Annotated in this window: 45 protein-coding genes, 1 tRNA gene and 1 riboswitch; of the genes, 18 read left to right on the top strand and 28 right to left on the bottom strand. The window is 64.7% G+C overall.

Going from position 1 to position 42,921, the window contains the following annotated elements; translation table 11 throughout:
• On the top strand, positions 1 to 829 hold an 829-nt coding region (locus UNPA324_RS21035; RefSeq protein ID WP_141938942.1), incomplete at its 5' end, for a quinone-dependent dihydroorotate dehydrogenase.
• A 151-nt stretch (positions 830 to 980) separates the two neighbouring features.
• Here UNPA324_RS21035 and UNPA324_RS21030 read toward each other — a convergent pair.
• From UNPA324_RS21030 to UNPA324_RS21010, 5 genes are all read right to left on the bottom strand, one after another.
• Complete coding sequence (locus tag UNPA324_RS21030; protein WP_128922977.1) at positions 981 to 2,306, bottom strand: MATE family efflux transporter; 1,326 nt, start codon at positions 2,304 to 2,306, stop codon at positions 981 to 983.
• 1 nt (position 2,307) lies between these two features.
• On the bottom strand, positions 2,308 to 3,042 hold the full coding sequence (locus UNPA324_RS21025; RefSeq protein ID WP_128922976.1) for an MBL fold metallo-hydrolase: 735 nt from the start codon (positions 3,040 to 3,042) through the stop codon (positions 2,308 to 2,310).
• 21 nt (positions 3,043 to 3,063) lie between these two features.
• On the bottom strand, positions 3,064 to 3,369 hold the full coding sequence (locus UNPA324_RS21020; RefSeq protein ID WP_128922975.1) for a DUF6460 domain-containing protein: 306 nt from the start codon (positions 3,367 to 3,369) through the stop codon (positions 3,064 to 3,066).
• 278 nt (positions 3,370 to 3,647) lie between these two features.
• Positions 3,648 to 5,309 (bottom strand): ATP-dependent DNA ligase, encoded by a 1,662-nt coding sequence (locus tag UNPA324_RS21015; RefSeq protein ID WP_141935756.1) that lies wholly within the window; start codon positions 5,307 to 5,309, stop codon positions 3,648 to 3,650.
• Positions 5,306 to 6,343, bottom strand: a complete 1,038-nt coding sequence (locus UNPA324_RS21010; protein ID WP_128923027.1) for a ligase-associated DNA damage response exonuclease — start codon at positions 6,341 to 6,343, stop codon at positions 5,306 to 5,308. The genes UNPA324_RS21015 and UNPA324_RS21010 overlap by 4 nt, the downstream gene beginning before the upstream one ends.
• A 134-nt stretch (positions 6,344 to 6,477) precedes the next feature.
• Between UNPA324_RS21010 and UNPA324_RS21005 the strand changes: the two genes are divergently transcribed.
• Both UNPA324_RS21005 and UNPA324_RS21000 read left to right on the top strand, forming a co-directional pair.
• Positions 6,478 to 7,404, top strand: a complete 927-nt coding sequence (locus tag UNPA324_RS21005) for a class I SAM-dependent DNA methyltransferase (RefSeq protein WP_128922973.1) — start codon at positions 6,478 to 6,480, stop codon at positions 7,402 to 7,404.
• A 115-nt stretch (positions 7,405 to 7,519) separates the two neighbouring features.
• Positions 7,520 to 8,749, top strand: coding sequence for an ABC transporter substrate-binding protein (locus UNPA324_RS21000; protein WP_164936695.1), 1,230 nt, complete (start codon positions 7,520 to 7,522; stop codon positions 8,747 to 8,749).
• 152 nt (positions 8,750 to 8,901) lie between these two features.
• Here the strand turns inward: UNPA324_RS21000 and UNPA324_RS20995 are convergent, their stop codons facing one another.
• The 14 genes from UNPA324_RS20995 to UNPA324_RS20930 all read right to left on the bottom strand — a co-directional run bounded on the left by UNPA324_RS20995 (position 8,902) and on the right by UNPA324_RS20930 (position 19,967).
• Positions 8,902 to 9,753 carry an amidohydrolase family protein gene (locus tag UNPA324_RS20995; RefSeq protein WP_141935754.1) on the bottom strand — a complete coding sequence of 284 codons (852 nt, stop codon included), beginning with the start codon at positions 9,751 to 9,753 and terminating at the stop codon, positions 8,902 to 8,904.
• A gap of 3 nt (positions 9,754 to 9,756) precedes the next feature.
• Positions 9,757 to 10,734 (bottom strand): aldo/keto reductase, encoded by a 978-nt coding sequence (locus tag UNPA324_RS20990; RefSeq protein ID WP_128923026.1) that lies wholly within the window; start codon positions 10,732 to 10,734, stop codon positions 9,757 to 9,759.
• Positions 10,735 to 10,833: 99 nt separating this feature from the next.
• On the bottom strand, positions 10,834 to 11,766 hold the full coding sequence (locus UNPA324_RS20985) for a sugar-binding protein (RefSeq protein WP_164936694.1): 933 nt from the start codon (positions 11,764 to 11,766) through the stop codon (positions 10,834 to 10,836).
• Positions 11,767 to 11,860: 94 nt separating this feature from the next.
• Complete coding sequence (locus UNPA324_RS20980) at positions 11,861 to 12,931, bottom strand: ABC transporter permease (RefSeq protein WP_128922969.1); 1,071 nt, start codon at positions 12,929 to 12,931, stop codon at positions 11,861 to 11,863.
• A complete protein-coding gene (locus UNPA324_RS20975) occupies positions 12,931 to 13,689 on the bottom strand; it encodes an ATP-binding cassette domain-containing protein (protein WP_128922968.1) in 759 nt (252 codons plus the stop codon). The genes UNPA324_RS20980 and UNPA324_RS20975 overlap by 1 nt, the downstream gene beginning before the upstream one ends.
• A gap of 16 nt (positions 13,690 to 13,705) precedes the next feature.
• Positions 13,706 to 15,028: a xylose isomerase gene (gene xylA / locus UNPA324_RS20970; RefSeq protein WP_141935752.1), complete on the bottom strand. Its 1,323-nt coding sequence runs from the start codon at positions 15,026 to 15,028 to the stop codon at positions 13,706 to 13,708.
• Positions 15,029 to 16,483: a xylulokinase gene (xylB, locus tag UNPA324_RS20965; protein ID WP_141935750.1), complete on the bottom strand. Its 1,455-nt coding sequence runs from the start codon at positions 16,481 to 16,483 to the stop codon at positions 15,029 to 15,031.
• An 81-nt stretch (positions 16,484 to 16,564) separates the two neighbouring features.
• On the bottom strand, positions 16,565 to 17,605 hold the full coding sequence (locus UNPA324_RS20960) for a LacI family DNA-binding transcriptional regulator (RefSeq protein ID WP_128922965.1): 1,041 nt from the start codon (positions 17,603 to 17,605) through the stop codon (positions 16,565 to 16,567).
• A 98-nt stretch (positions 17,606 to 17,703) separates the two neighbouring features.
• Positions 17,704 to 18,168, bottom strand: coding sequence for a GNAT family N-acetyltransferase (locus tag UNPA324_RS20955; RefSeq protein ID WP_164936693.1), 465 nt, complete (start codon positions 18,166 to 18,168; stop codon positions 17,704 to 17,706).
• Positions 18,169 to 18,170: 2 nt separating this feature from the next.
• On the bottom strand, positions 18,171 to 18,683 hold the full coding sequence (locus tag UNPA324_RS20950; RefSeq protein WP_164936692.1) for a GNAT family N-acetyltransferase: 513 nt from the start codon (positions 18,681 to 18,683) through the stop codon (positions 18,171 to 18,173).
• On the bottom strand, positions 18,683 to 19,264 hold the full coding sequence (locus UNPA324_RS20945) for a helix-turn-helix domain-containing protein (protein WP_128922963.1): 582 nt from the start codon (positions 19,262 to 19,264) through the stop codon (positions 18,683 to 18,685). The genes UNPA324_RS20950 and UNPA324_RS20945 overlap by 1 nt, the downstream gene beginning before the upstream one ends.
• Before the next feature lie 176 nt (positions 19,265 to 19,440).
• Entirely contained in the window at positions 19,441 to 19,629 is a 189-nt protein-coding gene (locus UNPA324_RS20940) for a type II toxin-antitoxin system RelE/ParE family toxin (protein WP_283810258.1), read from the bottom strand.
• A complete protein-coding gene (locus UNPA324_RS36190; protein WP_141935748.1) occupies positions 19,583 to 19,762 on the bottom strand; it encodes a type II toxin-antitoxin system RelE/ParE family toxin in 180 nt (59 codons plus the stop codon). The genes UNPA324_RS20940 and UNPA324_RS36190 overlap by 47 nt, the downstream gene beginning before the upstream one ends.
• Positions 19,749 to 19,967, bottom strand: a complete 219-nt coding sequence (locus tag UNPA324_RS20930) for a hypothetical protein (protein WP_128922961.1) — start codon at positions 19,965 to 19,967, stop codon at positions 19,749 to 19,751. Before UNPA324_RS20930 ends, UNPA324_RS36190 begins: the two co-directional genes overlap by 14 nt.
• A 451-nt stretch (positions 19,968 to 20,418) precedes the next feature.
• On the opposite strand from UNPA324_RS20930, the gene UNPA324_RS20920 reads away from it, so the two are divergent.
• The 6 genes from UNPA324_RS20920 (at position 20,419) to UNPA324_RS20900 (ending at position 25,134) form a co-directional block, all read left to right on the top strand.
• Entirely contained in the window at positions 20,419 to 21,102 is a 684-nt protein-coding gene (locus UNPA324_RS20920) for a helix-turn-helix domain-containing protein (RefSeq protein ID WP_181769462.1), read from the top strand.
• 182 nt (positions 21,103 to 21,284) lie between these two features.
• Positions 21,285 to 21,602 carry a hypothetical protein gene (locus UNPA324_RS20915; protein WP_141935742.1) on the top strand — a complete coding sequence of 106 codons (318 nt, stop codon included), beginning with the start codon at positions 21,285 to 21,287 and terminating at the stop codon, positions 21,600 to 21,602.
• On the top strand, positions 21,589 to 21,876 hold the full coding sequence (locus tag UNPA324_RS20910) for a hypothetical protein (RefSeq protein ID WP_141935740.1): 288 nt from the start codon (positions 21,589 to 21,591) through the stop codon (positions 21,874 to 21,876). Before UNPA324_RS20915 ends, UNPA324_RS20910 begins: the two co-directional genes overlap by 14 nt.
• 251 nt (positions 21,877 to 22,127) lie before the next feature.
• Positions 22,128 to 23,315, top strand: a complete 1,188-nt coding sequence (locus UNPA324_RS20905; RefSeq protein ID WP_181769461.1) for a phage major capsid protein — start codon at positions 22,128 to 22,130, stop codon at positions 23,313 to 23,315.
• A gap of 200 nt (positions 23,316 to 23,515) precedes the next feature.
• On the top strand, positions 23,516 to 23,686 hold the full coding sequence (locus UNPA324_RS35220) for a hypothetical protein (protein WP_181769460.1): 171 nt from the start codon (positions 23,516 to 23,518) through the stop codon (positions 23,684 to 23,686).
• Positions 23,683 to 25,134, top strand: coding sequence for a hypothetical protein (locus tag UNPA324_RS20900; RefSeq protein ID WP_141935737.1), 1,452 nt, complete (start codon positions 23,683 to 23,685; stop codon positions 25,132 to 25,134). The genes UNPA324_RS35220 and UNPA324_RS20900 overlap by 4 nt, the downstream gene beginning before the upstream one ends.
• Before the next feature lie 351 nt (positions 25,135 to 25,485).
• Here the strand turns inward: UNPA324_RS20900 and UNPA324_RS20895 are convergent, their stop codons facing one another.
• On the bottom strand, positions 25,486 to 26,106 hold the full coding sequence (locus UNPA324_RS20895) for a hypothetical protein (protein ID WP_141935734.1): 621 nt from the start codon (positions 26,104 to 26,106) through the stop codon (positions 25,486 to 25,488).
• 634 nt (positions 26,107 to 26,740) lie between these two features.
• On the opposite strand from UNPA324_RS20895, the gene UNPA324_RS20890 reads away from it, so the two are divergent.
• The 3 genes from UNPA324_RS20890 (at position 26,741) to UNPA324_RS20875 (ending at position 29,437) form a co-directional block, all read left to right on the top strand.
• A complete protein-coding gene (locus UNPA324_RS20890) occupies positions 26,741 to 27,169 on the top strand; it encodes a hypothetical protein (RefSeq protein ID WP_141935733.1) in 429 nt (142 codons plus the stop codon).
• A 272-nt stretch (positions 27,170 to 27,441) separates the two neighbouring features.
• Entirely contained in the window at positions 27,442 to 27,969 is a 528-nt protein-coding gene (locus tag UNPA324_RS20885; protein WP_141935731.1) for a hypothetical protein, read from the top strand.
• Between the two features lie 214 nt (positions 27,970 to 28,183).
• Positions 28,184 to 29,437: a site-specific integrase gene (locus UNPA324_RS20875; RefSeq protein ID WP_246667193.1), complete on the top strand. Its 1,254-nt coding sequence runs from the start codon at positions 28,184 to 28,186 to the stop codon at positions 29,435 to 29,437.
• A gap of 74 nt (positions 29,438 to 29,511) precedes the next feature.
• On the opposite strand, the gene UNPA324_RS20870 is transcribed toward UNPA324_RS20875, so the two are convergent.
• A tRNA-Gly gene (locus UNPA324_RS20870) sits at positions 29,512 to 29,585 on the bottom strand.
• A 171-nt stretch (positions 29,586 to 29,756) separates the two neighbouring features.
• On the opposite strand from UNPA324_RS20870, the gene UNPA324_RS20865 reads away from it, so the two are divergent.
• From UNPA324_RS20865 to UNPA324_RS20850, 4 genes are all read left to right on the top strand, one after another.
• Positions 29,757 to 30,335: a methylated-DNA--[protein]-cysteine S-methyltransferase gene (locus UNPA324_RS20865; RefSeq protein ID WP_141935725.1), complete on the top strand. Its 579-nt coding sequence runs from the start codon at positions 29,757 to 29,759 to the stop codon at positions 30,333 to 30,335.
• A gap of 9 nt (positions 30,336 to 30,344) precedes the next feature.
• Positions 30,345 to 31,184, top strand: a complete 840-nt coding sequence (locus UNPA324_RS20860) for a helix-turn-helix transcriptional regulator (RefSeq protein WP_128922959.1) — start codon at positions 30,345 to 30,347, stop codon at positions 31,182 to 31,184.
• Between the two features lie 56 nt (positions 31,185 to 31,240).
• The gene (locus UNPA324_RS20855) at positions 31,241 to 31,600 is read left to right on the top strand and encodes a VOC family protein (RefSeq protein WP_164936691.1); all 360 of its coding nucleotides are present in this window, start codon (positions 31,241 to 31,243) and stop codon (positions 31,598 to 31,600) included.
• Positions 31,601 to 31,768: 168 nt separating this feature from the next.
• Positions 31,769 to 32,170 (top strand): SRPBCC family protein, encoded by a 402-nt coding sequence (locus UNPA324_RS20850; RefSeq protein WP_141935723.1) that lies wholly within the window; start codon positions 31,769 to 31,771, stop codon positions 32,168 to 32,170.
• 55 nt (positions 32,171 to 32,225) lie between these two features.
• Here UNPA324_RS20850 and UNPA324_RS20845 read toward each other — a convergent pair whose 3' ends face one another.
• The 4 genes from UNPA324_RS20845 to UNPA324_RS20830 form a co-directional block, all read right to left on the bottom strand.
• Positions 32,226 to 33,671: an MATE family efflux transporter gene (locus UNPA324_RS20845; protein WP_141935721.1), complete on the bottom strand. Its 1,446-nt coding sequence runs from the start codon at positions 33,669 to 33,671 to the stop codon at positions 32,226 to 32,228.
• Positions 33,672 to 33,901: 230 nt separating this feature from the next.
• Positions 33,902 to 34,954 carry a hypothetical protein gene (locus UNPA324_RS20840; RefSeq protein ID WP_141935719.1) on the bottom strand — a complete coding sequence of 351 codons (1,053 nt, stop codon included), beginning with the start codon at positions 34,952 to 34,954 and terminating at the stop codon, positions 33,902 to 33,904.
• 104 nt (positions 34,955 to 35,058) lie between these two features.
• Positions 35,059 to 35,475 carry a PAS domain S-box protein gene (locus tag UNPA324_RS20835; RefSeq protein ID WP_128922954.1) on the bottom strand — a complete coding sequence of 139 codons (417 nt, stop codon included), beginning with the start codon at positions 35,473 to 35,475 and terminating at the stop codon, positions 35,059 to 35,061.
• 171 nt (positions 35,476 to 35,646) lie between these two features.
• Complete coding sequence (locus UNPA324_RS20830; protein ID WP_128922953.1) at positions 35,647 to 36,783, bottom strand: 2'-deoxycytidine 5'-triphosphate deaminase; 1,137 nt, start codon at positions 36,781 to 36,783, stop codon at positions 35,647 to 35,649.
• An 80-nt stretch (positions 36,784 to 36,863) separates the two neighbouring features.
• Positions 36,864 to 36,943, top strand: a riboswitch (SAM riboswitch).
• A 73-nt stretch (positions 36,944 to 37,016) separates the two neighbouring features.
• Here UNPA324_RS20830 and UNPA324_RS20825 point away from each other — a divergent pair.
• Positions 37,017 to 38,204 carry an O-succinylhomoserine sulfhydrylase gene (locus UNPA324_RS20825; protein ID WP_164936689.1) on the top strand — a complete coding sequence of 396 codons (1,188 nt, stop codon included), beginning with the start codon at positions 37,017 to 37,019 and terminating at the stop codon, positions 38,202 to 38,204.
• Between the two features lie 162 nt (positions 38,205 to 38,366).
• Here the strand turns inward: UNPA324_RS20825 and UNPA324_RS20820 are convergent, their stop codons facing one another.
• From UNPA324_RS20820 to UNPA324_RS20810, 3 genes are read right to left on the bottom strand one after another with little or no spacing between them, the layout of a single operon-like run.
• Complete coding sequence (locus tag UNPA324_RS20820) at positions 38,367 to 39,359, bottom strand: SGNH/GDSL hydrolase family protein (RefSeq protein WP_128922951.1); 993 nt, start codon at positions 39,357 to 39,359, stop codon at positions 38,367 to 38,369.
• Positions 39,360 to 39,371: 12 nt separating this feature from the next.
• On the bottom strand, positions 39,372 to 40,151 hold the full coding sequence (locus UNPA324_RS20815) for an SGNH/GDSL hydrolase family protein (RefSeq protein ID WP_128922950.1): 780 nt from the start codon (positions 40,149 to 40,151) through the stop codon (positions 39,372 to 39,374).
• A complete protein-coding gene (locus tag UNPA324_RS20810; protein ID WP_128922949.1) occupies positions 40,151 to 41,389 on the bottom strand; it encodes an OpgC domain-containing protein in 1,239 nt (412 codons plus the stop codon). Before UNPA324_RS20810 ends, UNPA324_RS20815 begins: the two co-directional genes overlap by 1 nt.
• A gap of 236 nt (positions 41,390 to 41,625) precedes the next feature.
• On the opposite strand from UNPA324_RS20810, the gene apaG reads away from it, so the two are divergent.
• Positions 41,626 to 42,018: a Co2+/Mg2+ efflux facilitator ApaG/CorD gene (apaG, locus tag UNPA324_RS20805; RefSeq protein WP_164718924.1), complete on the top strand. Its 393-nt coding sequence runs from the start codon at positions 41,626 to 41,628 to the stop codon at positions 42,016 to 42,018.
• Positions 42,019 to 42,921 lie beyond the last annotated feature (903 nt).

Genomic DNA, 42,921 nt, shown 5'->3' with positions numbered 1-42,921 from the left:
AAAAGCCGGCAACCCGCGGCCGCGGCTGTTCCGGCTCGAGCGCGACGAGGCCATCATCAACCGCATGGGCTTCAACAATGACGGCGCGGACGCCGCATTGCGCCGCCTGGCTGCGCGCGCGCAGCACGGCGGCATCGTCGGCGTCAATGTCGGCGCCAACAAGGATTCGCCCGACCGCGTCGCCGATTACGTCACGCTGATCGAGACTTTTGCGCCGGTTGCGAGCTATTTCACCGTCAACGTCTCCTCGCCGAACACGCCGGGCCTGCGCAATTTGCAGGAAGGCGCGCTGCTCGACGATCTCCTCGCACGCGTGATCGATGCGCGCGAGCGTGTCAGGCAGAAGGCCGGCGACACGCCGGTGCTGCTCAAGATCGCGCCCGATCTCAGTCTTGCCCAGCTCGACGACGTCGTGCAGGTTGCGCGTTCGCGCCGGGTCGACGGCATGATCGTGTCGAACACGACGATCGCGCGGCCGAGCACGCTGCGGGAGGTGATGCGGGCCAAGGAGCAAGGCGGCCTGTCCGGCCGGCCGCTGTTCCGCCTGTCGACGCGGATGGTGGCGGAGACCTATGTGCGCGTCGAGGGGGCATTCCCGCTGATCGGCGTCGGCGGCGTGGATTCCGGCGGCGCCGCGCTGACCAAGATCCGCGCGGGCGCAAGCCTGATCCAGCTCTATTCGTCGCTGGTCTACAAGGGCCTCGGCCTCGTCGACGAGATCAAGCGCGACCTCACCTCGACCCTGCTCCGCACCGGGCGGGATTCGCTGTCCGAGATCGTCGGCGCGGATGCTGCGACGCTCACGGCGGAAGACTGGCCGGGGATGTGAGACGGTCTCATGCCCCGGACGCAGCGCAGCGCGCCGTCTTCCGCGTGATGCGCTGCAGAGCCGGGGCCCATGTGGCAGCGAATTCGAGGAGAGCTGGATTCCGGCTCTGCGCAGCAGCGTTTCACGCTGCAGCGCGTCCGGGACACGATCGTCACAGTTTCGAAAACGTCGCCCTGAACTGTGCCGGATAGCGCGCGGCCTGCAACCCGCCGCGCGAGAGGTAGGAGGCCATCAGCGCCCACCACAATCCGGCATTGCCGAACGATTGCAGCGCCCACCAGGTGCCGAGGAAGATCGCGAGCGAAGCCAGCATCAGATTGCGCATCTCGCGCGCCCAGGTCGCGCCGATATAGATGCCGTCGAAGCCGAAGGCGAACACGCCGGGGATCGGCGCGAGCACGACGAAGGGAAGGAATTCGCGCGCCGCCCGGCGCACGTCCTCGCTCGCCGTCATGACATCGATCAGCCCCGGCCCGAACAGCGCGAACAGCACGGCGACGACGATGGCGAAGCCGAGCCCCCAGAGCAGCACCAGCCGGGTCGAGGCGGCAAAGCCTCTTGCATCGCGTGCGCCGAGAGTGCGGCCGCAGAGCTGCTGGGCCGCGTTGGCGAGGCCGTCGAGGAAGAAGGCGCTGACCAGCAGGAAGTTGTTGAGCACGGAGTTGGCGGCCAGCGTGACGTCGCCGGCCTGCGCGCCCTTGGCGGTGAAGAACAGGAACACGACGATCAGCGCCGCGGTGCGGATCATGATGTCGGAATTCACCGCCAGCATCCGCAACAGCTTGTCGCGGTCGAGCAGGGTCGCGATGGGCAGGGCGAAGCCGCCATCGGCATAGTGACGGCAGACGACCAGACCGAGGGCGAACCCGACCGCTTCCGACGACAGCGCGGCGATCGCGGCGCCGGCGATGCCGGCGTGGTAGACCAGCACCAGCAGGATCGTCGCCGCCATGTTGACGAGGTTGACGACGACCTGAAGCAGCAATGCTGAATTGGCGCGGGCCTGGCCGATCAGCCAGCCGAGAATGACGTAATTGGCGAGCGCGAACGGCGACGACCAGATCCTGATTCCGAAGTAGGTCTGTGCTGCCCGCGTCACGCCTTCGCTGCCGCCCATGAGGTCGAACAGCACCGCGGCCAGCGGCAATTGCAGCGCGATCAGCGCGGCGCCGATCAGGCCGGCGACGATGAAGCCGCGCGCCAGGATCGCGCTCGGCTCACGCACCTCGCCTGCGCCCAGCGATTGCGCAGTGAAGGCGAGCGTGCTCATGCGCAGGAAGCCGAACAGCCAGAACAGGCAGTCGAAGATCACCGACGCGATCGCGACGCCGCCGAGCAGGGCGGCATCGTCGAGGCGGCCAATCGCTGTGGTCGAGACAATGCCGATCAGCGGCGTGGTCAGGTTCGCGACCATCGCGGGACCTGCGATGGCGAACACCTGGCGGGAGCCGATCTTGAGGGGAACGGGCGCGTGCATTTCAGAATACGAGGACCATGCCGTCTTCGGCGGCGAGATGCGCAATATCGTCCAGGCGCGAGAGCATGTCGTCGCTCATATGGGTGAGGACGAGCCGCTTGGCGCCGATTGCAGGAAGATGCTGTTCCAAGGTCTTCAGGCTGAGATGGTTCTTGACCACCTTCTCGTACATATAGGCCTCGGCGATGAAAAGGTCCGCGCCGTACGCCAGCGGAATGAGCGTTTCCGTCCATTCGGTATCGGCGCTGTAGGCGAGCGTGCGGCCCTCGGCCTCGACGCGGTAGGCGAGGAAGGGCCCCCCGGATTCGCCGTGCACGACGGGATAGGGCATCACCGTCACGGTGCCGAAAGTCCGGCTTTGCTCGGGCGCAAGCTCGACGACATCAAGCTCGAAGCGCTGTTTTGTCTTCGAGGAGTGCTCGAACAGCGCCTCCATGACCTCACGCAGCCGCCTCTCGATGCCTTGCGGGCCCGCGATCGTCAGCGGCCGCGTCCGCCGCGAGAACTGCGCATCGAGCAGCAGGAACGGCAGCCCGGCGAAATGATCGCCGTGGAAATGCGTGATCAGGATCAGATCGATCTCGTCGCACGCGATCTCCAGCCGCTTCAGCGCCGGCAAAGCCGACGCGCCGCAATCGATCAGGAAGTTGGCCTCGCGCCCGGAGACGTGAAAGCAGGTGTTGAGCCTGCCGCCGGAGCCGAAGGCGTCGCCGCAGCCGACAAAGCGCAATTGCATCGGCTGCGGGCTCCCAATTCCTTACCGGCCGCGCGGCGCGCCGAACACGCGCGAGAGCAGCCAGATCGGGATCACGATGACCGCGCCGAGCAGGAAGTAGCGCCACAACCAATTCACGGTGTCGAAGCCGAGATCCCAGAGGCGCTGGAACAGGAGGCGGATGCTGGTGATGATGTTCCAGGGATCGAATCCGATCGCGGCCAGCACGACACCGACCAGGATCGAGAGCAGCACCAGGCGGAACGCGACAGCCAGCGGCGAGCCGCCGAGAAAGCGGTGCAGGCCATCGCTGCGGCCGGCCGGCAAATCTCTGACGTCTTGGACCATCGCAAACTCCCGAAGCGGATTCGACCCCATTATAGGGCACGGCGAGGCACATGGGGAACCCGCAAGCGAGCGTCAATCGGGTTACGGGAGTTTAATTCGGGCATGCGCGTGCCGCCAACCTCTCCCGCCTGCGGGAAAGGTCGCGCCCCGGGCGATGCGAAGCATCGTCCCGCGCGCGGGTGAGGGCTTTATCCTCTAGGCGACTGTCCCAATGCGGAAACACCCTCTCCCGCAAGCGGGAGAGGGTGCGCACCGCCATCGCGGCGAGATCGAGGCCCTCACACCTCGATTTCCGCCGCCTCCTCCTTCAGCATCCGCTCCAGCGTTTCCAGCCTGTCCGCCTCCCGCGGCGGCTTGTCCCAGCGCAGGCGGCTGATGCGGGGGAAGCGCATGGCGACGCCGGATTTGTGGCGCGGCGAGCGCTGCAGGCCCTCGAACGCCACCTCCAGCACCAGCCCCTTGTCGCCCTCGTGCACGACATGGCGGACGGGACCAAACTTTTCCGTGGTGTTGCGGCGGACGAAGCGGTCGATCTGCAAAAGCTCCTCGTCGGTGAAGCCAAAATAGGCCTTGCCGACCGGCACCAGTTCGTCGCCGCCCCCGCCTGCGGTCCAGACACCGAAGGTGTAGTCGGAATAATAGGACGAGCGCTTGCCGTGACCGCGCTGCGCATACATCAGTACGGCATCGATGATGTGCGGATCGCGCTTCCACTTCCACCATTGGCCCTTCGGCCGGCCCGGCAGATAAGGTGCATCACGCCGCTTCAGCATCACGCCCTCGACGGCCTCCGCATCTTCGCCGGCGCCGGCACTCGCGGGATTGGCGCGCGCGGCGGTCAATGCCTCCCAGCTTGCGAAGGGGACGGTCGGCGACAGATCGATGCGGGGATCGCTAAGCTTCTTGATGAAGCTCTCCAGCCGCTCGCGCCGTTCCGCGAACGGCAGCTCGCGCAGATCGTTCTCGTCGTCGCCGAGCAGATCGTAGGCGCGCAAATGGATCGGAAATTCCTTGATCAGTTTTGGCGAGACGACCTTGCGGTTGAGCCGCTGCTGCAGGACATTGAAGCTCTGCACGCGGCCCTCACGCAAGATCAAGAGCTCGCCGTCGATCGCACCCGGCAGATGCAGTGACGGCACAAGATCCGGAAAGCTCCCGGTGATGTCCTCGCCGGTGCGCGAATAGAGCCGCGCCGTGATGTGGCCGCGCTCGTCACGCCCCGCCACCGCCTGCACGCGGATGCCGTCCCATTTCCATTCGGCGATGTAGTCGGCGGGATCGAGCGCGGCGAAATCGCTGTCCTCGATCGCATGCGCCAGCATCACGGGCCGGAACGGCGCGGGATCGCGGTTGACCGGCTTGTCGGCGCGGCCTTCCAGCCATGCGAACAGATCGAGATAGGGCGGGATGAGGCCCGGCCAGATCAGCTCGACCTCATGCGGATCCTTGTCGCCGAGCGCGGCCGCCGCGGTCTTGGCGAGGCGCGCGGAGATGCCGATGCGAAGTGCGCCAGTGACGAGCTTCAGCAGCGCCCAGCGGCCGGTCTCATCCAGCTCGTCGAGCCAGCGCTCAAGCTGCTTCGGCAGCTCGGTCTTACCGAGCGTGCGCAGCGTGGTGACGACTTCGGTGAGAGTTGGGGGTGGCGGGTTGTTGTGAGCGGCCAGCGCGGCCTTCGGCCACATCAGCGCCACCGTCTCCGAGAGATCGCCGACATAATCGTAACTCAAGCCGAACAGCACCTCGTCCGTGCGCGACGCGATGAGATCGCGGATCAGCGCGGGCTTGGCATGCTTGAAGCTGAGCGCGCCGGTCAGCGCGGCCAGCGCGTAGCCGCGGTCGGGGTCGCCGACCTCGCGGAAATAGCCGGTGATCAGCCGCAGCTTGTTGTTGCGGCCGGGCTCGTAGGCGAGACGGTCGAGCAGTTCGGCAAAGCGGTTCATGCCTCGGCCTCGCCTTGAATGGGCGTCTCGCTCTCCTCCTCGTCGCCATAGCCGACCAGATCGAGCGGCTGCGCTTTCAGGCCTTTGCTCCGGCACCAATGCACCAGCGCATCTTCCTGACCGTGGGTGACCCAGATCTCGCCGGCGCCGGTCGCACCTATCGTGGCGGTGAGGCCGTCCCAATCGGCATGGTCGGAAATCACCAGCGGCAGCTCGACGCCGCGCTGCCGCGCCCGGGCGCGCACGCGCATCCAGCCCGAGGCAAAGGCGGTGACCGGATCGGGAAAGCGCCGTGTCCAAAGATCTGATGTCGCCGAGGGCGGCGCCAGCGTGATGGTGCCGGCCAGCGCCGCCTTCTTCATGCCCTTCACCAGCCTGAGCTCGCCGAGCTCGATGCCGCGGCTTTGGTAGTAATGCGTGATCGTCTCCATCGCGCCATGCAGGTAGATCGGTGCGTCGTAGCCGGCCTGGCGCAGCAGCGCGATCACGCGCTGCGCTTTGCCGAGCGAATAGGCGCCGACGAGATGCGCGCGCTCGGGAAACAGCGCGACCGAGGCCAGCAGCTTCTTGACCTCTTCGGCAGCATCGCCATGCCGGAATACCGGCAGCCCGAACGTTGCCTCGGTGATGAAGACGTCGCACGGCACCAGCTCGAACGGCGCGCAGGTCGGATCTAACGCATCCTTGTAGTCGCCGGAGGCGACGATGCAGGTCTCCTTGCACGTGACAGCGATCTGCGCCGAGCCCAGCACGTGGCCGGCCGGGTGAAACTTCACGCAGACGTCGCCGAGCCGGATCTCCTCGCCATAGCGGATCGCTTGCGTCGAGCCAGCAAAATTCTCGCCATAGCGCAGCCGCATCATGTCCAGCGTTTCCTGCGTCGCCAGCACCGCGCCATGGCCGGCGCGGGCATGATCGGAATGGCCGTGGGTGATCACGGCCCGCTCAACCGGGCGGACAGGGTCGATATGGAAGCCGCCGGGCTTGCAGCACAGGCCGGCAGCAGCTGGCAACAGGATATCTTGGGGGCGCATGGTGGTCATATAGGGACCGACGTTCCGATATTCATCCGTCATGCGCGGGCTTGACCCGCGCATCCATCGCTCTAAACAGTTCCTTTTTTTGATGGATTGCCGGGTCAAGCCCGGCAATGACAGTCGGTTCCAGAATGCCCCTGCGCCTATTCCAGTCCTCCGGCGATCTCATGGCCGACCGCCGCTTCGAATTCGCGCGCGACCTCCAGCTCAAGGGCGATCTGCCCGCCGCTGCCGACCTCATCGAGCAGGCGCTCGAGCTCGCGCCGAATTTTACGTCGGCCTGGTTCACGCTTGGCGAGATCCGCCAGCAGCTCGGCGAGCGCGACAAGGCGATTGCCGCCTTTCGCGAAGCACGCCGGTCCGATCCCGACGACCAGCATGGCGCTCACCTGCATCTGATACGCCTTGGCGACGAGCAATTGTCCGAGATGCCCAAGGCCTATGTACAGGCCCTGTTCGACCAGTATGCGCCTCGCTTCGAGCACACGCTGATCAACGATCTCGGCTATCGCGCGCCGTCCCTGATCTTCAAGGCGGTGGTGGCTGCCCGCGTCGCGGCGAAGAAGCCCGCCCTGTTCAAGCACGCCATCGATCTCGGCTGCGGCACTGGGCTTGCGGCGGCCGCCTTCGCCAAACAGGTCGATCATTTCACCGGAATCGATCTCTCCCCCGGCATGATCAAGGAGGCGCGCGCGACGGGTCTCTATGCCGAGCTCGAAATCGCCGACATGATCCAGGGCTTGCAGGGCAAGCCCCAAGGAAGTGCGAACCTGATCGTGGCGGCGGATGCGTTTGTGTATCTGTCGGATCTCGCACCGGTGCTGACTGAAGCCAGGCGCGTGCTTGCGCCGGGCGGCGTGCTCGCCTTCACGCTCGAGACCCAGGATGGCAGCGGCATAATTCTCGGCGAGGGCCTGCGCTATGCCCATGCAGCGGAATATGTGCGGAGCGCGCTCGTCAGGACCGGATTGAAGCTCCTGACATTGCAGGCGGCGTCCCCGCGCATCGAAAACAACGAGCCGGTGCGCGGTCTCGTCGTCGTCGCCGAGAAAACTTGAGTCTAGGCGCTAACGCGCTGCGCTTTAAGCGTCATTGCGTCGCAAAGCTGCGACTTCCCACTTGCGAGCCGTGCCGCGTTGCCAGCACAATGCGCGCGCTAGGGAGAAACAATTAATGACGAAGAATCCATCGCGGCGCGATTTCAGCGCCGCCGCACTCGCCACCATCGCTGCATCCACCTTGCCCGCGCCTTACGTCTGGGCCGCGGAGAAGAAATACGATGCGGGTGCCAGCGACACCGAGATCAAGATCGGGCAGACCGTGCCGCATTCCGGGCCCGGCTCGCTCTACGGTGTGTTGGGGCGCATCGGCGAGGCCTATTTCCAGATGCTGAACGAGAAGGGCGGCATCAATGGGCGCAAGATCAAGTTTCTCACCATGGACGATGCCTACAGCGCGCCGAAATGCGTCGAGGCGACGCGGCGCCTGGTCGAGCAGGAGGAAGTGCTCGCGCTGTACGGTTCGCTCGGCACCGCGCCGCAGACCGCCGTGCACAAATACCTGAACTCCAAGGGCGTGCCGCAGCTGCTGCTCAACACCGGCGCGTCGAAGTGGAATAATCCGAAAGAGTTCAAATGGACGATGGCGGGCCTGCCGCTCTATCCGACCGAGGCGCGCATCCTGGCCCGCCACGTCATCAGCGTGAAGCCGAACGCGAAGGTCGGCATCCTCTACCAGAACGACGATTTCGGCCGCGACTTCTTAGGTCCTTTCAAGAAGGTGCTGGCGGACGCCGGCGGCACCGCGCAAGTGATCATGGAGCAGACCTACGATCTCACCGATCCCACGGTCGATTCGCAGCTCATCAACCTCTCGAAATCCGGGGCCGACGTCTTCTACAACATCTCCACCGGCAAGGCGTCGTCGCAGTCGATCCGGAAAGTCGCCGAGCTCGGCTGGAAGCCGCTGCAGCTCCTTTCCGCCGGCTCGACCGGCCGCTCGATCCTCAACGCCGCGGGCCTGGAGAACTGCGCGGGCATCGTCGCGATCCGTTACAACAAGGAGGTCGGCCTGCCGAAATGGGAGAAGGATCCCGACGTGATGGCGTTCGAGGAGCTGCGCAAGAAATATCTGCCCAGCATCGACCCCGACAACACCATCGCCTTCGCCGGCTATGGCCAGGCCGTGACCATGGGCGAGATCCTGCGCCGCTGCGGCGACGACCTCACCCGCGCCAACGTGCTGAAGCAGGCTTCGACGCTCAAAGGCTTCCACTCGCCCTACTTCCTCGACGGCGTCACCTACAGCTACACGCCCGAGGACTACACGCCGATGAAGACGCTGTTCATCTCGACCTTCAGCGGCAAGGACTGGGACATCTCCGACAAGCCGATGTCGGAGTAGAGTCGAGCGAGTTCGCGATCTGCCAGCTGTGCATGCTCCCTCTCCCGCTTGCGGGAGAGGTCGGGGAGAGGGTGCCTCCGCGCTGGGACAGTCGCCTAGAGGAGAAAGCCCTCACCCGGCGCTCGGGTAAACACAAGCCGCAGCGGGACGCTTTAAGTCGCGACGGCCAGTCGATACGCCGCTGCGGCATTCACGCCAAAAGCCTTGTCCCGCGCCTGCGGGCCGAGCTTTGCGAGGCAAGCTTCCAGCGCGTCCTTGATCTCGCCGTAGCTTCCCGCAAGCAGGCACACCGGCCAGTCCGAGCCGAAGATCAGCCTGTCTTCGCCGAAACAGCTCGCGGCGTGTACGACGAACGGAGACAGGCGCTCCGCATCCCAGTCGTTCCAGGCCGCTTCGGTCGCGAGCCCTGAGATCTTGCACCAGACATTGCCGCAGGCCCCGAGCGCCTTGATGCGGGCGGCCCATTCGGAGCTGCCGCCGGCGGCGATCGGCGGCTTGGCCGCGTGGTCGAGCACGAAGCGCGCTTGCGGAAAGGCCTGCGCGGTCGCGATCGCGGCCGGCAGCTCGCGGCTGCGGACGAGAAAATCGTAAGCAAGATCATGCGCGAACACTGCGGTGAGCCCGCGCTGGACGTCCTCACGCAACAGCCAATCAGGATCGGGCTCATCGTGCACCTGATGGCGGATGCCGACGAGCTTGTCCCCGCCCGGCAAGCCGCGCAGCCGCTCGAGCGTGTCGCCGAGCGCCCCGTCCGTCAGGTCGGCCCAGCCGACGACGCCGATCACCGACGGCGTGGCATGCGCGATGCGTAGGAACTCCTCGGTTTCTTCCAGCGCGGAGCGGCATTGCACCAATATGCTGGCGTCGATGCCGTTCGCCGTCAGCAGCGGCGCGAGATCGGCGGGACCGAAAGCGCGGCGGATCGGTGCGAGCTCGTCCGCTGCCATCCAGGGATAGTCGGCGCGCGCGGGATCCCAGAAGTGCTGGTGAGCGTCGATGATCATGCCTTACGCTCCGCCCGGCAGTGGCGCGCGCGCATCGACGAGCTTTCGCGCGCGCAGCTCCTGCCAGAACGCCGGCGGCACCGCCAGCTCCGACATCGCGATGTTGTCGGCCACCTCCGCGGCGTTGCGCGCGCCCATTACCGCGACCGTGACCGCCGGATGCGCCATGCAGAACTGGAGCGCGGCGGCTTTCAGCTCCGTGCCATGCTTGCGGCAGAGCGCGTCGAGCTCCTGCGCCCGCGCAACCAGCGACGCATCGGCGTCCTGATAATTGAACTTCGCGCTGGTATGCGGATTGGCCAAAATGCCGCTGTTGTAGATGCCGCCGAGCAGGATGCCGATGCTCTTGGCCGTGCAGACCGGAAACAGCGCATCGAGCGCGCCCTGGTCGAGCAGCGTGTAGCGGCCCGCGAGCAGGAAGCAATCGACCGGCACGACTCGCGCAAAACGCGTCAACATCTCCGACTGGTTCATGCCGGCGCCGATCGCCTTGACCGTGCCGTCCGCGCGCAGCCGCTGCAGCGCACGGAAGGCACCGTCGACGGCCTCGTCATGGTGATCGTCGGGATCATGCACCAGGAGGACGTCGACGCGGTCGAGCCCGAGGCGAACAAGACTCTCCTCCACCGATCGCATCACGCCGTCATAGCTGAAATCGAACACCGGCCGCTCGCGCGGTGTGCCCTTGTAGTGCTCGTCCTCGGAAGCAGCGCCCTCCGGCGCACGCAGCAGGCGGCCGACCTTGGTCGAAATGGCGTAGGACTCGCGCTTTTGTTGTCGCAGGAAGGCGCCTAACCGCCGCTCGGCGAGGCCAAAGCCATAGAGCGGCGCGGTATCGAAGAAGCGCACCCCGAGTGACCAGGCGCGCGCGATCGTCGCCTCCGCATCGGCGTCGCTGACAGGGGCGAACAATCCGCCCAGCGGCGCGGAGCCGAGCCCGATTGAGGTGACGTCGAGCGAGCCGAGCCGCGACCGTTTCATTCCCATGGCCTTCTTCGTTCCAACGATCAAATCATCTCCCCCGCTTGCGGAAATCGCAAGCGGGGGAGGCATGCAGGAGCGCGGGGCTGGCAGGCGCTCCTACTTCAACATCTGCGCGACGTTGTCCTTGGTGACGAGATCGAGGCCGGTGTAGACGATCTCCGGAACCTTCTCGCCCTTCTTGATGGCGAGCAGCGTATCCATGGCCTTCTCGCCCATCTCGAACGGACGCTGGCCGACCAGCGCATTGGCATAGCCGTCACGCAAGAGCTCGAGCTGCATCTTCAGCGTATCGGCGACGACGAGCGTGAACTTGCCGGAATCGATGTCCTTCTTGTTCCTGCTGGCGAAGGCCTTGAAGCCTTCGGGCGCGAACATCGGCCAGCCGCCGATGGGAACGATGGCGGCAAGATCCGGCGTTGCGGTGCGCATGTCGGTCATCTGCTGGACCGCGAGCGCGGGATCGTCGTTGCAGAAGGTCGGAGAGCCCGCGACCTCGGTCCATTTCGAGCCCTTCAGCGCCTCGCGCACGCCATCGACGCGCTCGGCGAGGTTCTTGGCGCCGGGACCGCCGGAGACCATGGCGTATTTGCCGCCGTCAGGCCGCATCTTCAGCAATTGCTTGCCGAGCGCGACGCCGAACTCCTTGTTGTTGGTGCCGATATAGGCGATGCGCTTGGAGCCGGGCGCATCGGCATCGAAGGTGATGACGGGGATGCCGGCGGCGGTTGCCGCCTCGATCGACTTGGTCATGGCCGCGACGTCGGCGACCGAGATGGCGAGGCCGTCGACCTTCTGGGTGACGAAGTCCTGGATGATCTGCGCCTGCGTCGCCGGCTCGTGCTCGACCGGTCCCTTGTAGATGCACTCGATATTGCCGAGTTCCTTGGCGCGCTTCAGGCAGCCGTCGCGCGCAAAGTCGAAGAACGGATTGTTCATCGCCTTGGGCACGATGACGAAGCGGTAGTTCGCGGCGAATGCCGGCGTCGCCATCATCGCAACCGCGATGCCGGCCAGAAGAAATTTCCTCATTGTCTCCTCCACCCTTGTTTGGTGCCCGTCCTCTCGAAAGTGCCCGGGAAGCGGACAGGCGGCATTTTCGTTGCCTTCCCGAGATGACGTCATTTCAGGTCATCCGCGAGCGGATGCGATCGACCAGCACGGCCAGGATGATGATCACGCCGACCAGCGTCTGCTGCCAATAGGAGGAGACCTGCGCCAGCACGAGGCCGTTGCGGATCACCTCCAGCAGCACGCAGCCGACGATCGCTCCCAGCGGACCACCTATACCGCCAGCAAGATTGGCACCGCCGATCACGGCCGCCGCGATCACGTTGAGCTCGTAGGACGTCGCCATGTTGGCCGGCGCCGACCCGAGCCATCCGGAAATGATGATGCCTTGCAGGCCGGCGGCGAGCGCGCAGATCACGTAGACCTCGATCTTCACCCGCACCACCGGGATGCCGGTCAGCTCGGCCGCCTTCTCGTTGCCGCCGAGCGCGAAGACGTGGCGGCCGAACGAGGTGTGGTGCAGCACCACGGCCATCGTCAGCGCCAGGATCATCAGGTAGATGAAAGGCACGGGCACGCCGAGCACGTCGCCCGAGGTCGCTGCGTAGAAATAATCGGCGTCGGGTCCGCCCGGAAAACTGCCGCGGCCGTTGGAGACGACATAGCCAAGTCCGCGCACGATCGAGAGCATGCCGAGCGTGGTGACGAAGGGCGACAGGCCGAGCACGGCGATGCAGAAGCCGTTGACGAGGCCGGCGATCAGCGCAACCCCGAGACCCGCGAGGACCGAGACCAGCAGGATCAGTCCCGGCACGTTGGCCAGCACCGTCTTGCCGTCAGCCGCCATGTGCACCAATGGCGAGCCGGGCGCCGACAGCTCGGTCATCACCATCGAGGTGATCATGGCGGAGAAGCACATCATCGATCCCACCGAGAGGTCGATGCCGCCGGTGATGATCACGAAGGTGACGCCGAGCGTCGCGATGGCGATGAAGGAGAAATTCTTCGCCACGTTCTGCATGTTGCCTTCGGTGAAGAAATACGGGCTGGCGAAATGCATGATCACCAGCAGCACGGCCAGCGCGAGCAGCACGTAGCCGGTCTGCGAGGCGAAGATGCCGCGCTGCCACCATTTGATCCGGCCCACATTGGTGAAGCTGATCGGAGATTCCATGGGCATGGCCATTACGCCGCCTCCTTCGCGCCGGTGATGAGGGCGGTGACCTCCTCTGGCGAGGTCTCGTGGATCGGCTTGTCGGCCCGCTTCTCGCCGCGGCGCATGACGATGACGCGATCGCACACCGCGAACACGTCGGGCATGCGGTGCGAGATCAGCATCACGGCAACCCCCTGCTCCTTCAGCCGATGGATCAGGCCCAACACCTGTTCGACCTGACGGACCGAGATCGCGGCGGTCGGCTCGTCCATCATCACCAATCGCGCATTGGAGAGCCGCGTGCGCGCGATCGCAACCGCCTGGCGCTGGCCGCCGGACATCTGCTTGACGAGATCGTCGGGACGCGTTTCCGAGCGCAGCTCGCCGAACAGCTCCAGCGCGCGCGCCGCCATCGCCTTGTGGTCGAGCAGCGCGACAGGTCCGAATTTGCGCTTCAGCTCGCGGCCGAGGAACACGTTGGCGGCGGCCGTGAGATTGTCCGCCAGCGCGAGGTCCTGATACACGACCTCGATGCCGACCGCGCGGGCATCGACCGGCCGGCTGAAATGGACCGCGTTGCCGGCGAAGCGGATCTCGCCATGGCTGGGGCGGAAATTGCCGGCGATGATCTTGACCAGCGTCGACTTGCCCGCGCCGTTGTCGCCCATCAGGCCAACCACCTCCCCCGGCAGAACCTGCAGATCGACGTCGTGCAGCGCGCGGATGGCGCCGAATTCCTTGCCGATGCCTGAGAGCTCGAGGACCGGTGTCGTGTCAGCATGTGCCATCAGCGGTCTTTCTCCCTCAGACATGGCGATTGACCAGGGATTCCAGATATTCCTGTCGGCCCGAGCGCGGCTGCGGATCGAAGCCAAGCTGAAGCGCGCGGTCGGCGAGCTCGGCGAGCGAACGCTGGCCGGCGAGAATGGCGCGGCCCTCGGGGCCGGACCAGCCTTCGTAGCGCTTGGCAAGCGGCGTGGTGAGCACGCCGGCGTCGACCATGTCGGCGGCGGCGAGGAAGGCACGCGCGCAGGCATCCATCGAGCCGACATGGGCGTGGATCAGATCGTCAGGATCGATCGACTGGCGACGGATCTTGGCGTCGAAATTCAGCCCGCCCGAGGTGAAGCCGCCGCGGTTCAGGATTTCGTGAAACACCAGCGCCAGCTCCGGCACGTTCATCGCGAACTGGTCGGTGTCCCAGCCGAGCAGATCGTCGCCACGGTTGATGTCGAGCGAGCCGAACACGCCGAGCGCTTCGGCCAGCGCGACCTCGTGATGGAACGAATGGCCGGCGAGGATGGCGTGGTTCTGCTCGATATTGAGCTTGACGTCCTTGAGTAGGTCGTAGCGTTCGAGGAAGCCGTAGCAGGTGGCGACGTCGAAATCATATTGATGCTTGGTCGGCTCCTTCGGCTTCGGCTCGATCAGGATCGGGCCCTTGAAACCGATCTTGTGCTTGTGCTCGACGACAAGCGAGACGAAACGGCCGAGCTGGTCGAGCTCGCGCTTGAGATCGGTGTTGAGCAGCGTCTCATAGCCCTCGCGCCCGCCCCACATCACATAGTTCTGGCCGCCGAGCCGATGCGTCACCTCCAGCGCGGCGCGGACCTGGCCGGCAGCATAGGTGAATATCTCTGGGTCGGGATTGGTCGCCGCGCCCGCCATGTAGCGGCGATGCGTGAACAGATTGGCGGTGCCCCAGAGCAGGCGGACCTTAGCTGATGCCATCTTCTGCTCGAACAAATCGGCAATCGCGTTGAGATTGGCGACGGACTCGGCGAGCGAAGCGCCCTCCGGCGCCGCGTCGACGTCGTGGAAGGTGAAGTAGGGCACATCGAGCAGGCGGAATAGCTCGAACGCGACATCGGCTTTTGCCCGCGCCTGCGCCATCGCATCCGTGCCGTGGTGCCAGGGCCGCAAAAACGTCTCGCCGCCGAAGGGATCGCCGCCCGGCCAGCAGAACGAATGCCAATAGCAGACCGCAAAGCGTAGGTGATCCTCGAGCCGGCGGCCGTGAACCACGCGATCCTTGTCGTACCAGCGGAACGCGGGCGCCTGTCCCGCGTCCTGGCCGGCAAAGGCGACAGGTGCGCTTGCATCGAAGAATTTGGCTGACGCGTTCACTTAAAGAGACTCCTTCAATGCGGGATAAAGCGCGCGCCATCGCCGATAGGCTTCGTCATAGGCGGAGGCGACGGAAGCGCGGGGCGTAAAACTCGCAAGCCGCCGCGGGCGGGTGCAGACCGCCGCAGCGCTCTCGCCCGTCGCAGCGAGCCGGCCCAGCCGCGCGGCGCCGAGGGCCGCTCCCACCTCGCCCTCTTCGGCGCGGTGAACGGGAATGCCGAGCACGTCGGCGCAGATCTGCGCCCATAACGGCGAGCGCGAGCCGCCGCCGACGAGATCGACCTCGCTAATGGGCCCGCTCGCCGCACTCAGCGCCGCCAGATTGTCCCGTGCGGCAAAGGCCACGCCTTCGAGCACAGCCTGGACGATCTGCGTTCGCCCGGTCGCAGCGCGCAGGCCGACAAAGGCTCCGCTCGCGGCCGCATCGTTGTGCGGCGTGCGTTCGCCGTCGAGATAGGGCAGGAATCTGATCGGGCTGGGCGCATCGACGCGCTCGCCGAGCGGCGCCAGCAGGGCCGCGGCCGGCGTCTCCATCACGCCGGCGAGCCAGGCGAGCGAAGCTGCGGCCGACAGCATCACGCCCATCTGGTGCCAGAGGCCGGGCAATGCGTGACAGAAGGCGTGCACGGCCGAGGCCGGCGCCGGCGCAAAGCGATCGGTGACGCGGAACAGGACGCCGGACGTTCCCAGCGACAGGAACGCATCGCCCGGCGCGATGGCGCCGAGCCCGATCGCGCTCGCGGCATTGTCGCCGGCGCCGCCCGCGACCACGACGTCTTTCCTCATGCCCCAGCGCTGCGCATAGTCCGGCGCGAGCACTGCGCTCGCCGCGCTGCCCTCGACGAGGCGCGGCATGTGGTGGAGATCGAGCCCGGTGGCGTGCAGCAGCAGGGCCGACCAGCGCCGCTGGCCGACATCGAGCCACAGCGTGCCGGCGGCATCGGACATGTCCTCGACCATCTCGCCGGTGAGGCGATAGCGGACATAGGCCTTGGGCAGCAGCACCTTTGCGACACGCTCGAAAATCTTCGGCTCATGCCGCGCGATCCACAGCAGCTTCGGCGCAGTGAAGCCGGGCATGGCCAGATTGCCGGCGATCGCGTGCAGCGACGGACAGCGCCGCTCCAGCACCGCGCATTCGGCCTGCGAGCGGCCGTCGTTCCAGAGAATCGCCGGGCGCAGCGGCTTGCCGTCCTCGTCGAGCAGCGTCGCGCCATGCATCTGACCCGACAGGCCGATGCCGGCCACCTGAGCAATCTCGCGCGGAAGACGCGCCGCGAGATCGTCGACCGCACCGATCGTCGCATCGACCCAGGAATCGGGGTCATGCTCGGACCACAGCGGCGCCGGATGCGACAGCGCGAGCTCGCGCGTTGCCGTCGCGACGACCGCGCCGGCTTCGCTCACGAGCACCGCCTTCACGCCGGACGTGCCGATGTCCAGTCCGAGATACAATTCGTCCTCCTCTCTACTTATTGCGATGCGCGATCTTGACGTCGCGCTCTCCGCCACGGCCCGTTCGATAGCCACCTGCCGCTAGGGCAGATTGTCCCGCATCACGATGTCGATCCTGATCTTCTCCTGTTCGCGCAAGATCGGCTCGCCGCGGGCGAGCGCGAGCAGCACGCGCACGGCGGCGCGCGCTTCATGTCCGGGGTTCTGCGAGATCGCGGCATCCATCACGCCCTGCAGCAGGAGGCGGCGCGTCAGCACGGTGACGTCATGACCGACGAACACCACCTCGTCGCGGCCGGCATCGCTCAACGCTTTGGCGACGCCCTGGGTGCCTGCGCCGACGTTATAAAGCCCGACAATGTCGGCATGCTCGCCGAGCAGCCGCGCCAGCACCTGCTCCGAACGATCGTCCTGGTCGCGCCCTTCCAGCACTGGCAGCACGCTGAGACCGGGGAATTCCGACGCCATCACCTGGTTGAAGCCGAAGATGCGCTCGGCATGGTCGCGCAGGCCCTGCGAACCCGCGACGATCGCGACCTTGCCGGAGCTCTGGCCGACCAGCCGCCCGACCAGCGCGCCGGCGGTGCGGCCGGCCGCGATGTTGTCGATGCCGACATAATGGTGGCGGCGCGACGACGGCACATCCGACACCAGCGTCACCACCTTGGTGCCGGCATCGACAAGGTCGTTGATGGCGGCGCGAACGCTGGGGTGATCCAGCGCCACCACGGCGACGCCGTCGTAATCGCCCGACAGCGCCTCGAGCGAGGCCGCAAGCACCGAGGGATCGAACACGTCGGTAGCGACCATCTCGACGCCGAGGCGGCGGGCCGCGAGCCAGCCGGCCATCTCGCCGAGATAGGCCTCGATCTGCTGCATGAACGGGTTCGGCCCCGACGGCATCACGAAGGCAAAGCGGCGGGCGCGGCCGCGGGCGAGCTCGGCGGCGGCGACATGCGGCTGGAACGAATGACGCTCGATCGCTTCCCGGACGCGCCGCACCGTGTCCGGCCGGACGCCCGGCCGGTTGTGCATGACGCGATCCACCGTCGCGAGGCTCACGCCCGCCTCGCGGGCGATGTCCTTCAGCGTCAGCGCGGTCGTGGTGAGGGTCTCAGCCATGGCTTAAGGCTAGCAGAGGTGTTTTGAGGTACGCAACTCATTTTGAGGGGCATGAATGCAGTTTCGAGCTCGGGTTGAACCAAGCACCGCGCCGGCAGTCAGCCCCGGGTCAGATCCAGCGTGAGGAAAAGGCTATTGGGATCCTCGACGTAGCCTTCGAACGGGCCGCAGAGCACGAAGCCGTGCGCCCGGTAGAGCGCATGCGCCGGCTTGAAATAAACCCATGAGCCGGTCTCGAGGCTGAGCCGGTTCAGGTCGCGCGCATGGGCCTCGGCGATAATGTGGCGGAGCATCTGGCCGCCGAAGCCGCGCCGCCGCGCGGTCTGAAGCGTGTGCATCGACTTCACCTCGCCATGATCGGCCGAGAGCGTCTTCAACGCGCCGGTGGCGACCAAGTGCTCGCCGTCCCAGCCGGTCCAGAACGCAACATCGCGCGCGCGAAGCCCCGCCAGATCGAGCGCATGCGCGCTGCCCGGTGCGGTCTGCGCCCGCGCAGACGTGACATGGTGATCGAGCAACGCGATGACGCGCGGATCGAAGGTGTCGCCGGTGCGGATCTGCATGGTCAGGGCCTCACGTCGCTTGCAAGGAGCTTCTGCATGAAGACGAGGTCGAGCCAGCGGCCGAACTTGCAGCCGACCTCGGGCATGCGGGCCACCTCGGCGAAGCCGAGCGAGGCGTGCAGTCCGATCGAAGCCGCGTTGGTGCCGTCGATGCCGGCGATCATCGCGTGCTTGTGCATGGCGGTGGCACGCTCGATCAATGCGGCGACAAGACTGCGGCCGATGCCCGCCCTGTGATGCCGCTCGTCGACATAAACGGAATTCTCCACGGTATGGCGATAGCCGGGAAACGGCCGGAAGTCGCCGAACGAGGCGAAGCCGACGACATCTCTGCCCTTCATCGCGACCAGCACGGGATAGCCCGCTTGCTGCCGTGCGAGAAGCCATTGACGCCGCGAATCCAGATCGGAGGGACCGTCGGTCCAGACCGCCGTGGTGTTGAGTGCGGCGTAATTGTAGATGGCGAGGATATCCTCGGCATCCTCCAGCGTGGCATCCCGCACGATCAGCGACATCACATCTTCCCGTAGGAGGAGCCGCGCCGCGTGATGATGACGTAGCGCGCGTCCTGTTTGGTTTCGTTCTCGAAGGTCACCGCACGCATCACGTCGAAATCCAGGCAATCGCCCTCGCGCAGGCGGACCGTCTTGGCGTCGATGTACACGGCGATTGCGCCCTCCAGCATCAACAATTGCTGGGTGAAGGCATTGCGGCCCCAGGGGCTGTACGGCACCCGCGCGCCGGCCGGCAGGTCGACCACGATGATCTCGATGCCGCTCGCCGCATCCGTCGGCGAGGCATGCCGCCGGCGATAGCCACTGTCGGGATCGCGCCAGTGCGGTTGGTCGGCAAGCCGCACCAGGCGCTCCGGCGGCTTCTCGGCGAGTGCGACGACATCGCTGAGCGAGACGTCGAGCGCGGCGCAAAGCCTGCCGAGCAGCGCAGCCGTGGCGCTGCTCTGGGCCCGCTCGACCCGCCCGATCATGGCCCGGCTGACACCGGAGCGGCCCGCGAGTTCGTTCAACGTCATGCCCGCCTGCGTCCTCAGCGTCTTCAAGCGGCGACCGATCGCACGGTCGAGTTTCTGCTGGTCCATTGGCTTTCATCCGAACATTGCCCGGTGCAGGGACCGTAGCCGCCGGGCGAGAGGAGCTTAGGGCGAGCAAGGCGGGCGTGCCGGGAGCGAGAGGCTAACATATTAGAATCTTCGGCAACCGCTCGCCGAGAATACTCGGGCTCAATGGCCAAGCGACGCTTTCGGCGCCCTCCGCTCTACCCATTCTCGTCTTTGGAAAAAATGGCCTCAATATCCTGCCTGCCATCAAGCACTCGCACGATCTCGGCGCGGTCATCCTTCAAGCGATAGAAGACGACTTGCGGCGCAACCGCCAACGAACGCAGGCCGGAGCGAATTTCATCGCGCGCCCGTCCGGCGTTGGGGAAAATCCTCGATGACCGCAACGGCTTGCCCGATCTGACGCAAGATCCTGTCGGCGGTGCCGACTCCTGCCATCTCAGCGTAGTAGTCCCAAAGCTGATCAATATCGTCGAGCGCTTCTGGGGACCAAATGGCTGGAAGCTTATGCCCCACCATGCCGTGAGTTCTTCTTGCGAAGAAATTCTTCCATGTTCAGGGCTGCGCCCTTGCCTGCATCGAGCGAATGGATTCCACGGTCCATTTCGGACCGAAGAGCGTTGAGCTTTTCGACGTGCGAAAGCAATTTCCGGCCGATCTCTTCCTGATCTGCCGCCGGCAGCTGGGAAATTTGCGCGATGGCTTGTTCGAGCGTCCTGACCATGGCTTCAGCCTATCACATCCCGCAGACGGGCCGGGCCGAAAACTTGGAGCGGGCGAAGGGAATCGAACCCTCGTATGCAGCTTGGGAAGCCAAGCTAAGCTGTTGATCTAACTCGACCGCGTTCCCCGCGCCATCAAGCGGAGAACGAAGTGACTAAGCCCGGCGGCTGGAAGCACAGCCAGGAAACCTGCTCCAAAATCGCCGCGACCAGGCGCTCGCAGCTGAGCGACCCTGCGGAGCGCGCCAAGATCAGCGAAGCCACGAAGGCGCGTATGGCGGATCCTGCCGTGCGGCAGCGCATTCGGGATGGGATGCTGAGGGCTAGCGGCTCAGCCGACGAGCTCAGGACGCTGCGCGCTGTGTGGCGGGCAACTCGCCCGACTGTCCGGGCGCGCTTCCTGGCCGAATTGCTCGAGCCGATATGTCACTCGGGACTCGAGGGCGATCAGTCATGAGCTGGCAGGCCACTGCATGGGCTGCGAAGCAGGTGACCGGCTCGGCTTCGAACAAGCTAACCCTGCTCGCCTTGGCAAACTATGCCGACCACGAGGGCGTTTGCTGGCCCACCCAAGAGACCCTAGCCAGGGACACTGAGCAGAGCGTCGACACCGTCCAGCGGCGCCTCAAGGCGCTCGTTAAGCTCGGCCTGGTGCGCGTCGAAACTCGGCCCGGCGGCCGCGGCCAGTGGGATGGCAGGAAGTACTACCTGGCGATGGGTGTTGCAGAAATGTCCGAGCCGCAATCTGCGGCACGGTCGGACCCTGCGAATGAGCCCGCGACGAAGCCTCGCCATGCCGCACCAGGCCCGGTCACCGTACCGCACCAGGCCCGGTCACCGTACCGCACAGCTGTGCGGCATAAACCTTCAATAGAACATCCAATAGAACCTCCAGCGCGAACAACTGCGAGTTCCGCCGACGAGCGTCTGCAGGCTTTCCAGGGGAAGTGCGAGCCGACAGAGGTCGTCCAGAATCGCATAGCTCAGCGACTTGGATCTGAAGGTTGGTTGATCCTAGGCGAGCTGAGCGATGCGCAGCGCTCGAGGCTCACCACGCTGCAGCGTCGTGGCGAGCTCGACGATGCCGCCTTGGCTAGCTTCGCCGCATCGGTGCGCCTGGCCCGGCCGCCGCCGTGATCGCGCGGCGAGCCCGCTTCGGAAAGCTCTGACAAATCGTCAGCAGTTTTGAGGCGCGGTCGCCTAGCCGGGAGGGTGGGTCAGAAGTCGCTAGAGCTCTGGCGCTGAGACCGGCCCCTCTCTAACTCGCAGGTTTTTTTCCCCGCCACGCCACTTTTTCGGCCTCGAAATGGACCTACACGATGACCGCTAGAAAAATCTTTGAGTCGAATCAACGCATTGCGAGCGATGCGGCTCGGCCGGCCGCGCTGGAAGCCGCATTAAATTCCCGCCAGCTGTCGCTGCCGCTTTCGCAATCATCGGCGTGCGATGTCTGCGGAACGCCGTTCGAAATTGTTCGCCGTCGCGGCCGGCCTCAACGGTTCTGCAGCGATCCGTGTCGCATCGCGCAGGCGAAAGCACAACGATCGGACTGGTCGCGCGTGAATTGGGCATCGCGTACCGCGGCCAAACGAAACCTCTCAACCCCAACCGGAGAAACTCCCGATGTCGAAGACTGAAAACGCGAATCGCACTGTCGTCAGCATGCTTGCGACGAATCCAACTACCGTTGAGCAGAACCTGGCTCGCGTCTGGCATCGCCACGTCGACGACCTGGTCGCTGTTGGCGTGCCCGCCGAGATGGCCGAGCACTCGATGTTGGCAGCCGCGCTGGTGCGCGCAGCGCGATCGGAAGGCGGGGTGGCGGTGGTTTGTCGCCTGCGCGATGCTGCCGACGCCTTCGAGCGCGAGCTGCTAACAGCCGATGCGCAGCGCCGGCAAAATTTCAATTGACAGCGTTTAGAAAAATAATCGAGCTTGCCCGTGCTTCAGCCGACCGCGTGTTTCGAGTCGGCGGCTAGAAGCCCGACACGCGCGACGCTGTCGAAGCCCATGCCTGGCGCTGGGACCGGACACCAAGCCGGATCATCTTTTCCCACGGAAATCACCTCGCTCGAGGCGAGCGCAAGCTTTGCTCGCGCGAGATCATCAAACCCGCTCGAAAGGAGCGCATCATGACGTCTATTCGCGTGAACTCGCGGCGTGTGCCGCACATTGCCGTTGCCGCACTCGCGGCTAACCGCCCCTCGGCCATCATCGGCGCGCCGAGAAACGAAGGCGATCCCGTCCAGCGCGTGCTCAACCAGGTCTCCGACGAGCTGAGCCGTATCACCGGCGAAATGCGCAACCGTGTCAGCGAGACCCAGAGGCGCCTCCAAGAGCTCGAGACGCGCAACCGCGATATCGAACAGCAGCTCGCTGACGGTCTCCGTCTCGGCGGCCGCGGCGGTGGCGTTCAGTCGTGGGGCCAGCAGTTCGTCGCAGATCCGCAATTCGCCGCGATCGGCGGCTCGAACGGTCGTGGCGTCGCGCGTGTAACCGTCAAGTCCATGACCTCAGCGATCGGCTCGGGGGGCGCGTTGATTGCCCCTGATCGCCGCTCCGATGCGATCATGAAAGCGCGCCGCCGTGTCCGCATTCGCGACCTGGTCGCGCCCGGCCAGACGAGCAGCAACTCGATCGAGTATCCTCGGCAGACAACGCGGACCAACAACGCGGCAGTTGTGAGCGAAGGGGGGCAGAAGCCGGAAAGCAACATCGCCTTCGACCTCGCGACTTGGCCGGTGCGCACGATCGCGCACTGGATCCCCGCTTCGAAGCAGCTCATGGACGATTCGAGCGCCATCGCATCGCTGATCGATAGCGAGTTGCGCTATGGTCTCGATCTCGTCGAGGAAGCAGAATTGCTCTCCGGCAGCGGCGTCGGCCAACATCTGACCGGCTTGATTACCGGCGCCACGGCATTCTCACCGCCATTCGTTCTGACTGGCGTGCAGATGCTCGACATGTTGCTGCAGGCGATTGCGCAGTGTGAAGAGGCAGACTACGAGCCCGATGGCATCGTGCTTAACCCTCTCGATTGGCGGATGCTGCAGGCCATCAAGGACGGCGTCGACCGCTATATCGGTGGCGGACCTTACAGCGACCAGGTTGCACGACTCTGGCAGTTGCCGATCGCGACAACGAAGGCGATGTCCAGAGATAAATTTCTGGTTGGAGCATTCGAGCAGGGCGCGCAAATCTTCGATCGGCAGGAAGCGACCGTCGAGGTCTCCACCGAGGACCGCGACAACTTCATCAAAAACATGCTGACGATCCGCGCCGAGCAGCGCCTCGCGTTCGTCGTCAAGCATCCCGACGCGTTCATCTACGGTGATTTCGGGAACGTCTAATCCGTAATTCGGGGCAGGACATTGACGCTGCTGCAGCCCGGCGAACAACGAAAAGCATCCTGCCCGCCCCGATGACGTAGCAGGGTTCAAGGATGCAAGGCTGGCCTAATCGGGGCGACTCTTCGATCGGAACGAGGAGTCGCCCTGTTTTCCACTGCGGCGCGCGCGCGAGGCGGCCCAGCTCAAATGGGGCAAGCACAATGACAATCGAACTTCACAACCTTCCGCCCGATGTCACCGAACCGCCAGCCGATGCATGTGGCCTTGTCGCGTTTCAGCCGTCGACGGGCAAGACCTGGCAGAAGGTCGACGGCAAGTGGCTTCCCAGCGCGGAAGCAAATGCACTGATCGAATCGAGGGAAAAACAATGACCGCATTGACGAGTTATTCAACGGGAACCGTCTCCGTTGCCGATGGCGGGACCGTCGTGACCGGCGCCGGCGTTATCTGGAACGATGGCAGCGCCAAGCCTGGCGATATTCTGCAGATCGGCAATTTCCAATCGCTCATTTCCGACGTCGGCGCCGGCGCCGAATTGACCATCCCGCCTTGGGGCGGCGGCGCGCAGGCTGGCGCGGCCTATAAGATCTGGCATGTGTCGCCGCAGCGCTTCGCCGGCGCCGAGGCCATGTCGACGGTCAGCAAGCTGGTCACCGCGCTAAGCGCGCGCGAGATCCCGGTCGTCGTCGGCGATGACGAGACGGTGCCGGATCCGTCGCTCGGCGAGGAGGATCAGACCGCGATCCAACCGTCGACCGGCAAGGTCTGGGTGATGAGCGGCGGCGTATGGACGTTCCTCGGCATCTATCGCGGTTTCAATCTGACGGGTGCTTACAACGGCGTAACGACGTATTCGGTCGGCGACGTGCAGACGACTGCGGGAACGTCCTACGTCTGGATCAATCCGACGCCTGGCGCTGGCCACCCTGCGCCGGATCCGACCTATTGGCAGATCGTCGCGAGCAAGGGTGACACGGGCGCGACCGGCGCGACCGGCGCGGGCTATGGCGGCACCTCGACCACGTCGCTGACGATCGGGACTGGCCCCAAGCCGTTCACCACTCAGGCGGGGCTCGCCTATCAGGACGGCGCGCGCGTCCGCGCCACGGCAACGGCCGGCGCGGCCGGGTGGCTCGAGGGCGTGGTGACCTACAGCGGCACGGCGCTGACGATCACCAGCGACAAGGCGAGCGGCAGCGGCACGGGTACGGCGTGGAATTTCAACGTCGTCGGCGAGGCTGGCGCCGGCGACGTGTCGAGTGCGAACAATGGCACGGAATATAACGCTGCGACCTTTGCCGCCAATCTTGGATTGGTTCGCTATGGCGCTGCGCAGTCGCTGACAGCTCCGCAGAAGTCGCAGGCGCGGACGAATATCGGCATGTCCGATGGGCACCTGCCGGGGATTGCGTCCAACACCGCAGCATCATCTGGCGAAGTCGGCGAGGTAATTTCGGCGAGCGGAACGTCGGGGTCACTATCGAGTGGCGTGACGGCCAATCTTGGCTCCATCTCGCTGACTGCGGGCGATTGGGACATCAGTGCACAGGTACAGTTCAACACCGGCGGCGGCACCACCAGCACTGATTATGTTGTGTCGATTTCCGCGACTAGCGCTAGCGTCGCTGCTCCCTATGGGACGTCTCTCGCTATACATGAGCGAGTACCGAGTATGGCCGATCACGGTGCCGGGTTCACCATTCCACCGACGCAGGCATTGGTGAACGCTACCACGTCGTTCTACCTCAATGCGCAGGCCGTCTATTCGGGCACGGCAGTCACGGCCACTTGGTCAATACGAGCACGGCGGATGCGTTAGCGCTTCGGCGGGATCATTCTCATCCCGTGTCCTAATCGAACCGAGAAATTGAGGGGCGACGGCGCGGACGATACCGTGCAGGAATCGTCGGTAATCTTCTGCAAAAAGCGTCTGACGTCGGCGATCGTGAAAACGCGGTGACGCCTGGTGCGGCCGAGCCCTTTGAGCCGACCGACCAGGTTGCCGACGGCGACGTGTCTCGCGATCGTTTCCCGGTGCATGGGAAGTAGCGCGGCGAGCTCGGGCACGCCGATCGTAGCGCGGCCGGCAAAGGCTGCCTCGAGCGCCTGACTGAATTCGGCGGGATCAGATGGCAGAGGGGCGCGAGGTGCTTGCATGGCCGTGCCTACATCAATACGGCTTAGAACTCTCCGAGAGTCCCTTTTCATCTATGTATTTCAGGAACTCTTGGCCGAAGTCGGTGATCGCGATTTCATCGCTCGTCGACGTGATCAAGCCTGCGCTGATCGGGTAGCGAATCCATTCCTCGAACGTGTTTTTTTCATAGAACTGAGGAAATTCGGATTTAACTTGATCGAAGAATGCCGCGGACTCAGTGCGGGTCGTTTTACCTCCCTCGCCGTGCAGCGCCCTAAGGGCGCGAATCTGGCTGCCGAAAAGGGTGCGATATACCTGCTCGAAAACCCAAGCTAGGCGGGCGACGGCAAGATGCCGGATCAAGAGGTCGATTCGCTTCTCCGGATCCATCAACTCAAGTTCAGCGTGCAGATTTGTCTCGACCTTTGCAATCGCCGGCGAGCGTTCAGGAAAGCCTGGCAGATCCTTCAACTCTTTCGATGGTGCTGCGAGCGCCTGGCGAGCTGGATCAAATTCAAGTCCCGCCGGACCCGCCTTTTTGAGTCTCGGGAAGAGCTCGCGAACGTCAGATCTGAACATAAACCCCAGCGCGAAAACAGCACTCGGCCAGGCGATCGCTTTCGCCAGGTCGACCAGCAGCTTTAGGTATTCCATGCGGCACCCCTCAACCCGGATCGACCATATCCGCTCTGGAAGGCGCGCGAAAGCCGCCCCGGAGGGCTTGGCAATCGGCTGCAAATCAGGGAATCTGTCCGTGGGCTTCAGAACCCGGACCAGAGCTATAGCCGCACATCCTTGGTCAGGATGCTCCCGATTGGCGTCGGGGGTGACGGCTGAACGAGAACTGTTCTTTGAAAGAACAGTTCTTGACGGACGCACTTGGCGGTGCGGCTCCGAACCCTGCCTTTATGGCCGGGGTCGGGCGTGCTGTCCAGCGGGGCAACCCGTAAAAGCGCCCGGCTCGTCGCTCTGGCGAGTTCTGAACCCCCGGCTGCAGCGGCTGTCCCGCTGCGCGGGCCTTCAGAAGCCCTAAAGCAGAGCAACCATCATGACACTTGAACGACCAATGTTTCCGCCCTGGGCGGATCGCCGCGCCTCGGCCGCCGGCAGAGTGCCGCCGGAAGTGGCCACAGCGCGACCAGCCGCGCCGAACGCCCCTGCGACGTTGCCATTGTCCCTGCCGCGCGAACCTCGCTGTACGGGCCTCCACGCGGCCTTTGCAGCAAAGTCGGGCTTGCCCGGCCAACCGGCCGCGGCAGAACAGCCAATGGTGACTCGGAGAAGTGTTATGTCTGCGTTGAGTTCAACTGCTGCCCTGCCCCTCATCGCCACGCCGTCGATCGCGGCTGCATCGGGCGCTGGCATTCCTCACGACCTGGCTGCACGGTTTGCAGATCTTTACGAGCGCTGGCGCGAGCAGCGACGTCGCGACGAGCTCGAGATCGTCGAGGATCTCGAGCTGACCAGCTGGGACGATTTAAATTCCGAGCTGTTTAAAACTCAGGCCCTGATCATGGGCTATCAGCCCCGAACAGTCGACGACCTGGTCCTGCAGGCTCGAGCCTGCGCGCTCATGAACAACGATCTTTGGACCGACGCCGCGACAGTAGAAGCGGCCGACGCCGGCGCACGCGCGCAGCGCCGAATCCTCGAGAGCGTCGCCGCGTTGGCTGGCGCCGAGCTGCTGCCTGGCGTCGCGACAATTGCGTTGGCGTAGACGAACTAGAACACAATGAGTGTTTCCGCCGCTGGGGACCGCTTCTCCAGCGGCGCTTGCAATTGGGTTAGGATGGGCATACCAAGTTCGAAGCGCATCACTACTGATTCGATGATCGAGGTAGTGAAATCGAGAGGATCGGGGCGGCCAAGGTCGTCAGGGCTCTCGAACGCAGGCTGCACAAGCCTTCGGCGCGTCCCTCTCGGCGCAAGCCGAGTCAAGGGTAGTTGGGCGGCGTGGCTCCGAATTAACCGAACCCTGGAAGACTCAGCATGTTTGACGCACCGCTGGTGCCGATTTCGGTCGGCGCACCAATTGCGAATTTGAATCTTTTCACCGGCCAGTCATGGGTGAAGCAGGAAATTCTTCCGCTCAGAAGGATGGACCGGCGTGCAAGCGGAAAGGGCGCTACGGCGCTGCTCTCTCCGCGACGCGTCCTGCAAATGGCGATCGCGGCAAGACTCGTTGAGTTGGGGATGCGTCCTAAAGCCGCCTGCAGTGCAGCCTGGCATTTTACAGATAGGTCGAATCCTCTCGAGGCGCCTGGCTACGAGCGCGGGCCAGGCGAGCTCTTTGGCGGCGGCGCCTTAACCGCGCTTTGTGCCTACCGCGACGGCACCGCTGCGGTCGTGCGTGTCGATCGCAAGAATACGCCTTTCGAGCAGATATTTTTCCCAATCGGAACGGCCGGGGTGGCTGCATCGGGAGTCAAGGAAGGTGCGACAGTTCTATTGCTGGACTTCATCGTCAAGGAAGTCGCCGAGCGGTTCGCCAGCCTGGTTGAGCGCGGGGAGGTTTGAATGGCGCGCGCTCGCGGGGGACTGTTTCCGTGCGAAGCCGAGATCGCGCGGCGTCTAAGTCAGGATGCAAGGGCTTGGGCTGGGAAAGCCATCATTCTCGAGCGCGATGGCCTGCCGCGAATTGATCCAGTGATGGGCGGCCGATACTGGCCGGCCGTTCTAGCGTGGTGGAACAGGCGCTATGGGTTGTCTATCGTCGAGGTCTTTCAACCTGATGGAGGAGAAGATCTCGATGCCCTCAAGTAAACATGGACTCAACGCACCTGGCTTAAAGCCGCGAGGCAGGAATGCCGAACGGCTCTATTGGGCCGCCCGCACCGACATTGCGAAAGCGGGCTACACTCCTCGCCTGGTGCGCCTGCACTACAACATTCACGATCCGGCTGACCATCGCCTAATCGAGGCGGCGTGTCAGCGCTTGGACGCTGAAATGAAGGCGTGGGCTAGCGGGCACAAGCGCGCCGTGCCTCACTTCGATGGGACGGTTCTTGCGCTCAGCCGTCGCTATCAGACCGACCCGGCCAGTCCGTTCCTCGAGCACAAATGGAATTGGCGCGATCGTGAGACACGCATCCTCAAGACGATCGAGAATGCGTTCGGCGCCCGCTCGCTTTCGTCGTTAGGCAATACCGATTTTAAACGCTGGTACGAGGCTGCGAAGCAGCCAAAAAAGCCCGGCGGAAAAGAGCGCATCGATCGCGCGGTGAAGATTATCAAGCTGCTTCGACAGATAGTTACGTTCGGGGCTGCGGCGGAGCTCCCACATTGCGAGCGGCTGCACGGCATTTTGTCCAAGATGCGGTTCAAGGGCGGCGCTCGATCTCGAGTGAAGCTCGAGCTGCACCACGTCGAGGCGTTCATTCCTGCAGCGATCAACGCTGGTAGGATTTCGCTGGCATTAGGAACGGCGCTGCAGTTCGAGACGATGATGCGCCAGAAAGACGTTATCGGTGAATGGGAGCCCATCACCGGCGGGTCGCATGACACTGGAATCGTGCTCAACGGCAATCGTTGGGTGAACGGTCTCACGTGGGCCGACATTCCGGCCTCGATGGTGATCAAGAAAGACACCACCAAGACCGGCGCGACGGTTGTAGCAGATCTGAAGGTTTGCCCTCTCGTGCTGGGGGTGTTGCCGCTAGTGCCAGCCGAGAGGCGGGTCGGCCCGTTAATCATCGATGAGAACAGCGGCCGGCCCTACGCGGAAGATGCCTACGCGCGGGAATGGCGTCTGATCGCGAGATCCGCGGGCATCCCCGACGAAGTGAAAAATATGCATGCGCGAGCTGGCGCAATTTCGGAAGCGGATGACGCGTTGGCGCCCATCGAAGAGATCCAGTCGTCGGCCGGACACACTCAGCAGTCGACAACCCGCCGGTACATCCGCGGCACGACCGGAAAATCACGACACGTTGCAGAGCTTCGTCAGCTGCATCGTGCCCGCAAACAGGACGAGAACGAAAACTAGGGAACGCGTTGGGGAACGTGGGAACGGATAGATCAATAGCAGAGCGGCAATTCGATGAAATCGCTTGCGAATTTTGGAGCGGGCGAAGGGAATCGAACCCTCGTATGCAGCTTGGGAAGCTGCCGTTCTACCATTGAACTACGCCCGCGAATGCGCTTCGCGCCCGTCCTGATTAGCCGAGACGGCGCGCCTCGCCAAGCGGTTTGGCGCACCCGGCCGGGCGGTTGTTAACGTCCTGATAAGATTCCAGGTGCGCCGGATTGTGGCGGTGTTATGATTGCGGGTCTGGGGAGAGACGTGCACTGAGTGGGGCGTGTGCATGGTGGGGCGCGGCTATTCGATATTCGACACGGCCATAGGCCGCTGCGGCATCATCTGGAGCGGCACCGGCGTCGTCGCCGTGCAGTTGCCGGAGGCGCGAGAGATCGACACCCGCCGCCGGATCTTCCAGGTCCATCCCGAGGCGCGCGAACAGCGGCCGTCCGAAAATGCCGAGCTTGCGATCGAGGGCATCGTGGTCCTGCTGCAGGGCGGAGATCCCGATTTTTCCGAGGTCAGCCTGGATGCAGGCGGCGTGTCCGGCTTCAACCGGCGCGTCTATGAGTTCGCCTGCTCGATTCCGCGCGGCGAGACGCGGACCTATCACGAGGTCGCCAGGGCGCTGGGCGCCTCAGGCGCGGCGCATTCGGTGGCGCAGGCGATCGCCAAAAATCCCTACATGCTGATCGTGCCCTGCCACCGGGTGCTGGAAACCGGCAATTACACCGACCGGCTCTCGCCCTATGGCGGGGTGATCTCCAAGCGGCGGCTGCTGGCACTGGAGGGCGCCCATCCCGTCGCCAGCAAGACGCTGTTCGAGGTGCTGCTGCCGGTTGCTCCGCCCCGCGCGCCTACCTAGATAGGCGGGATGGACGCGACCACACTGCTGACGTCACAATCGATGACGGTCTGCGAGTTTCGCTGCGATGCGGGACCGGACGATACGCCGTTTGCCGAATGCCGCACCGGGCATTCCATCGCCTATGTCCGCTCCGGCAGCTTCGGCTGCCATTGCCGCGCCGGCTTCTTCGAGCTGGTGGCGGGCTCGATGCTGGTCGGCGCGCCCGGCGAGGAATACACCTGCACGCATGAGCATGTCAGCGGCGATGTCTGCCTGGGATTTTTCCTCAGCGAGGACATGGTCGATGCCCTCAGTGGCCGGCGCGAGATCTGGCGGGTCGGCGCCACCCCGCCGCTGCCCGAATTGATGGTGCTGGGCGAGCTCGCCCAGACGGCGGCAGATGGCAACAGCGACATCGGCCTCGACGAAGTCGGCCAGATCCTGGCCAGCCGCTTCATCGACGTCGTCTCGGGCAAGCCGCGCAAGCCGGCCACGCCCAATGCGCGTGACCGCCGCCGCGCCGTCGAGGCCGCGCTGTGGATCGACGACAATTCGCATGAAGAGGTCGATCTCGAACAGGCAGCCAGGCAGGCGGGCCTCAGCCCGTTCCATTTCCTGCGGCTATTCTCGAGCGTTCTCGGCGTCACGCCGCATCAATATCTGGTGCGGTCGCGGCTGCGGCACGCGGCACGGCTGCTCGCTGATGATGGGATCGCGGTCACTGACGTCGCCTATGACGTCGGCTTCGGCGATCTCTCCAATTTCGTCCGCACCTTCCACCGCGCTGCCGGCCTATCGCCGACCAAGTTCCGCCAGGCCTCGAAGGGGATGCGCAAGATTCTCCAAGAGCAGCTCGCCCTCAATTGAATAGCTTCGTCTCCGGCGCGTGCCATTTTCGGCGCGCTTTGCACATGGAGACGAACATGTACGACCACATCGGACTTCGCGTTGCCGACCTCGACGCCGCGACGCGCTTCTACACCGCGGTGCTGGCGCCGCTCGGTTACGTCCTGTGCTCCAGCGGCGACGGTTATGCCGGCTTCGGGCCGAAGGGCGCGCCGGCGCTGTGGCTGCACCTCGACAAGGGCCGCAAGGCCGATGGCGCGCACATTGCGTTTCGCGCCGCGAGCCATGACGCAGTCAAGGCGTTCCACAGCGAGGGCTTGAAGAGCGGCGGCCGCGACAATGGCGGCGCCGGACCGCGCAAGGATTACAGCCCGACCTATTACGCGGCGTTCCTGATCGATCCCGATGGCAACAATGTCGAGGCGGTTTGTACCTGAACTCTCTCCTCCGTCATTGCGAAGAGCTCGCGACAAAATTGCGAAGCAATTTTGCGCTGATGCGACGAAGCAATCCAGACTGTGCCCGCGGAGACATTTCTGGATTGCTTCGCTGTGCTCGCAATGACGGTATCTGTGGCACCACTTATCGCAATCAAGGACACCTTCATGGCCTCCATCCACAACGACATCCCCCTCCCCGCCCCGGCGCGCGACGTCTGGGGCGCGGTGCGCGACTTCGGCGCGCTGCATGAACGGCTGGCGCCCGGATTCGTCACGGCCTGCACGCTCGATGGCGATGCGCGCATCGTCACCTTCGCCAACGGTTCGGTGGCGCGCGAGGTGCTGGTCGATTGCGACGACGCGCGGCGGCGGCTGGTCTATGCCATCAGCAACGAGCGGCTGAAGCACTACAGCGCCTCGGTGCAGGTGATCGCCGACGGCGAGCGGAATAGCCGCCTGGTGTGGATCATCGACATGCTGCCGAACGAGCTTGCAGCCTATGTCGAAGGGCAGACCCGGGAGGCCGTGGCTGCCTTGCGCAGAGCATTCCCACCGGTTGCAGCCTGATCAAGCTCTGTGATTTTCGCACAGAGCTCCGCCCTCGCGTCCGCCACAGGCATCGCTAGTCGGCAGCGCCTGATAGCACCGGTCTGATCGCAGGCTTGCTGATGCGCGGTCCCCAGCGCGTCAGCACGACGCTGGAGGACGAGAGCAGGCCAAGCACGACCATCGAGCTCGCAGCCAGCCAGAAGAAGCTCTGCGCGGTCGCCGCGTGCGTCGACAACCACCAGCCGACGGCGGAGATGTAGATCAGCCGCGCCGTCTGCGCCAGCACCGGCCCGATCACCTTGGCCGCGCCTTGCGAGGAGAAGTACATCACCGTGGCGATGCCGAAAAAGGCGTAGAACGGCCCGACCGTCGAGAGATATTGATGACTCGCCGCGCGCACGGCCGCGCTGTCGGTGAAGATGTTGATCCAGAGGTCGGGGAACATCGCAACGACGCAGGCCGGTGCGCCGACGGCCACGAAGGCGGCTGCACTGGCGATCCAGGCGATGCGCCGGGCGCGCGCGACGTTGCCTGCGCCGATCGCCATCCCGACCATCGGCACACAGGCGATGCCGAACGAGAACGCGATCGAGGTCAGCAGGAATTCGAGCCGCGCACCGATGCCGTAGCCGGCGAGGATCGCGGTACCGAACTGCGCCAGCATGTGGGTGAAAATCGAGATCGTCAGCACCGATTGCAGCGGCGAGAAGCAGGCGATGGCGCCGACCTTCAGGATGTCGAAAAACATCGCCCATTGAATGCGCAGGCCGCGCAGCTTCGGTACGACGCGCGCGCGGCCGGAGAACAGGTACCAGCCCATGATGCAGATGTTCATGGAATAGGCCATCAGCGCGCCGGCCGCGACGCCGCGCATGCCGAACTGCGGCACCGGGCCGAGCCCGAGGCCGAGCGTGCCGCCGAGCACGATCTGCCAGGCCGCGGAGTTGAGGATCAGGAACGACGGCAGCTTCATGTTGCCGGTGCCGCGCAACACGCCGGCCATGGTGTTGAGCAGCCAGGGCAGCACGGCGCCGCCGAAAAACACCTGCGTGTAGGCGATCGCATGGGTCAGCACATCGCCGCGGCCGCCGAGCATCTCCAGCACTTTGGGTCCGAAGATCAGCATGCCCAGCATGAAGACGAGGCCGAAGCTGATGCCGATCAGCATCGCGTGCGCGGCGAGCGTGCCGGCGCGCTCACGGTTCCCGGCACCGAGCGCGCGTGCAATGGCGGACGCCACCGCGCCACCCATGGCGCCGCCCGACATCGTCATGGTCAGAATGATGGTCGGGAACACCAGCGCCATCGCCGCCAGCGCCTCGACGCCGAGCCGGCCGATATAGGAAGTTTCCGCGATCACCGTGCAGGTGCCGGCCGACAGCGCGATCGCGTTGGGCCAGGCGAGGCCGAGCAGCGTGCGCAGGATCGGCCCGTCGGTCAGCGCGCTTCGCACCGGCCGCGGCGGCGGCGGCAGCGGACGCTCTTGCTCATCGACCGGGATCTCGGCGATGTCGGACATGTCCTCTCCGGGGCTCGGGCGCCCTTTGCGGCGCGGCAATGCGTAGGTGTGCCAATCAATTTGTTCGCGCACAGGGCGCGGTGCACGCTTGTTAGCACGGCACGGAGCGATTCCTCCTGCGCCAGATGCAGGCGTGCCCTGCGACAGCGCATTTCGATGGATGGAATTGCGGCTCTCTCCTCTCCCTCTCCCCGCCTGCGGCGAGGTGGTAGCCGCGGCAGCACTGCCGTCTATCCAATCGTCCAGAGCAGCGGCGGTCGCCCGCCAGCGGCAGGGCGCAGATGCACGGCGATATGCCGTCCGCATCCGGCAGCCAGGCCTTCGAACAATCCCTCCAGCACCCTGGCGCAAGCGGGGTGATAGTCGGCAACGTCGTCCATCAGCCTCCAGCTCTGCTGGCGAAGTTCAGACGTGCCTTCCGACTGCTTCATCTCGGCCAGATCATCCTGCGCGGCGAACAGCGCATTCAGGAATGCTGCAAATTCGCTCACCCCGCCGCGGCTCATCGCCAGCGCGGCTGCGACCTCGTCGAAATATTGCATCCCGATCAGCTTGCCGGTGAGGCGCAGCAGATAGCCGGCGTCTTCAGGGCCGAACAGCTGCACCATCACGGGGGCCGCGGTCCGCACATATTCCATCGCGTAATTGCGATAGGCCTTCTCCAGACGCGGCCTCGGCCAGCTCGCGACCGGCAAAGCCGGCGCGATCTTCGCATCGAATGGCGGCGCTTCGAGGTGGCGCGCGAAGACGAGCCGCTGGTCCAGCTCGAGCGGATGATCGTACTGATGGTAATAGCCTTCGAGCCCGTCCTGGCCGTCGACACTCTGCTTGGTGCAGACGAAGCCGAGGCGGAGATCTCCGAGGGCTGCGCCATTGTTGGCGTGCCAGCCGCGCAGCATCGCACGGGACACCTCGCCCGGCACGCCGCAGATCGCCGTGCCCTTCCAGATCCAGCGCGGCGGCGGATAACGGATCCAGGCCTTGGTGTCGCTCTCGTACATGTATTCGACGTGCACGCCGCCGATCCAGTTGGAGAGATAGTGATATTGCGCAGCCGCCACCGCCGGCGGCAGATGATCGATGCCGAGCTTCCTCAGGCCCGGCAGGAAGCGCTCCTGCTGCTGACGGCGAAATACGCGGAACACGAACTCGGCGGCATCCGCAGTGCCGCGTCGTGTCACGACGGTGAGGATGAGGCCGGTGAAATAGGCGTGATAGAGGTCGGCGACCGCGCGCCAGCGCTTGTATTGGGCTTCCTGCGCGGCGTCTACAGCGGCGGCCATGCTCGCTCCCGATCGTTGTTTCGATCGAGTGTGTCACTGCACCCCACGGCAGGCAACATGACGCCCGTGCAGGGCGCCCTGCGCGGACGCCCGCCCATTCCGCATCACGAAGTTTGCGGCCGCGCCTTGGCCGCGCGCTCACGCTCGACCCGTTCGGTGACATCGCGCGCCATCGCCACGGACCCCAGGACGTTGCCGCCGGAATCCCGCACCAATGCGAACGTCATCTCGATGTAGAGCTTGCGTCCGCTCTTGTGCAGCGCGCGGGTCAGCGTCGGCTTGCCCGCGAGCTTCATGGCGCCGCTCGCGAGTGCGGCCTCGAAACCTTTCCAGTGCGCGGCGCGCAAATGTTCTGGAATGATCAGATCGAGATTCTGGCCGAGCGCCTCAGCAGCAGAGAAACCGAACAGGGCCGCCGCGGCACGGTTCCACCGCATGATCGTGCCGGAACGATCCGAATAGATCAGCGCATCCGCGACGTCTTCGGCGATCTTCGCGTCGAGTTCGGATTGATTGCTCATGTCATTTCCTTCGCCATGTCCGCGATCTTGCCTGGCACTCCGACACACACCGGTGTCATCGCCCGACTTGATCCGGCGATCCAGTATTCCAGAGGCCGCGGTGATTGAGCCGACAAGCCGCGGCGTACTGGATGCCCCGGTCAAGCCGGGGCATGACAGTAGGATGTGCCGCTACACCCGAAAATGCTTCGATAGTTTGAGGCCCTGGGCCTGGTAGTTCGAACCGATGCGCTGGCCGTACATCGCGTCGGGACGGGCCAGCATCTTCTCGTAGACGAGACGGCCGACGATCTGGCCGTGCTCGAGGATGAACGGCACTTCGCGCGAGCGAACTTCAAGCACGGCACGCGATCCCAACCCGCCGGCACCGGCATAGCCGAAGCCGGGATCGAAGAATCCGGCATAATGCACGCGGAATTCGCCGACCAAGGGATCGAACGGCACCATTTCCGCGGCGTAGTCGGGCGGCACCTGCACGGCTTCCTTCGAGGCGAGGATGTAGAACTCGCCGGGGTCGAGGATCAGGCTGCCGTCGGGACGCGCCGACATCGGCTCCCAGAAATCTTCCACCGCGTAGCCGGAGCGGCGATCGACGTCGACGACGCCGGTGTGGCGCTTGGCGCGGTAGCCGACGAAGCCGCTCGCTTTCTCGCCGGACAGGTCGACGGAGACGGCAACGCCCCCCGAGAGATCGGCATCGTCGACGTCGACGAGACGTTCAGTGGCATGCAAGCCATCGAGCTCGTCGGCGTTGAGGATGGCATCGCCGGTGCGGAAGCGCACCTGGCTGAGGCGCGAGCCTTCGCGCACCAGCACCGGAAACGTCTTCGGGCTGATCTCGGCATAGAGCGGACCGTGATAGCCGGCGCCGATCATGTCGAAGCGGCGGGTGCCGTCGGCGATGACGCGGGTGAAGACGTCGAGCCGGCCGGTGGAGCTCTTCGGGTTGGCGGCCGCGACGATCTCCGGCGGCAGCGCCAGGCTCTCCAGCAGCGGCACGATGTAGACGCAGTTGGTTTCCAGCACCGCGCCGTCGGCGAGGCTGAACTCGTGCAGCTTCAATTCGTCGATGCGCTCGGCGACGGTGGCGCCGGGACCGGGCAGGAAGCTGGCGCGGACGCGATAGGCGATGTCGCCAAGGCGCAGATCGAGGCTCGCCGGCTGGATCTGGCTCTCGACGAAGTCATAGGCGGGCAGGATGAGCCCCGCCTCCGCCATCGCCGCGATCATGCGGTCGGGCAGGATACCATTGGCGTCGGGCGCGACCGTGAACGTCAACCGGGGGTCCTCATCAGGGGTCTCATGCATCCGGGCATGCCGGAAATACAAGTCTTTTACGGCTATCCGATGGACGCCTTGACGGAAAGGGCATTGCGGAATATGAGCATCACTTATCCCGTGGTGATTTGAGCCGGCCGGCTTGCAGCCACGTTAAATAAGTCGCTAAACAGGCCGGGGACCTCTGTGATCCCGGCCCGTGGAGATATCCAGGCCGGTTTTTTTGTGACCGTTTCGACAAGACGGTCATGTCGGAGGTACCTATGTCGAAGTCGCCTGCCAACTACCGTCCCGAAACCCGCCTGGTCCATTCCGGCACCCTGCGCTCGCAATACGGCGAGACGTCGGAATCGCTGTTCCTGACCCAGGGCTACGTCTACGACACCGCCGAGCAATGCGAGGCGCGGTTCAAGGGCGAGGACCCCGGCTTCATCTATTCGCGCTACTCCAATCCCACGATCGCGATGTTCGAGCGCCGCATGATCGAGCTCGAGGGCGCCGAGGCGGCGCGCTCGGCGGCGACCGGCATGGCCGCGGTGACGACCGCGATCCTGGCGCCGCTGAGGGCCGGTGACCACGTCGTCGCCTCGCGGGCGCTGTTCGGCTCGTGCCTCTATGTCGTGCAGGACCTGTTGCCGCGCTACGGCATCGAGACCACGCTGGTCGACGGGCTCGACCTCGACCAGTGGCAGCGGGCGCTGCGGCCGAACACCAAGACGTTCTTCCTGGAGAGCCCGACCAACCCGACCTTGGATGTGCTCGACATCCCCTCGATCGCCGAGATCGCGCACAAGGGCGGCGCGCGGCTCGTCGTCGACAACGTGTTCGCAACCCCGATCTGGCAGAGCCCGCTCGCGCTCGGGGCCGACGTCGTGGTCTATTCCGCGACCAAGCATATCGACGGCCAGGGCCGGTGCCTGGGCGGCATCATCCTATCTTCGGAAGCCTTCATCGCCGAGCACATCCACAATTTCATGCGCCAGACCGGCCCTTCGATCTCGCCGTTCAACGCCTGGGTCCTGCTCAAGGGCCTGGAGACGCTGGGCGTGCGCGTGCGCGCGCAGACCGATACTGCGGCGCGCATCGCCGAGGTGCTGGCGAGCCACCCGAAGATCGCACGGCTGGTCTATCCCGGCCGCGCCGATCACCCGCAGGCGGCGCTGGTGAAGAAGCAGATGCGCGGCGGCTCGACGCTGGTCGGCTTCGAGGTCAAGGGCGGCAAGGCGGCCGCGTTCCGCGTGCTCAACGAGCTGAAGCTTGCGAGGATCTCGAACAATCTCGGCGACGCCAAGAGCCTCGTCACGCATCCGGCGACCACGACGCATCAGCGCCTGAAGCCGGAAGACCGCGCCGCCCTCGGCATCGGCGAAGGTTTTATTCGCTTCTCGGCGGGGCTCGAGCATGCCGATGATCTGATCGAGGATCTGACCGCGGCGCTGGAGAAGGCGTGAGCCGACGGAGGCCTCGTAGGGTGGACTAGCCCTGCGACTGCGCGAAGCGCAGTTCGCACGGCGTAATCCACCAACTTCGGTCGGCATCCGTTGATGCAGGGTGGGTTACGCCGAGCAGATGCGCCTCGCGCATCTGCAGGGCTAACCGACCCTACGGCACGGTTACATCGGCCGATACGTCCGCACATCGGCCGGCACGTTCACGCCGAGCTTGATCTGGCCGACGGAGCGGATGATGTCGTCGCCGAGCAGCTGGGCGAAGCAGGCATAGCCCCAATCGTTCATGTGCAGGCCGTCCGCAATGACGAAGCTCTCCACCGGGATCGATTGCTTCTCGTGCCAGTCGCGCATCACCTCGAAGCGCGGGAAGATGCCGACGTGACGAAGCTCGGCGACATTGCCGAGCAGCTTCACCATCTTGCCGGCGCTCTCCTTGCGCTGGTTGACGGCCGGCGAATATTGCGGATCGACCAGCACGATGTCGGAATCACCGGCGGCCTGGATGCGGCTGATGCCGTCCTCGACCAGCTTTGCGGTCTCGCCGGGATCGAGATTGCGCAGCACGGCGTTGGTGCCGACCTGCCAGATCACGAGATCCGGATGCACGTCGATTACCTGCGTCTGCAGGCGCTTCATCATCTCGGGCGCGTCCTCGCCGCCGACGCCGGCATTGACAACGGTGATGTCGGCGGTCGGATAGTGCCGGCGCAGCTGCGCGGCGAGGCGGTTCGGATAGTTGAACTCCGGCGAGCTCGCGCCGAACCCTGCCGTCGACGACGAGCCGAACGCGACGATGACGACGGGCTTGCCCGCGACGAGCTTGCCCGCGACATGCGGCAGCGAGCCCATCGCTTTCGATCCATCCTTCGGCGGCAGGCAAGGCACGCGGCTGAAAATGTCGGCGGCGGATTTGGCGACCTGCTTCACCTTGTCGATGGCGCGCGACGTGACGCCGCGTTGCTCCGGTGAGGTCACGGCCACGGTGGTCTGGGAGGGCGAAGCGGGAGCGGGATCAGCCGACTGCGCCGGTGCTTGTGTCGTCTGTGCGGCTTGCGTCTGCGCATGCGATTGCGCGGCCGGCGCCAGCAACAACAGCATTGCTGCTGCAGGCGCGGCCAGCCATGCCGTCAGGCAAAAAGGGCGGAGAGAACTCATTAACGCTAGACCTCAATTTTGCTGCTGGGCCGGCTCCAGATGGGCTGCGTCGATCACGAACTGTGCCAACGCCCGGCCAAGGCAATCATGAACCTGTTTCGCCAGCTCGGGCCCGCGGGACGGGCTGAACAGGTCGAACTGACCCTGATCGTTCCACTGCCGCATGATCGCGAAACGATCGAACAACGGAATATCATGCTCCTGTGCCACCACGCGCATATTATCGAGAAACGGTTGGGCCGAGATCATCGTTTCGGTGCGCGGGCTGTACTGCAAATTCATCAAGACGACGTCGGCCCCTGCCTTTTGCAACGCAACAACCCCTGCGGTCACCGCGCTGCGAAATTCATCGGGATCGATGGATCGGATGGCGTCCACGGTCCCGGTCTGCCAGATCACCAAAGTAGGCGGTTTTGCTTCCATCAGCTTAACGAAGGTGGAGGCGGCCTCCTCCGCCGTTCGCTTGCTCTGTATTTCTACGGAGATGTGCACCACCTCGGATGCCGGCAGCTTCTCCTTGAGGATCGCCTCCATGCGCGCCGGATAGGAGCTGCTCTCCGACGACGGAATCGTGGTGGAGCGGCTGCCGACGACCAGGATCTCGAGCGGCTTGCCGGCCTTGACGGCGTCGGCGACCTTGGGAAGCTGACTTTCGCTGGTAAGCAGATAGGACGGCACTTCGCAGGTGGCGGGCGCAGTGGATGCCGCGGGCGCAGCATCACCCGCGCGCGCCGCAGGCGCGGCGAGGCTACCGCATAGCAGGATCAGGCTCAGGAGAACCTTCGCCTTCATCAGCCCCCTCCCGCCAGATCGGCGTTCTTGGTTTTCGTGCCGCTCTTGTCAGCCACGCGCTTGTACCACGAAATCACCCAGGCTACGCCCCACATGATCAGCACCCCCGAGAGACTAATCAGCGCATGCATGGCTGCACCGCCGGAGACTTCGGCGAGAATGAAATGGCCGGCAAAGGCCAGGAAGACGCCGAGGCAGAAGATCTCGAGGGAGTGCTGCCCACATAGAATCAATGGCCGCAGCCAGCGCGATTTCAAGCCCGGCCAATCCCGGGGCAGGAAGCGCACGGTGAGCGCCGCCAGCGCCAGGAAATGCGTGAAGCGCAGCACGTCCAGGTCGGTCTTGTCGATCGGGTACATCCACTGCTCGATCCGCTTCGGCATGAATTGGGAGAGCTGCGGCACGTACCAGGTCAGCGTCACGTAGAACGCCGCGGCGAGATAGGCGATCGAGATCCACATCGTCACCGGAGAGGCCAGGATACGCGACATCCGGCGCGCACCTCCGAGCGCGCACCATGCACCGAACACGAACAGCAATTGCCAGGCCAACGGATTGAACGCCCAGAAGCCATTCGGATAGGCGGAGAAGTAGAGGTCGAATTCCCAGGTCACCGCATAGAGCACGACCGAGAGGCCGAGCGTGACGTCCGGCCGCCACTTCATCGAATAAAGGATCAGCGGCAACGCCAGCATCAGCACGATGTAGAGCGGCAGCACGTCCATGTTGACGGGACGGAAGCGCAACAGCAGCGCCTGCACGATGGTGACGTCGGGCTGCTTGAGGAAATCCATGATCCCCATCTCTTCGGTGTAGAGCGGGTTCTCGAAGCTGGTCGCCACATAGGAGATCTCGGCGAGGAAGATCGTGAACAGGAAGACATGGGCGACGTAGATCTGCCAGACGCGTCGCAGGATGCGCGCGGTGGCGATGACGAAGCCGCTCTCCAGCATCGCCCGGCCATAGACGAAGGCGGCGGTGTAGCCGGAGATGAAGATGAAGATCTCCGTGGCGTCGCTGAAGCCGTAATTACGGATCGTGAACCAGGTCAAAAGACTGGTCGGCAGATGGTCGATGAAGATCAGCCACAGCGCGAGCCCGCGGAACAGATCGAGCCGAAGCTCGCGCTCACCGATGGTGGGCAGCGTGATGGCCGGCGCCCTCGCGCGCGGCTTCGCCTCCGCGGGCTTGGCGGTTCCCGTGATCGTCGATCCCGTCACTTGGTCGGCAATGGTCATCGGGGCCCAAAAACCCTTCCGCAAATCGCGACGTCTCGAGGAGTGTACCGGTCCGGTCATTGTACCGCAAAGCGGCCGGATACCATGGGGGATCTCTCGCGGGCGTTTCCCTTTGGGGTATTTCCTGCGGGTGTTTCCCTCGTGGGTGTCATTCCCTTCGAATTCTGGCGGGACGATGTCGCCAAAGCCGTCTGCGGCGTTTGGTTCCTGCGCCCGATTTCGGTATGGTAGCAGCCATGTACCGCGCCGTGACCCGCCAGATCGAAGTGACCGTCGAGCCGAACTTTGTTCCGGAGCAGTCGTCGGCCGACCGCTCCCGCTACTTCTGGTCCTACACCATCGTCATCACCAATTCCGGCGAGGAGACCGTGCAGCTCAAGACGCGGCACTGGATCATCACCGATGCCTCCGGCCGCCAGCAGGAGGTGAAGGGCGAAGGCGTGGTCGGCGAGCAGCCGATCCTGGCCCCCGGCGAACGGTTCGAATACACCTCCGGCGTCCCACTCTCGACCGCCTCCGGCTTCATGACCGGCCGCTACCAGATGGTCAGCGAAAGCGGCGAGCGCTTCGAGATCGACGTGCCGGCGTTCTCGCTGGACAGCCCCGACAGCAAGCGGGTGTTGAATTAGGGGCACTCTCCTGTCCCGGACGCGCTACGGCACGCAGTGGCTCTGCGCAGAGCCGGGACCCAGAAGGCGACACCGGCGGTCGCAGTGAGATGGACCCCGGCTCAGCAGCACACCGCTGAAGGAGCGCTGCGCTGCGTCCGGGGCACGAGAACGAAGTGAGGCGCGCGCTCTCTCAGCGTCGTCATTGCGAGCGCAGCGACTTGTCCGCCGAAGCCTTGGCGAAGGCGGAAGCAATCCAGAATCCCTCCGCGGAAAGACTCTGGATTGCTTCGTCGCAAGGGCTCCTCGCAATGACGGAGTGTGAGCCCGACCGCTTGCTTCTCCAAGTGACGCTGTCATTCCCTGCGAAAGCGGGGAATCCAGTACGCCGCGGCGTATCCAGTCAATTACTGCCGTCTCGGAATACTGGATCGCCCGCCTTCGCGGGCGATGACACTGAGTGCGTGGTGGCAGACGCGCCTTCGCAGCCTCGCGGCGCGTTTCGCCCGAGCTTTGCTTCGTTGCTCCACCCTCAAAGCCAAGAGGGCACAGGGAAGGCCGGGTGCCAGCTCGCACCCGCGGTCCGCTGCGCGAAAATGCACCCGCAGGAAGAACCGCACAGCAGCATACAGGTGGTGCCGATCACTCGGCCTTCCCTGCGCGATGGTCGGACGGCTTATGCCGTGATCTCCCGGGAGCCGAACTTTCCTTCTGGCCTCCCTCGCCCCGCGAATTGGATGATGCAGTCCGCCCGGTTGGGCTCGCTCGCATCTTCGCAAGGCTTGACCGTAGCAACGACGGCCAGGACCACACGGTTTTGCCGTACGCACGGCCCGCCATGTCGCCGCAGTTTTTCCAGCCCTGTCGACGAAGCCGGAAACTCACAGACGAGACGAAGCCTAGCAGCGCCGTTCGTCCGCACGC

Source organism: Bradyrhizobium sp. UNPA324 (assembly GCF_006658635.1).
GTDB classification, from domain to species: Bacteria; Pseudomonadota; Alphaproteobacteria; order Rhizobiales; family Xanthobacteraceae; genus Bradyrhizobium; species Bradyrhizobium nanningense.
The sequence above is the reverse complement of the archived record's forward strand: the minus strand, read 5'-3'. Positions and strand labels throughout refer to the sequence as shown.

Excerpts from the sequence above, each read along its gene's own strand:
- UNPA324_RS21030 (WP_128922977.1), bottom strand. The coding sequence starts at position 2,306 with ATGCACGCGCCCGTTCCCCTCAAGATCGGCTCCCGCCAGGTGTTCGCC.
- UNPA324_RS21000 (WP_164936695.1), top strand. The coding sequence starts at position 7,520 with ATGACGAAGAATCCATCGCGGCGCGATTTCAGCGCCGCCGCACTCGCC.
- UNPA324_RS20955 (WP_164936693.1), bottom strand. The coding sequence starts at position 18,168 with ATGCAGATCCGCACCGGCGACACCTTCGATCCGCGCGTCATCGCGTTG.
- UNPA324_RS20845 (WP_141935721.1), bottom strand. The coding sequence starts at position 33,671 with ATGTCCGACATCGCCGAGATCCCGGTCGATGAGCAAGAGCGTCCGCTG.
- UNPA324_RS20975 (WP_128922968.1), bottom strand. The coding sequence starts at position 13,689 with ATGGCACATGCTGACACGACACCGGTCCTCGAGCTCTCAGGCATCGGC.
- UNPA324_RS21010 (WP_128923027.1), bottom strand. The coding sequence starts at position 6,343 with ATGCGCCCCCAAGATATCCTGTTGCCAGCTGCTGCCGGCCTGTGCTGC.
- UNPA324_RS20990 (WP_128923026.1), bottom strand. The coding sequence starts at position 10,734 with ATGAAACGGTCGCGGCTCGGCTCGCTCGACGTCACCTCAATCGGGCTC.
- UNPA324_RS20810 (WP_128922949.1), bottom strand. The coding sequence starts at position 41,389 with ATGACCATTGCCGACCAAGTGACGGGATCGACGATCACGGGAACCGCC.
- UNPA324_RS20860 (WP_128922959.1), top strand. The coding sequence starts at position 30,345 with ATGGACGCGACCACACTGCTGACGTCACAATCGATGACGGTCTGCGAG.
- UNPA324_RS21005 (WP_128922973.1), top strand. The coding sequence starts at position 6,478 with ATGCCCCTGCGCCTATTCCAGTCCTCCGGCGATCTCATGGCCGACCGC.
- UNPA324_RS20835 (WP_128922954.1), bottom strand. The coding sequence starts at position 35,475 with ATGAGCAATCAATCCGAACTCGACGCGAAGATCGCCGAAGACGTCGCG.
- UNPA324_RS20850 (WP_141935723.1), top strand. The coding sequence starts at position 31,769 with ATGGCCTCCATCCACAACGACATCCCCCTCCCCGCCCCGGCGCGCGAC.
- UNPA324_RS20875 (WP_246667193.1), top strand. The coding sequence starts at position 28,184 with ATGGAGGAGAAGATCTCGATGCCCTCAAGTAAACATGGACTCAACGCA.
- UNPA324_RS20840 (WP_141935719.1), bottom strand. The coding sequence starts at position 34,954 with ATGGCCGCCGCTGTAGACGCCGCGCAGGAAGCCCAATACAAGCGCTGG.
- UNPA324_RS20930 (WP_128922961.1), bottom strand. The coding sequence starts at position 19,967 with ATGGTCAGGACGCTCGAACAAGCCATCGCGCAAATTTCCCAGCTGCCG.
- UNPA324_RS35220 (WP_181769460.1), top strand. The coding sequence starts at position 23,516 with ATGACAATCGAACTTCACAACCTTCCGCCCGATGTCACCGAACCGCCA.
- UNPA324_RS20920 (WP_181769462.1), top strand. The coding sequence starts at position 20,419 with ATGAGCTGGCAGGCCACTGCATGGGCTGCGAAGCAGGTGACCGGCTCG.
- UNPA324_RS20985 (WP_164936694.1), bottom strand. The coding sequence starts at position 11,766 with ATGAGGAAATTTCTTCTGGCCGGCATCGCGGTTGCGATGATGGCGACG.
- UNPA324_RS20945 (WP_128922963.1), bottom strand. The coding sequence starts at position 19,264 with ATGGACCAGCAGAAACTCGACCGTGCGATCGGTCGCCGCTTGAAGACG.
- UNPA324_RS21015 (WP_141935756.1), bottom strand. The coding sequence starts at position 5,309 with ATGAACCGCTTTGCCGAACTGCTCGACCGTCTCGCCTACGAGCCCGGC.
- UNPA324_RS20830 (WP_128922953.1), bottom strand. The coding sequence starts at position 36,783 with ATGCATGAGACCCCTGATGAGGACCCCCGGTTGACGTTCACGGTCGCG.
- UNPA324_RS20820 (WP_128922951.1), bottom strand. The coding sequence starts at position 39,359 with ATGAGTTCTCTCCGCCCTTTTTGCCTGACGGCATGGCTGGCCGCGCCT.
- UNPA324_RS21020 (WP_128922975.1), bottom strand. The coding sequence starts at position 3,369 with ATGGTCCAAGACGTCAGAGATTTGCCGGCCGGCCGCAGCGATGGCCTG.
- UNPA324_RS21025 (WP_128922976.1), bottom strand. The coding sequence starts at position 3,042 with ATGCAATTGCGCTTTGTCGGCTGCGGCGACGCCTTCGGCTCCGGCGGC.
- apaG (WP_164718924.1), top strand. The coding sequence starts at position 41,626 with ATGTACCGCGCCGTGACCCGCCAGATCGAAGTGACCGTCGAGCCGAAC.
- UNPA324_RS20895 (WP_141935734.1), bottom strand. The coding sequence starts at position 26,106 with ATGGAATACCTAAAGCTGCTGGTCGACCTGGCGAAAGCGATCGCCTGG.
- UNPA324_RS20960 (WP_128922965.1), bottom strand. The coding sequence starts at position 17,605 with ATGGCTGAGACCCTCACCACGACCGCGCTGACGCTGAAGGACATCGCC.
- UNPA324_RS20980 (WP_128922969.1), bottom strand. The coding sequence starts at position 12,931 with ATGGCCATGCCCATGGAATCTCCGATCAGCTTCACCAATGTGGGCCGG.
- UNPA324_RS20825 (WP_164936689.1), top strand. The coding sequence starts at position 37,017 with ATGTCGAAGTCGCCTGCCAACTACCGTCCCGAAACCCGCCTGGTCCAT.
- UNPA324_RS20855 (WP_164936691.1), top strand. The coding sequence starts at position 31,241 with ATGTACGACCACATCGGACTTCGCGTTGCCGACCTCGACGCCGCGACG.
- UNPA324_RS20890 (WP_141935733.1), top strand. The coding sequence starts at position 26,741 with ATGTCTGCGTTGAGTTCAACTGCTGCCCTGCCCCTCATCGCCACGCCG.
- UNPA324_RS20915 (WP_141935742.1), top strand. The coding sequence starts at position 21,285 with ATGACCGCTAGAAAAATCTTTGAGTCGAATCAACGCATTGCGAGCGAT.
- UNPA324_RS36190 (WP_141935748.1), bottom strand. The coding sequence starts at position 19,762 with ATGGTGGGGCATAAGCTTCCAGCCATTTGGTCCCCAGAAGCGCTCGAC.
- UNPA324_RS20995 (WP_141935754.1), bottom strand. The coding sequence starts at position 9,753 with ATGATCATCGACGCTCACCAGCACTTCTGGGATCCCGCGCGCGCCGAC.
- UNPA324_RS20910 (WP_141935740.1), top strand. The coding sequence starts at position 21,589 with ATGTCGAAGACTGAAAACGCGAATCGCACTGTCGTCAGCATGCTTGCG.
- UNPA324_RS20865 (WP_141935725.1), top strand. The coding sequence starts at position 29,757 with ATGGTGGGGCGCGGCTATTCGATATTCGACACGGCCATAGGCCGCTGC.
- UNPA324_RS20950 (WP_164936692.1), bottom strand. The coding sequence starts at position 18,683 with ATGTCGCTGATCGTGCGGGATGCCACGCTGGAGGATGCCGAGGATATC.
- UNPA324_RS20815 (WP_128922950.1), bottom strand. The coding sequence starts at position 40,151 with ATGAAGGCGAAGGTTCTCCTGAGCCTGATCCTGCTATGCGGTAGCCTC.
- UNPA324_RS20885 (WP_141935731.1), top strand. The coding sequence starts at position 27,442 with ATGTTTGACGCACCGCTGGTGCCGATTTCGGTCGGCGCACCAATTGCG.
- UNPA324_RS20900 (WP_141935737.1), top strand. The coding sequence starts at position 23,683 with ATGACCGCATTGACGAGTTATTCAACGGGAACCGTCTCCGTTGCCGAT.